Raw genomic sequence first — 48,548 nt, forward strand, 5'->3', positions numbered from 1 at the left:
GATCCGTGGGACGTCCGCGCCGACGTGGGGGAGGCACTGGCCGCGCTGGGCGTGCCGCCGGAGGCGACCAGTGTCACGGCTGACGCGCCGCGCCATTACCATCCTGGGCGGTCGGGCGTGGTTCGACAGGGCCCCAGGACGGTGCTCGCCACATTCGGCGAACTGCACCCGTCGGTTCAGCGTGCGCTGAAGTGCGAAGGCCCGGTGATGGCGTTCGAGTTGTTCCTCGACGCGATTCCCGATCCGAAGAAGCGTCGCCGGGCGGCGGTCGCGCTGTCGCCGTTCCAGCCGCTGACCCGTGACTTCGCGTTTGTCGTCGCGCGCGACGTGGACGCGGCGACGGTGCTTCGCGCGGCACGCGGCGCGGAGCGGACCCTGATCAGCGCAGTGCGGCTGTTCGACGTGTATGAAGGCGACAAGATCGAGGCGGGGCACAAGTCGCTGGGCGTGGAAGTCACGCTTCAGCCCACCGACAAGAGTCTGACGGACGCGGAGATCGAAGCGGTCTGCGCCCGGATACTGGCCGCCGTGACCAAGGCAACCGGCGCCACCCTACGCTGAGGATCAGTGTTTAGCCGCCCTGCGCGACCACGCGCAGGGCGGCCAGGAACCGTTGCGTCGGCGGGGTCAGCGTGGCGTGCTGGTCGGACGTCGGAACCAGCGCGCGCAGGGCGGCGTACTCGCGGTTGGCCCGCGCTTTCCAGCGCGCCTCGATCTCCGGGATCGGCAGCGCCGTGTGCAGCATGAACGCCAGGTCGACGATACGCGTCCCGGGATGTTCAACCCCCACCAGTGGACGTCCGACACGCACGGCGGTCGCGTCGAGGCCCAGTTCCTCGTCCGCTTCGGCCAGAAGCTGGGCATGCAGGTCGACGGTGTCGTCGCCGTCCCGCGACTCCACGCTGCCGGCGGGACAGGCCTGCCAGCGACCGGGCTGGTAGATGGCATCGGCTGCCCGCTGGCCCACCACGATGCCCTCGGGCGCCTGCAACACCCCCACGACGGCTAGCGGCCGCAGGTTAAGGGCGCCGACCAGTCCCGGATCACGCATCTGGGCGAACACGCGGCGGAACTCTGTCCAGTGGCCCGTGATCAGGTCCGGGGCGATGGCGTCCGCGCTGAAGACGCGCCCATTGAACAAAGTCGGGCGGGCGTCCCGGGCGGCGTCCCACAGCGCGTCGACGCGGGCTTCCACCTCCGGTGCCAGAGGGGGCGCGTCGCGGCGCCCGACCTCGACCCGCACGTCGTGCGCCAGGGAATAGACGGGCCAGTCCGCGTCGTCGGGCATGGGTGGAACTCCTTCGGGTCGATGCATCCCCGGGCCGGTTCGTGCGTTCGAAGCCGGACGCGTGATGCGGCATTCCCGTTGCGTGCGAGAGGATGGAAAAGGTCAGCATGAAACTGTTCTCCTGCGGACGATGCCAGCAGGTCGTCTTTTTTGACAATGAGCGCTGTGGCGTCTGCGACCTGCCCATAGGCTATCACCCGGCCGGGAACGTCTTCATCACGCTCGAGCGCGACGAACAGGGAGACGGAGCGGGCTGGCGCGATGCGTCCGGCCAGAGCGACGGCCTGTTCCGTCTCTGCGGCAACGCCCAGCATGGGGTGTGCAACTGGCTGTGCGACGACGGCACGGACGACACCTATTGCCGCGCGTGCCGCCACAACAAGATCATCCCCGACCTGACGATCGAGGGCAACGAAACGCGCTGGGAAAAGCTCGAACTTGCCAAGCATCGCATGTTCTATTCATTGGTGCGGCTCGGCCTTCCGGCGCCGACGCGTCTGGAAGACCCCGAAGGCGGCCTGGAATTCGATTTCAAGGGCCAGGAGCCTGACGGCACACCCGTCCTGACCGGGCATGCGGACGGCATCATCACGATCGCCCTGCGCGAGGCGGATGATATCGAGCGCGAGAAGATGCGCGTCAGCATGGGGGAATATTACCGCACGCTGCTTGGTCATTTCCGGCATGAGATCGGGCATTTCTACTGGAACGTACTGGTGCGCGACGCCGGGTGTCTCGATGCCTGCCGGGCCGTGTTCGGCGACGACCGGGCCGATTACAACGAGGCCCTGCAAACCCACTACGCCAACGGGCCGCGTCCCGGGTGGCAGAACGATTTCGTCAGTGCCTATGCCGCGTCGCATCCGTGGGAAGACTTCGCGGAGAGCTGGGCCCATTACCTGCACATCGTCGATGCGCTCGAGACGGCGTCGTCCTATGGGATGAGCCTGCGCGCCGACGTGCCCGACCCGGCGGCCTTGACCGTCGCGATCGATTTCGATCCCTACGCGCCGGGCGCGTTCGACCGCGTGCGCGATGCCTGGTTTCCGCTGGCATCGGTCGAGACGGCCCTGAACCGGTCCATGGGACTGGGAGAGTTCTACCCGTTCCTGTTGAACAACGCCGTTCTGGACAAGGTGGCGTTCATCCATCGCCTTGTGCACGGCGAGGTTCCGCGTGACGAGGTTCCGGCCTGACAGGGGGTTCGCACTGGGGCGGCATTCGCCCCGGCGCGTGGCGATATCAGCGGTTCGGCGGCGCCATGAATTCCGGCCCGACCGGGTCGGTGATGGTTTCTTTCAGGATCGCGTCGATCTCTGCCCGATCCTCGTCCGACAGGTGCCAGCCGAACACGTCGGACACCCCGTCGATCTGCGCGGGCTTGCGCGCACCCCACAGGGCGATCATCGGACCCTGATCGAGCACCCAGCGAATCGCCAGCACCATGACCGACGTGCCATGGCGTTCGGCCAGCGCGCGCAGCCTGTCGACGGCGGCCAGATACTGGGCAAAGCGCAGGGCCTGAAACTTGGGATCGGCGCTGCGCAGGTCGTCTTTCGGAAACGTGGTGTCCGCCGTCATCCGGCCAGCCAGCAGGCCACGGCACAGGGGACCATAACCCAGGCCGACGAGCTTTTGCCGGACCAGATACGGCAGGATATCGGCCTCGATCCCACGTTCGAACAGGTTGTAGGGCGGCTGTGCGGTCGCCAGTGGCGCGTGCGCGGCAAACGTCTCCATCTGCTCGACGGAATAGTTCGAAACGCCCAGAGCGCGGACCTTGCCCTCCCTCACCAGCGCGGCGAGGGTTTCGGCGGTCTCGGCGATGGGCGTTTTGTCGTCGGGCCAGTGAACCTGATAGAGGTCGATATAGTCCGTCTTCAGCCGACGCAGCGACTCCTCGATTTCCTGCCGGATACGGGCGGGTGTGCTGTCGCGGAACGGCTTTTCGTCCTTCCAGTTCAGCCCGACCTTGGTGGCGATCACGGCCTTGTCGCGCCGTCCCGCCAGCGCGCGGCCGATCACCTCTTCCGAATGGCCAAAACCGTAGACCGGGGCGGTGTCGAGCAGGTTGACGCCCTCGTCCAGGGCGCGGTGGATGGTGCGAATGGCGTTGTCGTCGTCGGGGCCGCCCCACATCCAGCCGCCGATCGCCCACGTGCCCAGGGCGACGCGCGAAACGGGGGTGGAAATGCCGGGAATGGACAGGGTGTCCTGCGCGATCATCGGGAGTCTCCTCGCATGATGGAACGACTGACCCCGCGCGGCCTGACCAGACCCTCTCCCTGGCCTGGGGATGCCGCGCGCGGTCGCGGACGGCATCACACGGCAATTGCCCTTTGCCGTAAATCCCCCCACAACACCAAGCATGAGCGTCACGCTGCCTTTTGATGAGATGGTCGACGGGATCGGCGGTGTGCGTCCGTACTGGCGGGCGCTGCTGGCGTCGATCAACGAGCTTGGAGCCGCTGAACTGTCCGAGCGGGCGGCGCGTCTGGCGTTGCCCGGCGGGGTGGCCTGCGACCCGGTCCCGCTGCTGCTCGACCGGGGGACGTTCGCCGACCTCGAACGCGGTCTGCTGGAGCGCGCCGACCTGCTCGACGCCTGCCTTGCCGATGTCTATGGCCAGCGCACGCTGTTGGCGGCAGGCATCATTGCGCCGTCGCTGCTGTTCGGCTCGTCCGGTTTCGTTCGGATGGGGCAGTTCGGGGATGAAGGCGGTCGGTTGCTGCGGGCCTTCGCGGTCGATCTCGTGCGTGGGCCAGAGGGCCAGTGGCGCGTCGTGGCCCAGAAGGCCGCGCGCCTGGACATGATCGGCACCATGGTCGACGCCCGTCGGCAGATGGAGCCGGCGGTTGGTGAGTTGTTCAGCAGCTATGACCTCGAACGTCCGGGGGCAGCGTTCGAAAACTGGGGCGACGACCTGCGCCGGGCGTGCGCGTCGTCCGGCCGGGCCCCGCGTCTGGCGGTCCTGTCGCGTCCACGCGGCTCCGGCTGGCGCGAGGACGACCTGACGCTGGCCCGCAGGCTGGACGCGCTTCTGGTCGAGACACGGGATCTGACGGTGCGCGACGCGACCCTGTGGCTCAAGACCGTGCGTGGCTTGCGTCCGGTCGACGGGTTGTTGTCGCAGGCCGACATCGCGTTGCTTGATCCGATGGAGTTCGCCGACGGGATCGGCGACGGAATCGCGGGCCTGATGGAGGCCGCGCGGGCGGGGACGGTGCATCTGCTCAACGATCCGCGCGCCGCGCTGATCGAGATGCCTTGGCTGGGTGCCTGCACCGACGGTATCGCGCGTCACGTCGGCATCGGGACACTGCGTCTGCCCGATATCGCCCAGCATCTGGTGATAGGGGATGAGGACTGTATAGCGCCCTGGGGCGCGTCACGCTGGTTCCGGGCTGCGCTGGACCGAAGGGCGGTCGCGGTGCGCGCGGAGGCGGAGCCTGCCGGACCGTGCGTAGCCTATCCTGCGCCCGTCTTCTCCACGGTGCCGTCCGTCGCGGCCGGTTCGCTGGAGCCCCGCCCGTTCGTCCTGCGGATGTTCGTCGTCCATGACGGCGGCGACTGGCGCGTGCTGCCGGGGGGTGTCGCCCGCACCCCGGATGCGGGTGGCTTTTACGACGCGCCCTGTCGGCTGCTGCGCGACGTCTGGGTGGAGGCCGAGGACGCGACCCGCATCATGGGACCGGCGGACCGTCAGGGTGTGACCCAACTGGCCATGCGCGGCGAGGGCGATCTGCCCAGCCGTGCCGCCGACGACCTGTTCTGGCTGGGTCGGTACGTCGAGCAGTTCGAGACCGGCATCCGGGTGGTCGCGATGATCGGTGCCCGGCTGGCCCGCGCCCGGCCATCCCCGCGCGAGCGCGCGGAGCTGGACGTGCTGTTCGCGGTGCTGGCGGCGTGGTACCCGCGCCTTGTCTGGCCCGGGGAGGGGGCGGGCATGGGGCTGCTGCGCAACGCGCTGGCGCCGCTGTTCGCCGATGACGAGCGTCCGGCCCAGCTTCTGGGGCGGCTGCGGTCTCTTGCCGATGATCTGCGCGACCGTCTGAGCGTCGAGTTGTTCGACACGATCGACGAGGAGACGCGCGCCCTTCGGATCGAGGCGGCCCGGCTGGGGCCCGACCTGCGTGAAGGGCGCGAGATGGCGCTGCTGGCCTTCTGCCGTCATGCGTTGCGCTTCTGCGCCATGTTCGCCGGTCTGACGTCCGAAAACATGGTGCGGCTCGGCGCGCGACAGTTCCTCGACCTTGGCAGGCGTATCGAGCGCGGGGCCGGGCTGTGCCTGTTGACCGGCGCGCTGGGCAATACGCTGGTCGGAGGGGGCGCCGCGCGCTGGCACGATGGCGCCCGGCTGGCCGTCGAACTGTTCGACAGTACCCTGACCTACCGGGCCCGCTATGGTGTCGAGATCGTGCCGGCGACCGCACTCGCGCTGTTGTTCGGTGACGAGGGCAATCCGCGCAGCCTCCTGTTTCAGGCGCGCGCGATAGAGGCCACGCTGTGGTCGCTGGAGGGGGACATGGATCCGGGCGCGTCCCTCGCGGCCGAAGGGCGTGTGCTTCTGGACCACGTCGCGGCGCTGGCCGACCCCGATGTCACACCGGTGTTGGCAGACCTTTCGCCGCGTCTCGAAGCGGTGCGGGGGGAATTGTTCGCGCTTTCTCGCAAGATCATGCGACGCTATTTCGTGGTTCTGGCGCCCCACAGCCTCGACTCGTTCGGCGACGGCGACACCAGCGAGAGTGAGGGCGGGGCATGATCTACCGGGTGCGCCACGTCACGCGCTACGCATACGAAACGCCGGTCGATCTGGCCACGCATCTGGTCCACCTGACGCCACGCGCGGCATCAGGACAGGAGGTCGTGCGCAGCACCCTGCTGGTCGACCCTCCCGCGTCGCGCCGGACGGACGGGACGGACTATTTCGGCAACCCGATCGCATGCCTTTTTCATGAGGAACCGCATACGTCATTCGTCTTGACCGCCGTCTCGGACGTGTCGGTCGCGCCGACTCGCAGCCTGACCCCGGGCCCCGCGTGGGAAAGTGTCGTCCGGGCCGTGCGCCATGACGCCTCGGCCTGGCAGGCCGCCGAGTTCACGCTGGCCAGTCCGGCTTGCCCGGTGTCCGCGCGCGCGGGAGAATGGGTTGCGACGTCGTTCACACCGGGTCGGCCCATCGGGGACGCGGTGATGCACCTGACACGCCGAATCTACACCGATTTCAGCTTTCGCGCGGGCGTGACCGGGCTTGCCACCACCATTGACGAGATTCTCGATGGACGGGCAGGCGTATGTCAGGATTTCACCAATCTGATGATCAGCGGTCTGCGGTGGTTGGGCGTGCCGGCACGTTATATCTCGGGTTACATCCGTACCTATCCGCGAGGCGATGCGGCCCAGTTGCTGGGCGCCGACCAGTCGCACGCCTGGGTCGGGGTGTGGCTTGGCCCAGAGATGGGATGGGTCGGGTTCGACCCGACGAACGGCATTCTAGGCGGGGGCGAGCACGTGATCACGGCCTATGGGCGCGATTATCGGGACATCAGCCCGGTGCGCGGCATGATACTGGGCGGCGGCCGTGGCTCGATGTCCGTCGAGGTCGATCTGCTGCCGTGCGATGAGGCACAGGCGCGCGGCGTGCTCTTTCCCGAAGAGAAACGACCGGCCCCGGGGTAGGGCCGGCCGTTGACGGTCAGAACAGTTCGATGTGGCTCTTGAAGCCCAGCATGGCCTGATTGCGCAGGCCGATCTGTGCGCCGGGGTTGAAATAGTACTGAAAGTCCGGTGCGAACGTGATGCCCCGGAAGACGTGGATCTGATACATCGCCTCAATGACCGCGCCGTAGGTCTGCGGCAGCAGCGACCCGTTGGGAATCGCCAGACCCTGCATGGCATACAGACGTTCGGTCTTCGTCAGTTTTCCCGATACCCGGACATAGGAAAAATTGATCCCGAACGCGTCCTGCGGCCGCGAACCCCAGAACCCGCGATCGAGCATGCCGAAGCTGTATTGCTGGCCACGGGTCTGGGTTTGCTCGTTATTGAAATAGGCCGTCCCGATCAGGGTGATGCCGGCTTCTGGCGCGCCGCCGGGATGGTGATAGACCATCTGGTCGGCCAGCGCCCACGCCGACCACGAACCATGCACCGTGCGGGCGGGTAGCCCGGTCAGCGCAAACGGGTTGCCGTTCCCGTCGTAGTAGGTGTCCTTGTGATCGGCCGTATCGCGCGCGTAGCCTAGCTTGTAGTGCCCGGGCAGTGTGCCGTGGGCGAACACCGGTTCCCAGCCGAGTTCGACCGGAATCGCCTCACCGTCGATATCCGCGCCATTGAACTTGAAGCCCGTGCGATATTGCTGGACGCCGTAGATGCTTTGCGACTGCGAGAAATAGACGCCGACCTGGAGGTAGGTGTGCGGGCTGGGACGACCCCGCAGACGCAGTGCCCAGTTCGCGTCCGGATAGGACGCATGCGTCGTGTTGTCCGACGATGCCTTGGGGTTACCGCAGAACGAGTTGTTCATGAAGTTGCAGTAGAGCGGATTGGACGAGAAATCGCTGAGGAACGACATGCGCCCGGCGGCGGCATCGAAACGCCCCTTGGCCATCGTTTCTTCGGCGTAGGCATAGACCAGATGGACGACGACATTGCCACCGCCGCCGTAGATTTCCTGGCTCGGGTTGAGATTGTCGCCGAACATCCGGCTCGCCGGAATGCCGTAGCGCCCGACGATCACGGCGTGGGTGGACAGACCTCGCACACCCGCCAGACGTTCCCAGTCAATGTCGTTCTCGATCGAGTATTGCCCGGCAGTGCTCGCCCCCTGACGCAGCCCGTAACCCTTGGTGGGCGCCGTGATCATGCCGGACATCTCGTTCGTGTTGTCCAGCAGCAGCGCCACGCCACGCTCGCGCAGCCACGAGTTCCAGCCGTACGGGTCCGGCAGAAGCGCTTCGGGGCGCGGCAAGGGCGGCACGGCCTCCTTCTCGAACTTGTCCGCGCCCAAGGGTGTGTTCACGCGCTCGGACGGATATTCGTTTGTCTGGTCCGGTGCGGCGTGATCCCAATTGTAGCGCGCGCGCGGCGTGGCCACGACGTGGGTGGTTTTTCCCCGCGTCGTGATTTTCTGGACGGCGGCGGGTTCTGCCCGGGCGGCGCCGGTATAGCCTGGCCATGAAGCGGAAAAAAGCGTGAGACAGGCAGGAAATGTGAATGCGACGGCGAGAGAAAGACGGGCCATCTAGCGGCTGGCCGGTCTATAGATGGAGTGGCCTGTCGTCATCGTCATGGCGATTACCTTTTTGTTCTTGTGCATGTGCGGAAATGACGCAACGAACCGGGTAAAGTTCGATACGACTCTCACTATTATAACGAAATCGGGCATCTCCGTGGCAAGCGGCCCGATCGGTGGCTGTGTCGCAGCTCTATTATCGCGGCGTCAGTGTCACCGATACCGGACAGTGATCGGAGAGGTGCGGCTTCTCTGTCGCCGGTTCTTGGTAGGTCAAGACGCGCAGACTTCCGGTGTCGAGCCACTGGCGGGCCTGATTCCCCAGAAGGATGTGATCGATGAAATACTCGCCGCCCCAGCAGGGGCTGGCAAGTCCGGCCGTCGTCAGGGTCAGCGCGCCGCCCTGCTGCGCGAGCGATTGATAGAACGGATCACCGGACGTCATGCGGCGGTTGAAGTCGCCGATGATGGCGAACGGCTCACCCTCGTCCTGCCGCTCCAGCACCCAGTTGTCGAGCACGGCAAGCTGCTGGCGCAGGATCGGACAGGAGTGGCCCCGTTCGCCGAGCGGATCGTCCCAGCACCCCGTCTTGAGGTGCACGACCAATACTCGCAGGGCGTGCGGGCCGTTATGCACAGTAACGTCCAGGCCGCTGCGCAGATGGTGGGCGGCCGCCTTGTCGGAGACGTCTAGCTCCCGAAGGGTGGGATTGCGTGTAACGGTCCAGGGCCGCTTTATGGCCAGACCGACCTTCTGCACCACGTCGTCATCGGTCAGCACGACCGAATAGAGCGGCGTCGGGAACAGCCGCTGTGCCGCCTTGACGTCGTCGACTTCCTCGATCCCCACAATGTCCGCATCGAGACGGCGCGCGTAGGCCTGCAGTCGGGACAGGTCGGCCTCGCTATGCCCGATGACGTCCGGCGGGAGGGCCGGATCCCCCGCCGCCCGGCTGGTCAGCCACGCCAGGTTCCACGTCGCCAGTTTAAGGGGGACTGCGTCGACATGGGCGGGAAAACATCCCAGTGCCACGCACACGAGGCCGCGACACAGGGATCGCGTCCCATACCTGCGCGCGTCCGTCACAAGGCCGCCGTCATGCCGCGGCGGACGTCTCCAGACGCGACAGTGCTTCGTCCACGCTGATGCTCTGCCGCGTCTGCTCGTCCAGAACGGTCACGGCACCGGTTTCGATGTCGTAGAACCAGCCCTGAAGAATGAGAGTGCCGCGAGCGAGAGCGGCGGCAACGGCCGGATGCGTGCGCAGGTGCGCGATCTGCAACAGGACGTTCTGCTCGGCCATGCTCTGCACCGACGCCGGACCGGCACTGGTGGCCTCCAGCTTTGTCGCGATCACCGCGCGTGCGGCTTCGGCATTGCGCAGCCACGACCGTACGGTCGGCATGCTGTCCAGCGCCGAGGGATCGGGATTCAGAAGCGCCTTCATGGCGCCACAGTCCGAATGGCCGCAGACGATGATGTGCGACACACCCAGCGCCATCACGGCATATTCGATCGCCGATGAAACGCCGCCCAGCATCTCGCCATAAGCGGGGACAATGTTGCCGATGTTGCGCAGGACGAACAGTTCGCCGGGTTTGGTCTGGGTGATCAGGCTCGGGTTCACGCGGCTGTCGGCGCACGCGATGAAGAGTGTGTCCGGCGACTGCCCGTCGGCGAGTTCCGCGAACAGTTCCTTCTCCTTCGGAAACACGTCCGTGTTGAAGGTCTTGACCCCGTGAAGCAGTTCGATCAGCGACGCGCGAGCGGATGTGTCGGCCATGGTAGTCCTCCTTGAGCAAGGGTGTCGGTTCCGCTCCGGCGTCGCCGGGAGGGCGACATGAAACGAAGCGAGACCTGTGGTCACCCCATGTGACGTTGTCCAACTTGCGACAAAAGCCCGAGATCATACCCTTTACGAAAAAACCGGCCCTGGCAACGATATGTCATCCATGACTCATCGTGAGATACGAACTATACACGAAAATCATGGAATTTCCGTAATATAGGCGACTTACTCACAGACTTGCCAACAGGCCTGTTCAGGCCCCGGCCGCCAGCAGAGTCCGGATCGCATCGAACGCGGCGTCGACCGCGGTGGCATCGGGACCACCGGCCTGGGCCATTTCCCGCCGTCCTCCACCGCCTTTCCCGCCGAGCGCCACGCTCGCCGCGCGCACCAGCGCCACCGCGTCCTGTGTCGGGACCAGGTCCGGCGTCACATGGACGACGACGCTGGCCTTGCCTTCCGCCGTCGACGCCAGCGCGATGACGCCCGAACCCAGCTGCTTGCCGATGGTTTCGGCCAGGGTCTTGAGTTCACGCGGCGGCACATCGCCGAGATTGCGCGCCGCGAACGACACGCCGCCAACCGTCTCGGCGGCCGGAGGGGCCCCCCCGGTCGTGGCGCCGCCCGTCACGAGTTTGCGCTGAAGCTCGGAAATCTGCCGCTCCATCGCGCGACGTTCGTCCAGAATGGCGGCCAGACGCTCGGGTGCATCGGCGGTGCCGACGCGCAACATCGACGCCATCTGGGACAGACGCTGTTCCGCCAGCAGTGCGGCTTTCTCCGCCGCCACTCCGGCGACAGCCTCGATCCGACGCACGCCTGCCGACACACCGCTTTCGGAGACGATGCGGAACAGGCCGATATCGCCCGTTCGGCCGACATGCGTGCCGCCGCACAGTTCGATCGAATATGCCTTGCGCCCGTCCTCGCCGTCGCCCATCGACACGACGCGGACCTCGTCGCCGTATTTTTCGCCGAACAAGGCCATCGCGCCGTCCTTGACCGCCTGCTCGGGCGTCATGGAGCGTGTGGATACGGCCGAATTTTCGCGAATGCGCGCGTTTACCGAGGCTTCGACCGCGGCGAGCTCATCAGCCGTCACGGGACGCGGCTGGCTGATGTCAAAGCGCAGCCGCTCCGGCGCATTCAGGCTGCCTTTTTGCGTCACATGCGTGCCCAGAGCGCGCCGGAGTGCCTCATGCAGCAGATGCGTTGCCGAATGGTGGGCCCGGATGGCCGAGCGGCGGTCATGGTCGACCGCCGCCGTCACCGCCAGACCGGGGCGTACCTCGCCCTCGATCACGGTGCCGTAATGGACCAGAAGGTCGCCGGCCTTCTTCTGGGTGTCGGTGATCGCGACGCGCACGCCCGGCGCCGACAGGATGCCGGTGTCGCCCACCTGACCACCGCTCTCGCCATAAAACGGCGTCTGGTTCAGCAGTACCGCGACCCCGGTGCCCGGGCCGGCGGATGTGACCTCGCGGTTTCCCTCGACCAGCATCGTGATCTCGGCGTCGGCCGTCTCGGTTTCGTAGCCCAGGAATTCGGTGGCACCGAAGCGGTCCCGCGCCTCGAACCAGATCGTCTCCGAGGCGGAGTCGCCCGACCCGACCCAGGCGGCCCGTGCGCGCGTGCGCTGTTCGGACATGGCGGTGTCGAAACCCGCCACATCGACGCTGCGCCCCTGTTCGCGCAGAGCGTCCTGCGTCAGATCGAGCGGGAAGCCGAACGTATCGTACAGCTTGAACGCGACGGGGCCCGGCAGAGCCTCGCCATTGCCCAGCCGGCCGGTTTCGTCGGCCAGAAGGGCAAGCCCGCGTTCGAGCATCGCCTTGAAACGCTCTTCTTCCCAACGCATCGTCTCGACGATCAGCGCCTCGGCCTGAACCAGCTCGGGGTATGCGGCCCCCATCTGCCGGATCAAGGCTGGGACCAGACGGAAGAACACCGGCTCTCGCGTGCCCATCATGTGCAGATGCCGCATGGCGCGGCGCATGATGCGGCGCAGGACATAGCCGCGCCCGTCCTTGGACGGCAGGACGCCGTCAGCGATCAGAAACGCGGTCGACCGCAGATGGTCGGCCACTACACGGTGACTGGCCTTGAACGCTCCGTCCGGGTCCTGTCCGGTGACGTCGGCCGACGCCAGGATCAGCGCACGCAGGGTGTCGGTATCGTAATTGTCGCGCTTGCCCTGGAGAATGGCGGCGAATCGTTCTAGCCCCAGGCCGGTGTCGATGGACGGGCGGGGCAGGGGCGTGCGCGTGCCCGGCGGATCCTCGAAGAACTGCATGAACACGAGGTTCCAGATCTCGACGAAGCGATCGCCGTCTTCATCCGGCGAGCCGGGTGGGCCGCCGAAGACGTCCGGGCCGTGGTCGTAGAAGATTTCCGAGCATGGGCCGCAGGGGCCGATGTCGCCCATGCGCCAGAAATTGTCGGACGTCGGGATGCGGATGATCCGGTCATCCGGAAGGCCGGCGATCTTGCGCCACAGGGCGGCGGCTTCCTCGTCCTCGGAATAGACCGTGGCCAGAAGCTTGTCCTTCGCAAGACCAAAGTCCCTTGTGATGAGCGTCCATGCCAGCTCGATCGCGCGCTCCTTGAAGTAGTCGCCGAACGAGAAATTTCCCATCATCTCGAAAAAAGTATGATGGCGTGCCGTGTACCCGACATTGTCCAGATCGTTATGTTTGCCGCCCGCGCGAACCACTTTTTGCGCGGTCGTCGCACGCTGATATGGGCGCGTCTCAAGGCCGGTGAAGACGTTCTTGAACTGCACCATTCCGGCGTTGGTGAACAGAAGCGTCGGGTCGTTACGCGGAACAAGCGGCGATGACGGGACGATCTGATGATCGTTCGATGCGAAATAATCGAGGAACGTCGCGCGGATATCGTTGGTGCTGGTCATGGTGCGAGGTGGCTGGTCCGGATAATGGGCGCGCGGCAGGCGCGTGTGGTCCTGACGTAGCGCAGCAACTTAGTCACGTCCATTGGCGGATGGGCGCTTTACCCGGAAGACCAGACGCCGCGACAGGCTGAAGTTGGCGAACATCCCGGTCAACGCGCCGACGGCCAGCGCCAGAGGAGGATACGCCACGCACAGCGGCACGGTCAGGAACAGCGTGTACACCGCACTGCGGTTGAGCAGAAAACCCACCGTGTTTGCGCCGAGAAAGTGCAGCCACTGGCGCAGAAGCCCGGCGTCGGAGGCAACATGCCGAAAGGTCCAGAGGCGATTGGCAAGCCAGTTCAGGCTGGCGGCAACGAAATAGGCGACGAACGTGGCCGTCATGAGACCGACCACCGGCCGCAGAAGATAGACGGTTCCCGCATCCCAGACGAAACCGAGCGCGCCGACACATCCGAACCGGAAAAACTGGGCAAGCGTCGCGCCCGCGGGGGCCAGTGCCTCGGCCGTTGGCGTAACGAGCGGGTCGACCGGAACCACATCGACAGCCGGGTCGGCGGGGGGCGAGAGCGGGGCCGGATCAGAAGCGATGTCCATCTGATCCTCATAAAAAAAAGGGGCGCCCAAGGGCACCCCTTTTTCCCGAAATCCGGGACGAGATCAGTGAAGAATGATCTCGACGCGACGGTTCTGCGGCTCGCGGGTGTTCGGACCCGTCGGCACCAGCGGGTGGGCCTCGCCGTAACCGTGGATGTCGATGGCGTTCGCCGGGACACCGTCACGAACCAGCTCAGCCTTCACGCTGTCAGCGCGACGGATGGACAGGCCCATGTTGTACTTCTCGCCACGCGCACCGGGGTGAGCAGCCGAGTTGTCGGTGTAGCCGTTGACTTCGATGCGGGTCGTCTGGACGTGCGTCGAAGCCTGAGCTGCCTGGGCCACGATCTCACGCGCACGCGAGGTCAGGACCGACTTGTCCCAGTCGAAGAACACCAGATAGGTGCGCGCGGGCGTCGGAGCCGGCGGAACGACGACCGGAGCCGGCGGCGGCGGCGGCGGAGCCGTATCGAAGGCGTAGCGGATGCCCACGTTGAACTGATGACGGAACGCGTGGTCGAAGTTCGCGTTGCCGGCGATCTTGCCCATCGGACCATAGCTGGTCGAACGGAACGAGCCGTCGGTGAACGTCGTGCCCATCATGCGGTAGTCCGCCGTGACGGCCAGACCCGGGACGCCCGGAATATCGTAGGCTGCGCCGACGATGCCCTGATAGGCGAAGCCGCCGTTCGTGCCGCCGATGCGGTTAACAACGCCGTTGGCGAAGTTCGTCTGCACCGGGTTGAAGTGCTGCCACAGGTAGCCGGCGCCAACGCCGACATACGGAGTAACAGGCACATTGATGCCGAACTGGGTCAGATCGATGTCGTACAGGACATTGATCAGGCCGCCGTATTCCTGCGTGCTGCCGCTGGTGCTGCCAGGAGCCGACGTGGCGCGCAGATGGTTGATCTGCGAGTAGTTGTAGACGCCTTCGACTTCAGCGCGCAGACCGTTGCCGAAGCCCCAGCCAACCGCGCCGCGGCCGGTGAAGCCGTCCTTGTGACGCAGACGAGCGCGCGACCCGGTCTGACCGCCCTCGAGCGTGCCATTGGAGAAGTGCCCGTGCTGGTCCTGCATCAGGTTATACCCGCCGCCGAGATCGACATACGGGCCCGTGATCGTGCTCGCCTGCGAGGCGGCGACCGGTGCTGCGGCGATCAGGGCCGTAGCGAGTAACGTCGAGCGTAGACGCATTTTTTCGTCCTCATTTATCATCATCAAGTTCGAGACGGCGCCACCAAGAAGGCATCGTCCCAGCGTGATGCAAAACCCCCTATAGAACCTAAGGTTCCGGCAGAGGAACCCGTCTGACACCCCGGAAAAACGATCTCCCGTGAACTGTGGTAATTTTAGCACAGTCCGGAGCGCGGGAGGATTTGGGTGCATACGGGCGCCACATGCCGCAAATCTCAGCATTGCGTCTGTACAGAACAAAATGCCCAGCTGATAGGAACTTAACGCATGGCAGGGTAACGCCGACGTGTGCTTCTGCCCTGATTGGGGCAATATCAGGGCACGCAGCCCTCATCGTCGAAGAGTGCCCGCACACTGTCGGCCGGTACGTCGCGGCACGTGAACGCGGCGCCGATTCCGCGTGCGAGAACAAAGGACAACTGTCCGTCACGCATCTTCTTGTCTCGCTTCATGTGATCCAGCAGCGCCTCCGTGCTCAGGCGCTGGTTCAGCCATGCAATCCGGTCCGGCATTCCGTTGCGTTCGAGATGGAGGCTTATACGTTTCAGGTCATCGGCCGGGCAGACACCCAGCCGTACCGACAGGTCGAACGCGAGGCGAAGCCCGATCGAAACGGCCTCGCCATGTAACAGGCGGCCGTCGAAACCCATCTCGGCTTCCAGCGCATGGGCGAACGTGTGCCCCAGATTGAGCAGGGCGCGGCCATTTTCACCCTTTTCCTCGCGTTCGTCATCGAGCACGACGCGAGTCTTGAAGGCGCAGGCGCGCTCGACCGCCTCCGACAGGACCTGCGGATCGCCCGTCAGCACGGCTGGCGCGTTCCGCTCGCACCATTCGAACAGCGCGGGGTCGGAGATCAGCCCTGCCTTGAGGATTTCGGCGTATCCGGCCCGGACTTCGCGGGGCGGGAGCGTCCGGAGGGCCGATATGTCGGCCAGCACCGCGATGGGCTGATGGAAGGCTCCGATCAGGTTCTTGCCATAGCGGCTGTTGATCCCCGTCTTGCCGCCGACCGAGGAATCGACCTGCGAGAGAAGCGTCGTGGGGATCTGCACAAAGGGCAGTCCGCGCAGTGTGCTTGCGGCCACGAAACCCGCGAGATCGCCGACCACGCCGCCACCGAGCGCCACGACGGTGGTGCGGCGCTCGACCCCCTGTTCCAGAAGGCCGTCGCTCAGTTGACCGAAAATTTCCAGACGCTTGGACGATTCTCCGGCCGGAACCGTCAGGGCGGTCGCGGCGATGGCGGTGCGTTCGAACGACGCCATGAGGGCGTCGAGATGCAGGGACGCCACCGTCTCGTCGGTGATCACGATGACGCGCTTTTGCGGCAGGACCGGGGCCAGCAGTGCGCCTGCGCGTGCGATCAAACCTTCGCCGATAGTCACATCATAGGCGTCATGCGGCAGCCCGACGTGGACCTGACGGGCCTGAGGGTGGTTGGCCAGCGCCTCGATCACGCGCGTTGCGGCGTTGTCCACGCTGTCGTCGGTGCTGTCCACGATGATGTCGGCCTCTGCATAGATGGGGTAGCGGACGGCGATCAGTTGCTCGAGCGCCACGATGGGGTCGCTTCCGTTCAGAAGCGGACGATGGGTTTTGCCCTGCACGCGACGATGGAGGGTCGAGAGGGGACAGCGCAGCCAGACCGACCGGGCACGGGCGCGGATCAGGGCGCGCGTGTCCGCGTCCATGAAGGCGCCCCCGCCCGTCGCGATCACGGCGGCGCGGCCTGCCAGCAGGCGACTGATGACGCGCTTTTCGCCCTTGCGGAATTCCGCCTCGCCGTGACGTTCGAACAGTTCGGCGATCGTGCAACCGGCGGCCCGTTCGATTTCCGCGTCGGCGTCGATGAAGGGCAGTTCCAGACGCTGCGCCAGACGACGCCCGACGGTCGTCTTTCCGGCACCCATAAGACCGACGAGGACGATGTTGCTGCGTCCGGCGGTCGCGGTGCGCTGCGCGGATTCCGCGTCGACGGCCAAAGCGTCGGGGGGGGACGCGAGAGTGGGCAGGATGGTGCGTGACATGATCGCCAACCTAACATAGAGCAGGAGGCGCAGCCATCCGCTGTGTCGGTCCCGCGCGACGACGACCGGCTGTTTCGTTCGCTTTTCGCCCTGATACTCGACAAGGATTTCCATGCGTCGCGTAGCTCTTGCCGCCGCCGTGCTCGTCGTGGTCGGCCTGTTCGCCGGCTTTCTCTCGCTCGGGTTTTCGGCCAAGCCGCCTCTGCCGCAGGACGTCCACAAGGATCTTCCGGCCAGCACCTTCGCCAGCGCGGCGGCTCCGGTGACGCCCCCGCCCGTTCCGGCTGCGACCCCCGCGCCTGCCCCGGAACCCACCACCCCGCCAACGGCCGCAGCGGCACATTGAGCGGTGTCTCGGCCAGCATAGACTCCTTCCTCGAAATGCTGGCCGCCGAACGTGGGGCGGCCCGCAACACGCTCGCCGCCTATCGGCGCGATCTGGACGACTGCACGGCGTTCGTGGTGCGGCATGGCGGTCACACGTTGCGCGATGCGACAGCTACCGATCTGCACGGCTATCTTGCCAGTCTGGGCCAGGCCGGTTTCGCCGCGCGCACAGTTGCCCGGCGACTGTCCTGTCTGAGGCAATATTTCCTGTTCCTGATGCGCGACGGCGTTCGTCGTGACGATCCCACGGCCGAGTGCGAGACGCCGCGTCGGTCCGTGACGCTGCCCCGCGTGCTGGGCGAGGGCGATATCGCCGCGTTGCTGGACGCGGCGACCGCGCCTCCCGATGCCTCGCCGCTGCGGCGGCGGCGTAGCGCCATCGCACAGGCCGCGATCGAGATGCTCTACGCCAGCGGCCTGCGCATCTCCGAACTACTGGCGCTACCGCGCGTGGTAGCGCAGGCGGGCGGTGGTGCCGGGATGATCGTGGTGCGGGGCAAGGGTGGTCGGGAACGGCTGGTGCCGCTGTCCGAGCGCGCGCGAGACGCCGCACGCGCGCTTCTGGCAATCGATGGCCGCGATGCCGACTCCGATCCGCGCGGTCCCCTGTTCGCCGGCCGCACGGCCGGGCGTCCCCTCACGCGGCAGGCCTTTGACCATATACTCGCGGAGGTCGCCCTGCGCGCGGGTCTGCCGACGGGCGCGGTCTCGCCGCATGTGCTGCGCCATTCCTTTGCCAGTCACCTCCTGGCCCATGGTGCGGACCTGCGGGCCCTTCAGACGTTGCTGGGCCATGCGGATATCAGCACCACCCAGATCTATACCCATGTGATGGACGAACATCTGCGTGATCTGGTGGAGCGCCACCATCCTCTCGGCGGCGGTGCGGAGCGGCCTTGAACGCATCTTTGTGGCAGCGAGGGCGACAAGATGCTTGGCAAGCGGCGCCACTGTGCTAATGGCCAACGCCATGCGTCAGTTTCTAGACTTCGAAAAATCCGTCGCCGAGCTTGAGACCAAGATCGACGAGTTGCGTCAGATGTCGGGCTCCGAAGGCGTCAATATCGCCGATGAGGTTGGCCGCCTGTCCGAGAAGGCTGAAAAGCAGCTTCGCGGGATCTACGGCAAGCTGACGCCGGCGCAGAAAGTTCAGGTCGCACGCCATGCGCAGCGTCCGCACGCGCAGGATTACATCCGCGCGCTGATCACCGAGTTCACCCCGCTTGCCGGCGACCGCCTGTCGGCCGAGGACAAGGCCGTCGTCGGCGGTGTCGGTCGCTTCGAGGGGCAGCCCGTCGTCGTGATCGGGACCGAGCGCGGCAGCGACCTGGAGACCCGGCTGGTGCATAATTTCGGCATGGCGCGTCCCGAGGGCTACCGCAAGGCGCAGCGGCTGGTCGAGCTTGCCGCCAGGTTCGGGCTTCCCATCCTGACCTTCGTCGATACCGCCGGGGCATGGCCGGGAATCGACGCCGAGCAGCGCGGTCAGGCGGAGGCCATAGCGCGTTCGATCGACGTGTTCCTGAACGCGCCGGTGCCGGTGATCGTCACCGTGATCGGCGAGGGCGGGTCCGGCGGCGCGGTCGCGTTGGGCGCAGGCGACCGGATCCTGATGCTGGAGCACGCGATCTACTCCGTGATTTCGCCCGAGGCATGTGCCTCGATCCTGTGGCGTGATCCCAAGCAGGCGCCGACCGCAGCCGAAGCCCTGCGCCTGACGGCTCAGGACCTGCTGGAGCTGGGGCTGATCGACCGCATCATCCCCGAGCCGCTTGGCGGTGCGCAGCGCGAGCCGGCGAAGGCGCTGGAGACGGTTCGAAAGGCCATCGCCGCGGAGTTGCCGGAGCTGCTCGGACTGGAACCCGCCCTGTTGCGCGCGCGGCGGCGGGAGAAATTTCTCGCCATGGGTCGTGAAGCGGTCACCTGACCGCCTCCCACTCCGTCAGGCAGGCGGCTCGCCTTCCTGCGGTGTGGCACCCAGCGCCACGATCAGTGCGCGAATCGCGTCTGATGCCCCGGCGAGAGCGCTGCGATCCAGACCCTTGGCGACAAGCGCCACGCCGTGACGTCCATCCGGGCGATGAAACGGGTATGAGCCAAGATCGAGGGCCGGGTAATCCCTGGCAATCGCCGCGAATCCGGCCGCCAGACCGCCCTCGAACAGGTCGAACGCATACCAGCTGCATGAGACGACCGGTCGGCCGCCCCTCAGCCCTGGCGCCAGTTCGTCGAACATCGCACGCATGATGGCTGGCACGCCCGCCATCACATGCACATTCCCGATAGAGTAGCCCGGTGCCAGAGAAACGGGATTGCGGATCGGCACCGCGCCGCGCGGCAGCATTGCCATGCGCTGCCGGGCGGCATTGAACCGTTCACGCGTGAAATAGGCCTCCAGCAGAGCGAAGGTCTCGGGATGGATCTCCCACGGAACACCCATGGCCTGTGCGACACATTCGGACGTGATGTCGTCGTGCGTCGGGCCGATGCCGCCCGTGGTGAACAGATGGTCATACCGGGCCCGCAGGTCGGTGATCGTCGCGACGATAAAATCGTGATCGTCGGGAATGACGCGTACCTCGCGCAGGGTGATCCCCAGCGCGCCCAACCGTTGTGCGAGAAAATTGATGTTCGCGTCCTGCGTCCTTCCGGACAGGATCTCGTTACCGATGACAAGCACGCTGGCCGTCGGATTCGCGTCAGTCGTCGAGGGTTGCGACATGGGGCCTCCTTGGCGGGTAGCGTGGCGGGGTTCATTATGGCCCTGCACGCGCCCGGTCGAACAGGCGCTTTTTAGCGCGGGCACCGCCGGTGGCGCCCTGCGGGACGGACGAGGTAAGGATCACGATCATGACAGCTTCAGCACTTTCCGGCGCGGTGTCCGGTCCCCTGGTCTGCGCGTGGGACCTGAAGGCGGAACTGGGCGAGGGACCGGTCTGGCACGAAGTCGAGCAGGCGCTGTTCTTCGTGGACATCAACGGCCGTGCCATCCACCGGCTGGATCCGGCAACCGGCGAGAAACGGTCGTGGACGGTGCCAGGTCGGCCCGGCTTCGTGGTGCCGACGCCGACGCGCCTGCTGTTGTGCGGGATGCAGGACGGTCTGCACTGGTTCGATCCGGCCACCGGCACCTGCGACCTCGATACGGTGGTGGAGCCTGAACGGCCGGGGAACCGGCTGAATGACGGCTGGGTCGATCCGACCGGGCGGCTCTGGTTCGGGACGATGCATGATGCGGAAAGCGAGCCGACCGGATCCCTGTACTCGGTCGCGCATGGAGCGGATGGCAAGCTGCATGTCGTCCGTCACGACGAAGGCTATGTGGTCACGAACGGCCCGACGGTGTCACCGGACGGGACGACGCTCTACCACAACGACTCGGCTAACCAACTTATCTACGCCTTCGATCTGCGTCCTGATGGGCAACTCGCCAACCGGCGCGTCTTTGCGCGTCTTGCCGACGGCCATCCCGATGGCGTCGTCGCCGACAGCGCCGGCGTTCTGTGGGTGGGGACGTGGCAGGGCGGGCGGGTCAGCCGGTTCGCGCCGGACGGGACCGAGCTTGAACCTCTGCCGATCCCGGCGCGCAATGTCACGAAGGTTGCCTTCGGGGGCGCCGATCACCGCACTCTGTTCATCACAACGGCACGCAAGGACACCGACGCGGCGACGTTGGCCGAGCTTCCGTTGACGGGTGGGCTGTTTTCGATTCGCGTCACGACGCCGGGTCAGGCGCAGGCGGCCTTCCGGCTGGATCGCTCGATCGTGCTGTAATGGCGGCGGCGGTCGCGACCTGCGTCAGAGCAGGTCGCGGAGCAGCGGGATAAAGGGCAGATCGGCGGCGGGCATCGGATAGTCGGCGAGTTCGGCGGCGTGGACCCAGCGCAGCGTCTGTCCTTCGCGCGCTGTGGGGGTGTGTTTCCACCGACGACACAAGAACAGCGGCATTAGCAGATGGAATGTGCCGTAATCGTGCGAGGCGAAGGTGAAGGGCGCGAGGCACGCCGGGGAGACCTCGATACCCAGTTCCTCGCGCAATTCCCGGATCAGCGCATCCTCCGGGGTCTCGTCCTGTTCGATCTTGCCGCCGGGAAACTCCCACAGTCCCGCCATCGGCTTGCCTTCGGGGCGGCGCGCCAGCAGCACGCGATTATCGCGGTCCAGCAGGGCGGCGGCGGCCACCAGGACCGAACGTCGCGCCGGGACTGCCGCGGCCGGGGAAGGGTCTGGCGCGGCGTCCTCGGACGGGTTCCGCGTCGCAAGGCCGGGCATGTCGGCGTGGGTCGCCTCGAACAATGTCACGGGGTGTTCGCCGCCACGGGCCAGGAACGGTTGCCGCCCGGCACCGACCTCGCGAAAGCCGATCTTGCGCAGTACGGCGATGGAGGCCGCGTTGTCCTGTGCGGCGCTGGCCGTGATCCGGGCGATGGGCAGGTTGGCCAGGGCCCAGCGCGTCACCCGTTCGGCGGCTGTCGACGCCGCACCGGTGCCCCAGTAGGGGCGCCCTATCCAATAGCCCAGCGTGGCGGTCTTTTGCGGTGCGTCGATGCGCAGGCCGATACACCCTAGTACCGTCTCGCCGTCGCCATCCTGCCGCGTGACCGCCAGATGCCAGGCATCGCCGCGATCATGTTCGGCGATGGTCGACGCGATCCAGTCGTCGGTCAGTGAACGTGGATAGGGAAAGGGTAGGCGACTGAGCATCCGCACGACGCTCCAGTCGTTGACCAGCCGGTGAATGACGGCAGCATCATCGGGGCGCAGAGGACGCAGACGAAACGGGCCGGCCTCGATCGCGCCGCGTGGAAGACGGCCGGCCGCAACGGATGACACCACGGGCGTGTCGCTCAGGCTGCAGTGGCCGGTGGTACGCCGCATTCGGCCAGCAGGGCACGCAGGGCGTTGATCACCGGAAACACTTCCTGATTGCGGTCGTGGCCGCATTCGTTCCACGCCGCCTGCTCAAGCTCGACGATGTCGCGGTCTTCGCGGAAAATGCGCTCGGTGAACGCGACGAGGAACGGCCACGCCGCGTCCAGCAGCCCCGGGATCTTGGGGCGCTTGATGGCCAGAAGGCCGAACACGCGGTTCGTCATCTGGTCCGCATCCTGCGGCGTGTAGGCGATCCACAGATCCATGACCGGATCCTCGTCGCCCGTCTGGATGCGCAGCGTCTGGTAGGGATATTCGGTGCGGATCGTCATCACGTCCCGATGGGCGTATTTCTCGCCTGTGCCGCGACGCTCGCCGAAGATCAGGGCTTCGCCCATGGGCTGCTTGCCGCTGGTACGCGCAAAGCTGTAGCGCGCCTCGACAAGGCCCGGGCCGCGTTCCTGACCGAGAAAGCGGGGCTTCATCTGTCCCATCTGCCGCATATGCATGAACTGATGGTTCATATCCATCAGGTTCTCATGCATGAAGCTGTAGTGGCAGCCGACCGGCCGGCCGAAACGGCGCACCTTGTAGCCCGGGTTGCCCACCTGCGACAGGCGCGGCAGCGGGACCGTGTCCGCGCGTTCCGGATCGCCGGGGAACACGAAGATCAGGCCGCCCTGTTCGCGGCACGGATAGGTCCGGACGCCGTTGGGCAGTTTACCCTTGCCGATATACGGCACGTCGATGCAACGGCCCGAACGGCCATAGGCCCAGCCATGATAGCAGCACTGGACCGCCTGGCCGGAGACCTTGCCGAGGCTCAGCGGCACTTGTCTGTGGGCACAGCGGTCTTCCAGCGCGAACACGCTGCCTTCGGTCGGGCGCACCAGAGCGATCGGTTCGCCCGCGTAGCGCGTCGCGATCGTCTTCCCGGGCTTGAGTTCGCGTGACCAGGCGACGGGATACCAGAAATTCGGGTCGCAATGGATGCGCCGCAGATCTCTCGTCGGGGTCTCCGCCGTCGCCAGATCGCAATGAGCCGTGTCCCGGTTTCCCTCGATGCCGCTGTTGCTGTCGTCCGGGGAAAGTATCTGGTCCATGGGCTCTCTGCTTGATGTGGCGGCGTGTATTTCCGCCGGCTCAGCGAACCGGCCGACCCCTTCCCCTGTAGGGGAGGGAGCCGATCGTGTCGAGGGCGAGGCCCGCTCAGTTCGCGGGGGGACGCACGGCGACGAGTTCGATCTCGACCAGCCAGCCCGGATTGGCCAGTGCCGCGACCTGGAACGCGGCGCGGCTTGGCAGGTTGGGCTGTGCCTTCGTTCCGAAGAACTCGGTATACGCCTTCATCATGCCCGGGAAGTCGATTTTGCCGAGCTTGGGGTCGGCGGCCATGAAGATGTGCATCTGCACGACGTCGCCGAAGCCGAGCTTCATTTTTGCCAGTTCGGCCTGAAGCTTGGTCAGGGCGCTGCGCGTCTGGGTTTCGGTGTTGCCATAGGCCTCGAGCGTCATCGGCTTGGCGGCCTTGTCGGCGACGTCGGCGCCAAGGCCGCTGAGGTAGATGGTGGCGTAGCCCGGCGGGACTTCGACCGCGCTGGCGATCGGGAACTTGCCCGCGGGAGTGCGCAGGACGGGGTCGGCGGCGTGCGCAGCACCGGCGAACCCGACCAGTGTCGCGGCAATCAGGGTGGCATTACGCAAAGGGAAACGGATCATGGGACGTGTCTCCTGGAGGTTCAGTCTTCACCGGTCGGCACGGGCGGCTTTTGCCCCGCCACGTCCGAGGCCTTGATCAGATCGGTGTAGTGGTTGCCGAAGCTGGTACGGATGTAGTTCACGACGTTGGCGATCTGTTCGTCCGTCAGGCGGCCGTTGAACCACGGCATGCCGCCGAAGCCGTTCAGGACGACATAGACGGGGTAGCCGCTGTCGGCGAGTTTCGGGTTGCCGGCGAACGCGGGAAACCGCGCGCCCGCTCCCTCGGCGCCCTTGCCGTCCGGCATGTGGCAGCCCTGGCAGACATGGCGATAGACGTCGGCACCTGTCGTCATGGGCGCCGACTTCGCATCCACGTTTGCCGCGGCGTCGGCACGCGCCAGACGCGGGCTTGCGGCAAGGCAGAGGGCGGCCGCGACGATCGGCAGCAGGCGGGACGTGCGGAAGAGGGGGGCGGGCATCAGGCAGCTCCGATCGCGCGCTTGTGGAGACGGGTGATCGCATCGAGCGAGGACAGGATCGCGCCTTCCTGCCAGCAGCCGATATAGGACGCGTGTTCACCGGCGAGGACCACGCGGTTATCGACCTCGCACAGGGTCTTGTAGTGCGTCTTGCGTGCCTGTTCGCTCCACATCGAACAGCAGCCGAGCGTCCAGGGCACGCGGCTCCAGGCCCACGACACGCCGTTGGAGAATTCCTTGCGGTACTGCGGATGGATCTTGGAGCCCTGTTCCAGAACCGCCTCGATCCGCTGCTCCGGCGTCATGCCGGCGAAGTCGTAGGCCGCGGAGCCGAACATGTAGGCACCGAGCAGGACCGCTTTGCCTTTCGAGAAGTAGCCGTGGCTCGGGTAGGAGATCTGGCTCATCTGCTGGTCGGTGAAGCTGATGCCGCCGTAGATCTGGTCGTCCTCTTCCCAGAAGCGGCGATTGAATTCCAGCCCGACCTTGACCGACGATGCATATGGCACGGCTGCGATCGCCGCTTTCATCGGTCCGCTGACTTGCACGTCGAGCTGCGACAGGATCGAAAGCGGGATCGTGCAGACGCAATAGTCGGCTTTCGCCTCGACCGTGCGGTTGCCGTGATTGACGTCGGTGTAGGTGACCGAGACGCCCTTGTCGTCCTGATGGATCGCGCTGACCTTGCAGCCGAACGTGATCAGGTCCTTGACCTGCTTGGCGAAGGCCTTGCCGATCTGGTCCATGCCGCCGACCGGCTGGAACATCGTCGTCTGCATCTCGAGACGCATGTTGAACGACAGCCAGTTCCACAGCCCCGACGCCATGATTTCATCGCGCGGCAGGAGGTCTGACGGGATGGGTGCCCCGTCGATACCGCCGCCCTGTGGTTTGGCAAAGCCCCGTCGCTGAGAGACGCGGTCGCTTTTGACATAGCGGTAAGAGGAGTCGAGTGTGCCCCAGCCTGCCATCGCCGCCAGAACGTGCTCGCGCTCGTCGGGGTGGAGAATGTCGTCCAGCTTGTGTTGGTTGACGGCCTTGGACAGCATCTCGGCAGTGTAGCCGTTGAAGTCGCTCATCACGTCGCGATAGCGCTGCGGCTTGCCGCCGAACGCATTGGTCGCGTGCAGATAGCTGTTGTGATTGACCTCGACGAACGGTTCGAGCGCGACGCCGAACTCGCGGCAGTAATGCAGCAGGCCCTGATGGTGATAGGGGATGCGCCACGGGCCGGGATTGATGTAGTTGCCCGGCGCGAACTTCACGGACTGCGAGGCGCCGCCGAGTTCGGTGAAGCTGTCGCCCGAATGCAGGGTAAAGTTACGGCCCCCCGCGCGGTTTTGGAATTCGAGAACCCGGACGTTGTAGCCCGCCTTGCGCATCTCGTAGGCGGCCAGCATCCCGGCCAGCCCTGATCCCAGGACCAGCACCGTGGTGCCCTTGCGCGCGCCGGTCAGGGTCGGCGGCGAGGTGAAATCGGTGCCCGCCGCGTGCCCCATCGCCGTCATGGCCTGATACATCGCGGCAGTACCGGCGGCGACCCCGATGCGGGTCAGCAACTGCCGTCGCGTCTGCGGTGTGAAGGGGTGTTGCTCTGGCATCCGGCTGGACCTCGTGGATGGAAGATGAACGCGACATGCGTCGCTCCTACCGCAGGAAGCAGTCCCGCGCGGGACGGTCAAGACAGGGCGTACCCGGAACGATGTATCGGAACGGAATGAGGGCGGTTCGATACGGGTGCCGACAGAACCCTGACCATGCGGTCAGTCGGGGCAAAGGTGCTGGCAGCAAAAGAGATTCCGAAGGCTCGTTGATATGACGGGAAAACTTTTATGTGATAAATATGTCATAGTCTTCACGGTAAAAAAAATCCGGCGCAAATTGCCATTGAAATGCGTCTGTTCGGCACGGCAATGATCCCCCGTTCCATCTCTTCGTCTCTCGGGGGTCGCCCACCTATCATGAGCCTCAATCGCCTTTTGCTTGCTGCTACGATCCTGTCCGTGCCCGCGTCGGCCGTGACCCTTAAGGCCCAGGCTGCCACCGTAACCTCCGCGACCAAGGCGACCACTCACGGCCGCACGCGTCACACCGCAACCCGTCCCGCGCCCTCGACCATGTCCGCCCCGGTGGCGGCGACGGCAGCGCCCGCTCCTGTCGTGGCGCCGATTGCGCGCCCGTCGCGCGCTCCGGCTGATTCCGGCGAGGCGGTGATCGTGACCGGTACCCACGCCTATAACCGCCACGCGCGCGATTCGACGGCGCCGGTCACGGTTCTGTCGGCCGCGACCCTGACGCGCACGGGTGCTGTCAATCTGGCGGATTCCATTGTGCGTATGGACCCGTCCATCACGACCCAGACACAGGGTTCGGACGTGGGCGCGCTGACGTCGTCGATCCGGATGCGCGGCCTGAACCCGAACGAGGTTCTGGTCCTGGTGGACGGCAAACGTCGGCATACGACGGCGAACATCATTGCCGATTCGGGTCCGCAGCAGGGCTCGACACCGGTCGACCTGAACATGATCCCGGCGTCGGCGATCGACCATATCGAGATCCTGCGCGATGGCGCGGCGGCGATGTATGGTTCGGACGCGATTGCGGGCGTCGTGAACATCATCCTGAAGAAGACGCCGCACGGGCTGAACATGGTCGCGCAGACCGGCGCCAACGCGTATAACGGCGACGGCTGGCAGTATCAGGTCGGCATCGACGGCGGCTTCGGCTTCGGCGACGACGGATACGTCCACATCTCCGGCCAGGTCACCCACACCGATCACATGGTGTCGCGCACGACCGATACGCGCTCAGCCGGAGGAACGCTGTTTCCGGCGGATTCGAACAAGATCGAAAGCACGCCGGAAGAGACGCGCGAAAATCTGGCGATCGAGTTCGGCAAGACCCTGTTCGAGGGCGTGCAGGGCTACGGCAACATCACCTACGCCCATCGTCATTCCGAGGCGTATGAGAACTTCCGCCCCAACGTGACATCGCCGGGCACGTTGCTCAAGGCCCTGTATCCGTGGGGTTTCTCGCCGCTTGAGACGCTTGAGGAGAACGACTTCGCCGCGACGCTGGGTCTCAAGGGCGATCATTTCCTCGGTTTCGACTGGGATCTGAGCACGACCTTCGGTCAGGACGGCGATTCCATCGGCAACAAGCACACGGCGAACTCGACGCTGTACACCCGGACTGGCTTCACGCCCACGACGGTGAACGCGGAATATTACAGCCTGTCGCAGTGGACGAACAACCTCGACCTGCGTCGGCGTTTCAACATCGCCCACACCGTGCCGATGACCCTGGCCTTCGGTGCCGAGCATCGGCTTGAGATGTACAAGATCGACCCGGGCGCACCCGCCTCCTACCTGTATGGCGGAACGGCCGGTTACGCGGGCCTGATGCCGCAGAACTCAGGTAACTGGAGCCGCGACGTGTGGGCCGGTTACGTCGATGGCGACTTCCACCCGTTGAAGCACTGGGATCTGGATTTCGCTGGTCGCTTCGAACACTATACCGATTTTGGCAACACCGAGAACGGCAAGGTCTCGACGCGTTACGACTTCACCAAGCGCATCGCCATCCGTGGCACGATCAGCAACGGCTTCCGTGCGCCCACCCTGCCAGAAGAGCATTTCAGTGCCCTGAACGTGTCGCCGACGGCGGCATCGGGCCTGTTGTCGACGACGTCGGCCGCCGGTCGGGCCGTCGGTGCGCAGAACCTGAAGCCCGAGCGGTCCACGAGCGCCGAAGGCGGCATTCTTGTCGAGCCGATCGACGGCTGGCACATCTCTGCCGACGTCTACCAGATCAATATCCGCGACCGGGTCGCCGGTTCGCTGAGCGTGAATGGTCCGACGGCGGTCAACGCGATCGAGGCGACGGGTGCGACGCTGCCCGTGGGAATCACCGACTTGACCAAGGTGACGGCGAACTACTTCGCCAATGTGGGTTCGACCCGCACACAGGGCATCGACATCATGTCGGACTACATGTTCCATCTGCATCAGTACGGCACGCTGGATTTGACGCTGGCGCTGAACCTGAACCGGACGCGTGTCTCCCACATCAACACGGACTCGAACGGCAACCCGTATCTGAACGCGCAGTCGGCGGCGTATCTGTCGTCCACATCGCCGCGCAGCAAGATCATCCTTCAGGCCTTCTACACGAATGGTCCGTGGGACGTGACCGTGCGCCAGACCCGTTACGGCGAGACCGTGTCGATGCTGACCTATCAGACCAACCCGCCTTGGGGTTCCGTCTGCGCCGCTGACGGCAAGGCTCTGAGCGGTTCCGTGAAATGCTTCCAGCAGTTCAAGAACACGCCGGCATGGCTGACGGATCTTGAAGTCGGATATCGTCTCGATCACCACTGGCACTTTGCCGTAGGCGCGAACAACATCTTCAATATCCGCCCGCGCCGCGTGCAGCTTTACAACAACTATCTGGGTGCGCGTCCGTTCGATTCCAACTCGTCGAGCATCCCTTTCACCGGTGGCTACTACTACGGCCGAATCAACGCTTCGTTCTAAACCGACGACGCACCAAGACGCCTTGAAAGCGCGGTCCTTACGGGCCGCGCTTTTTTGTTGTCCGGGCACGATGCCGATCCCTTGCCGATCGATCATTGATCTCGGTAGCGACATGATCGCCGCGATGAACTTTAAATGCCGTAACTGCAGTAATTGGGAAAAATTGACTGACGTACTTGCGTGTTGATGACTGTTGCAAATTCGCATCATTCCGGTGGTGACCGTCCGGTGCTCGACGTTTCTGTATTGCAACGTATGCGGTGGGTCTGTTCATCTTCTTGCCGAAACGGATCATCTGTCGGAAAAGAACACGCGCCCCATGACGTCCAAACGCATCCTCATTGCGGCTACCATGCTGACCGTGCTTCCCTCCGTTCATGAAGCGGTCGCGGCCACAACGTCCGCGACTGTTGCCAGGCAGCATACGAACAAAACCGGCAAAGCCGCCGCATCCGCCACGACCCGCCAACGCACGGCGGTGACACCGGCCGCCACGCCTGTTGCGGCACCTGTCGTGGCGCCGATTGCGCGCCCGTCGCGCGCTCCGGCTGATTCCGGCGAGGCGGTGATCGTGACCGGCACCCACGCCTATAACCGCCACGCGCGCGATTCGACGGCGCCGGTGACGGTTCTGTCGGCCGCGACCCTGACGCGCACGGGTGCTGTCAACCTTGCTGATGCGATCGTGCGCATGGACCCGTCGATCACGACACAGGGACAGGCGGCCGACGTGGGCGCGCTGACGTCGTCGATCCGGATGCGCGGCCTGAACCCGAACGAGGTTCTGGTCCTGGTGGACGGCAAGCGTCGGCATACGACGGCGAACATCATTGCCGATTCGGGTCCGCAGCAGGGCTCGACACCGGTCGACCTGAACATGATCCCGGCGTCGGCGATCGACCATATCGAGATCCTGCGCGATGGCGCGGCGGCGATGTATGGTTCGGACGCGATTGCGGGCGTCGTGAACATCATCCTGAAGAAGACGCCGCACGGGCTGAACATGGTCGCGCAGACCGGCGCCAATGCGTATAACGGCGACGGCTGGCAGTATCAGGTCGGCATCGACGGCGGCTTCGGCTTCGGCGACGACGGATACGTCCACATCTCCGGCCAGGTCACCCACAGCGATCACATGGTGCCCAGGACGTATGACACCCGGTCGCAGGGTGGCACCCTGTTCCCGTCCAACCAGAACATGGTGACGTCGACGCCAGAAGAGACGCGCGAGAATCTGGCGATCGAGTTCGGCAAGACGCTGTTCGAGGGCGTGCAGGGCTACGGCAACATCACCTATGCCCATCGTCATTCCGAGGCGTATGAGAACTTCCGCAATCCTCAGGGGGCCGCGGGAACGGCACTTCTAGCTCTGTACCCGTGGGGTTTCTCGCCTCTGGAGACGATCGAGGAAAACGACTACGCCGCGACCCTGGGTCTGAAAGGCGGCCATTTCCTCGGCTTTGACTGGGACCTCAGCACCACATGGGGCGAGGACATCGATTCGATCGGGAACAAGAATTCGGGTAATCCGAACCTGTACACCAGCACCGGCTTCACGCCCACGACAGTGAACGCGGAGTCCTACAGCCTGTCGCAGTGGACGAACAACCTCGACCTGCGTCGGCGTTTCAACATCGCCCACACCGTGCCGATGACACTCGCTTTCGGTGCGGAGCACAGGCTTGAGATCTATCAGATCAATCCGGGTGCCCCGGCGTCATACGAACAAGGTGGCATGCAGGGCTATGCGGGCCTGATGCCAGAGAACTCCGGTAAATGGAACCGCGATATCTGGGCGGGTTACGTCGATGCGGATTTCCACCCGTTGAAGCACTGGGATCTGGATTTCGCTGGTCGCTTCGAACACTATACCGATTTTGGCAACACCGAGAACGGCAAGGTCTCGACGCGTTACGACTTCACCAGGCGCATCGCCATCCGTGGCACGATCAGCAACGGCTTCCGTGCGCCCACCCTGCCGGAAGAGCACTTCAGCAGCCTCAACGTCTCGCCCACCGGCGCGACAGGCCTTTTGTCCACGACCTCGGCCGCCGGGCGCAGCATCGGCGCAAGTGCCCTGAAGCCCGAGCGTTCGACGAGTGTCGAAGGTGGTATTATCGTGGAGCCAGTCGATGGGTGGCACGCCTCCGTCGATGTCTATCAGATTGATATTCGCGACCGTATTTTCGGTGGTGGGACGGTCAGTGGCGACACGGCGATCTCGGCCATCGATCTGACAGGTGCGACGCTGCCGGCCGGTATTACGGGTGCAGACGTGGCGGCGAACTATTTTGCCAACGTGGGTTCGACGCGCACCCAGGGCATCGACATCATGTCGGATTACATGTTCCATCTGCACCAGTACGGCACGCTGGATTTGACGCTGGCGCTTAACATCAACCGCACGCGCATGCGCCACATCAACGACAACGCACAGGGTCAACCCGTCCTGAACGACCAGACGGTCAGCTACCTCACCTCGACATCTCCGCGCAGCAAGATCATTCTGCAGGGGTATTATACCAATGGTCCATGGGACGTGACGCTGCGTGAGACGCGTTATGGCGAGACGGTGTCCATGGTGCAGTATCAGGATGCCACTCCGTCCAACCTTATCTGCCCCAAGGACGGCGGCTCCCTTCAGTATTCGACCTCGTGCTATGCGCAGTTCCGGAACAACCCTGTGTGGCTGACGGATCTCGAAGTCGGTTACCGGGTCAATCATAACTGGCATTTCGCCATTGGCGCGAACAACATCTTCAATCAGCGACCGCGCAAACTGTCGTCCTGGTTCAACTATCTGGGCTCCAACCCTTACGACAACACAAATTCGGGTATCGGTATCACCGGCGGCTATTACTACGGCCGGATCAACGCGACCTTCTGATCGCGGACATAGCGCACACGCGGGAAGGGCGATCGCGTCGGGTGGTCGCCCTTTTTCTGTTCGGGCAGACGTCTGAACGACAAAGCCCTTCGGCCATTAAAACGCTTTCCATGTAGTCATTTCGAATCCATAATGCATTTGCGTGTGTGCATGGGGTCCGACGACGTCGGCGCCGAATCGGGAGAGGCAGTTCGGATGGCGGGATTGAGGAAAAGTCGGTGGGCCGCCATGGCGATCGCGGCCGCCGGGCTGTCGGGCGTGTCCGGGACACCGTCGGCGCGTGCCGCGCAACCCGTCCTGCAGGCCGAACAGAGCACGGTCGCGACACTGCCGACCATGTCGTCCCACTGGTTCCTGCCCGCTACCGGTTCGGAATCCTACACGCTGTATAATGGTGATACGGCGCAGATTCTCGGAACATTGCCGGGTGACCTGATTTCGAACGCCGCGTTCAGTCCCGACGGAAAGACTTTCTATGTCGCGGTGACGATGTGGGCGCGCGGCGATCACGGCCCGCGGGAAGATTTCCTGCGTGCATATGACGCGCACACGCTCGCCCTGGTCAAGGAAATCGAACTGCCGCCGCGCGCGCTGGCCGTCTACAAGATCCAGAATATGGATCTGAGCCAGGATGGACACTGGGCCTATATTTTCGACATGAGCCCGGCCACGGGTATCACGGTGATCGATCTCAAGGCCGGGAAGGTCGTTCGCACCGTCGATACGCCCGGGTGCGCGCTTGTGTTCCCGTGGAAAAGCGGCGGCCTGTCGTCGCTGTGTGGTGACGGTTCGCTGACCAACGTGGCCGTGGATGCCAGCGGGGCCGCGAAAGTGTCCCACGTCGCACCGTTTTTCGATGCCAACAATGATCCGGTGTTCGAGCAGAGCCCGATCGACCGGCACGCGGGGATCGCGTTTTTCATAACCTACACTGGTAAGGTGTTTGAAACGTCGCTAGGCGCTACGCCGACGATTGGCACGCCGTGGACGTTGTCGGCGGCCGCTGGCCAACCCGTTGCCACGACCGGCGTTCAGGACGTCGCGTGGCGTCCGGGTGGCAAGGAGCCTTTCGCCTATCAGCGTGCGACCCGCCAGCTGTACGCCCTGATGCACATGGGGACCTACTGGACCCACAAGCGCGAAGGCAACGAGATCTGGGTGTATGACACGACGGCCCATACGCTTTTGCGGCGCATCGCACTGCCTGCGGACTGCGTCGGGATTGCCGTATCGCAGGACCAGCATCCGTTGCTGTATGCCCTCACTGGCGAGGGCAAGGCGTTCGTGATGGATGCCGCCAGTGGCAAGGTGCTGCATACCATCGATGCGCGGATCGGTGGCATCGCCCTGACGCCGGATCTGTGAAACGCCAGCGCAGGACAGCGACGTCATGGAAAGCGTGATCACCGGGCAGGCCCTTGTCGCGGTCCTGATCGTGGCGCTGGCGCTGTGCGTCTGGCGGCTGCGACAGCGGATTGGTGACATGATGATGCAGGTTGCGCCGGCCGGTGCGCTGATGACCGCCGGCGGCATGGCGCCTGGCACGGCCGTCCCGGCACGCGCCCTGATGGCACTGGACGGCTCCTCCGTCACGGTGGGTGGTGTTACGCCGCGCCCGACGCTGCTGCTGTTCGTATCGGCATCATGCCCGATCAGTGCCAAGTTGATCTCCATCGCCCATGCGGTGGCGTTCGCTGAGCGGGTCGATCTGCTGTTTCTCGGCGATGACGCTGCTGCCGTGCAGCGCGACTTTGCCCATTTGCATCACATCGTGCCAGAACGCTTTGTCAACGATACGGAGATCGGGCGTGTCTTCGGGATCGACAAGTTGCCGTACGCCGCGCTGATGGAGACTGACGGCACGCTGATCGCTCGTGGTCTGGTCAACAGCCGCGAACATCTCGAAAGCCTGATGGTCGCTCGTGAGACGGGGTACACCACGGTTCAGTCCTACCTCGACGCCCGTTCTGCCCATTCCCGGACCTTGGCGGCCTGATACAGGGTCCGTCGCGCCACAAGAGGAGCGCCGCATGTCTTCGTTGTCGTTGTTTGATCGCCTGGGCGAAAAGCTGGTGCGCAATCTCGCGGAGTTCTCGTCGCGCCGCAGCGTGCTGGGCACCGTGGGAGCGGCCATGGCCGCGCCGGCGTTCCCGGTTCTGCCGGTCGCGCGCGCTGCGGAAGCCAATGCCGCGCCCGTGCCTTCGACGCAGACCCTGACCGATTTCGAGCGCAAGGCCCAGAGTACGGACCCGACGAAGTGCGACTACTGGCGGCATTGTGCCATTGACGGCCTGCTGTGCGGCTGCTGCGGCGGCGGCATCCATACGTGCCCGCCGGGCGCGGAGCCGTCCCCCGTGTCGTGGATCGGCACGTGCCGCAACCCCGATGACGGCCGGTCGTATGTGATCGCCTATCGCGATTGCTGCGGTCGCACGACCTGCCAGACGTCGGCCGATTGTCATTGCAACACGTCGGACCACGAGATGCCGATCTATCGCCCCCAGGCGAGTAACGACATCATCTGGTGCTTTGGAACGCAGACGGCGGTTTACCATTGCTCGACCGCCGCGATCATCGGGCAGGCGGGCTGACGTTCGTGCGTGCGCGGGGCGTTGTTCAGGGCGTGTGCGCGCTTGTCCTGCTCGCAGCTTCAGCTTTCCACGCGGCGCGGGCGGAGGCACCTCGCCCTACGCTGCCGGTGCTGACCCATGCCCCCGCGAATTATCTGCTGGGCTGCGGGGGATGCCATGGGATCGGGGGGATGTCGCGGCAGGGAACGGTGCCCGATCTGCGCGGGCAGGCCGGGTATTTCTTATGTACCGACAGCGGCCGCCGTTATGTCCTGCGTCTGCCTAACGTAGCGTTCGCCAATCTGACGACACCTCAACTGACCGAACTTATGAACTACGTGATGTTCACGCTGGGGGCGGGAAGCGCGCCCAAGGGTGCGCGACCGTTCACCGAGGCAGAGGTGGAGGCCGCCCGGCACGAGCCCTTTGGCGCGGTTAGTCTGCAGGCCTATCGTGCCGACGTGGTGCGCGATGTTACCACCGCGTGCCCCCAGGCCGCCGCCCTGACCGATTACGGGGCCGCCCTTGCCACGCGGGAGGTTCGCAACACGCCCTGATAGGAGCGTCCGAGCCGCGCAGAGCTTTGGCGCCGGATCAGGTCGTCAGCCCATGCCCATCGTCACGCGTTTCGCCAAAGAGCTCCACCGCGCCCAGACGTGCCGCGTGGGCGTCGACCAGGCCCACGCGTACCCCTGTGACGGTCTGAGGAACGTAGAACAGCTTGCGTACCGGGAAGGACGGCGTCGCGGCGCTGACTGTGATGGCATCGCGCATGACCTCGATCCAGCGATGGGCGTCGTAGCGCACCAGAACGCAGACATGCAGGGCTTCGTCGGTATCGCCCGGATTATCGATAAAAATCCGGGCTTCGTAGACGACGGTCTCCGTGTCGAACAGGGTGCGTATGGTCTTGCACGCCTGATCTTCGGCCGCATGGTCGGCCGCAATGTCCAGACGCGTGCCCCAGCAATCCTGAAAGGGCTGTCCGCCGAACAGTGTCTGCGCAAGTGGATAAGGGCGTGCCGGGCGGGGGGACGACCGCACGGTCCGCACGGCATCGAACACCCCTTCGGCGATTGCCTGCTGCGGGGCGCCCGTGTCGCGGATCGCGCGCTCGACGTTCAGATAGAGCGAAGTATGTCCGTTAAGCTGGTCGATCATCACCTGTGAGCCGGAGACGTTGCTGGATGCGTGCACCAGAACCAGCATCCGGTTGCGCACAAGTGCCGTAATTACCGCCGCATCCCCGGCGAATGTCACGATCGTCGGGTGACGCCGCCACAGACGGATGCGTTCGGCCAGCGTGCCGACAGTGCGGGTGTCAACGGTGAGAAACCCCTGCTGGTGGAACCCGGCACTGATCTGGGCATTCGCCCCGAGACCATCGGCCTCTGACGGGCCGTCGCCCGGTGCGATGTACAGGGGCCGTCCGTCCGGAGACTCGTCCGAGGGTGCGGCCAGACGATCGGCCAGGTGCATCATGCTGTCATGCCAGACGGACCAGGCGTGACCGTTTTCGATAAAGGCTGGTCCCGGCACCTCGAGGCTCGGGAAGCGATCGAAGACGGTCGGGGTCAGGAAATCGTCGGGGGTGAATCCCAGTGCGCGCCACACCTCCGCGCAGTGCGGCACATCGAACAGTGCATCGGCTGAGATGCCGCTGATCACCAGAACCGGGCGCGGGGCGTCGGGATACGGGCGCAACAGGGCCCAGAGCCGTGTCAGACCGGTCAGGAGGAAACGGGCACGGTCCGTGGGCATGGTGCCCAGCCACAGATATCGCCTTTCGGGCAGCCGATCGGCCTGATCCGGTTGCGACAGCGTGCTTTGTGGGGCGTCGGAGACGATGGCGGCGAGGCCACCCTCGGATGCGCCCTGCCAGTGTGCACTGCCGCTGACCAGCAGCCGGTCCTGACCATAGACGGCATCGCAGTCCACAAGTGCGTTTCGTACGACGACCAGCCCGGGATCACCGTCCAGAAGGCTGCGCCCGCCACCGATATTGGCGCATCTGTCGACGATCTGTGTGCTCACGAGCTTCTTCCTGAAAAAACGGCGTTGCTATCACAGCAGAAAAACCGGGCGGCCAAAACCCTGCAACCCGCGCGGCGTCAGGACGCGGTGCGTGCGGAGAGCGCGTTGCGGCCGACGATCACGATCAGAAGCGATGCGAAGGACACCAGACCACCCGCGGGCGTAATGGCGGCATAACCGGCGCCCGCGCTGAGAACGCCGCCCCCGACCACGGCCCCCAGAGCGTTGCCGAAGTTGAAGGCCCCGATGTTCACCGACGAGGCCAGCGTGGGAGCGCCGGCCGCCGCGGTCATCACGCGCGTCTGCAGAGACGGGACGATACCGAAGGCGGCCACGCCCCACAGGAAGGTGACGACACCCGTCGCGACGGGCGAGCCCATGACAAGGGGGTAGAGCCACATGAGGGCTGACAGAAGTGCGAGGAAGCCGACCAGCGTCCCGGTGAGGGAGCGGTCCGCCATCTTGCCGCCGACGTAGTTTCCAGCCGTGAAGCCCAGGCCCACGAGAGCAAGCATAAGGGTCACGAACCCGGGCGACGCATGCGCGAGGGTTTGCAGGATCGGCGCGATGTAGGTCATGAGCGTGAACATCGCACCCGCGCCGAGCGACGTGGTCAGCAGGGCCATCTGCACCGGAAAACCGAGTAGGACCCGCACTTCTTGGGTGACTTCCGCGCTCGATTCCGCCGCGAGTTTCGGCAGGGCGGTCCAGACGGCCAGCATCGCCACGGCGCCGATGACCGCGATGCAGGCGAAGGCGGTGCGCCAGCCGATCGCGTCGCCCAGCCATGTCGCCAGTGGAACACCGCCGATGGTAGCGATCGTCAGGCCCATGAACATGGTCGAGACCGCGCTGCTCCGCTTTGAAGGGGGCACGAGGCTGGAGGCGACGAGTGCTCCGACGCCGAAAAATGTCCCGTGCGCAAGCGATGTCAGGACTCGGGCTGCCATCAGCATCACGTAGTTCGAGGACGCTGCGGCCGCGAGATTGCCGAGGGTGAAGAGGGCCATCATGCTGATCAGCAGCACGTGTCTGGGTACGCGCCGCGCGCCGATCGTGACCAGTGGCGCGCCCACCATGACGCCCACGGCGTACGCGGTGATCAGCATGCCTGCGGTCGGGATCGGCACATGAAGGTCGCGGGCGATGTCGGGCAGCAGCCCCATCGGCGCGAACTCCGTAGTGCCGATGCCGAAGGCACCGACGGCGAGGGCGAACAGGGGGAAGCGAGCGCTCATGCGGGTCCTTCGCAACACATGTGGAGCGGCACTTTAGATCGATCCTGCCGCCGCGCGAAGACGTGGCGCCGGGACGCGCTGACGCCTACAGATCGAACTGGTCGCGCAGGCGGCCTTCGGCGATCTTGGCCGCGACGGCGAGTTTCCATGCGGCGTGGCCGCGAATGGGTTTCAGCGGTGTGGGGGGCAGCAGTAGATCGCGTTCGGCGGTTCCCCCAACGCGTCGCGCCAGCTCCCGGCCAAGCAGTGTCGCCATCGCAACGCCACGCCCGTTGTAGCCGACGGCTGCGAAGATGCCGGGCATCGGCTCGTGCCAATGGGGGTAATGGTCGCTCGTGGCGGCAATCTGCCCGTTCCAGCCATGCGTGAAATCGTCCGGTGACAGCATGGGCCACAGTTCGCAGGCGCGTCGCACCAGAGTGGGGAAGGCGGCGACGCCGTTGGCTGGCGACATGCCCGATCGGCCACCGAACACGAGGCGCCCTTGCGCGTCCACGCGGTAATAGGTCGTGATGTGGCCGACCTCATACAGAACCTGGCCGTCGGCCATCACGGCGCGCCGCACCGCATCGGGCAGGGGGCGTGTGGCGACGATCGCGCTGAACACGGGCACCACGGAGCGGCGGAGCCTGTCCCACAGGCGATCGGTATAGCCGTTGGTGGCAAAGACCACGTGTTCGGCCGCCAGCGTTCCGGCGGCCGTACCGATTAACCACCGTCCCGCCTCGCGCCGCAGGGACGAAGCACGGGCGTGCGTGTGGATGACGGCGCCTTTCCCCGTCGCAACGCGTGCCAGTTCGCGGCTGTAGGCGAGGGGGTTGAGCTGACCGCCGCTGCGATCGATCATGCCACCCGCGTAGTGCGCTCCCGTGGAGGCGTGCATCGCGGCCGTGTCCAGCCATGCGACATCGCGGCCTAGCGTCAGGCACTCCGCCATGAGCGCCTGCATCGGCATCAACTGGCTGGTCCCCGTGGCGGCCCGGATCGTGCCCCCCTGTCTTGCCTCACACGACAGGCCATGGCGACCGACCAGATCGAAGACCAGGTCCGGCGCCGCCCACGCCGCCTTGACCAGCCGCGCACCCGCTTCTGGCCCGAACCGCCGTTCGACGTCGCTGGGCGGCAGTTTCAGGCCCGGGTTGACGTGACCGCCGTTACGCCCCGACGCGCCCCATCCTATCGAGCCCGCGTCCAGCACGCACACGTCGTGGCCGCTCTCGGCAAGATGCAGTGCGGCCGACAGGCCGGTGATCCCTGCCCCGATGATCGCCGTGCGGGTGCGGGCCGCGCCATGAAGCGGACGGGTCGCGATCGGTGCGGGAGCGGTGAGGTCGTAGACGCCTGAGGGAAAAGGGCCGCCCAGCGGTTCGGTCATGGTAAATCTGCCGTTCTGCGAGGTAACACCGTTCAGGACGGGTCGTACCCGAGGATCGCCTTGACTTCGAGGAAGTCGATCAGGCCCCATTTGCCGCCTTCGCGTCCGTTGCCGGACTGCTTGTAGCCGCCGAACGGCACACGGGCGCTCCAGCCCGTTTCGTTGATCTTGACGTTTCCGGCACGCAGTTTGCGTGCCAGCGCACGGGCGTGGTTGATGTCACCGGACTGGATATAGGCGGCCAGCCCGTAGGGCGTGTCGTTCGCCGCCGCAATGGCCTCCTCCTCCGTATCATACGGCAGGATCGCGAGGACGGGGCCGAAGATCTCCTCGCGGGCGATCGTCATGGTGTTGGTCACGTTCCCGAAGATCGTCGGCTTTACGTAATAGCCGCGCGTCAGTCCTTCCGGACGTCCGGTGCCGCCGCAGACCAGTGTGGCGCCTTCGTCGATGCCCGCCTGGATCAGGCCCTGGATCTTGTCGAACTGAACCTCGCTGACCACCGGGCCCAGCGTGCTGCCCGGTTGGCGGGGATCGCCGACGACCACGCTCGCGGCGACCTCGCCCGCGATGGCCATCGCGTCTTGCAGGGATTCGCGCGGCACGAACATGCGCGTCGGCGCATTGCAGGACTGGCCACTGTTGCCGAGGCAGCTTTTCACACCCCGGCTGACCGCGTCACGCAGGTCGGCATCGCGCAGAACGATGTTGGGCGACTTGCCGCCCAGCTCCTGCAACACGCGCTTGACGGACGCCGCCGAAGCCCGGGCGACTGCGGTGCCCGCGCGGGTTGAGCCGGTAAAGGAGACCACGGCGACATCGGGATGGGCCGACAGGGCCTCGCCCACACCGGGACCGTCGCCATTGACGAGATTGAAAACACCCGGCGGCGTGCCGGCTTCGTGCATGATTTCTGCGAATAAAAGCCCGCTGAGCGGCGCGATCTCGCTTGGCTTGAGAACCATCGTGCAGCCTGCGGCGATTGCCGGGCCGACCTTGCTGGCGATCTGGTTCATCGGCCAGTTCCATGGCGTGATCAGGGCGGCGACACCCACGGGTTCATGCGTGATCAGCGCGGTTCCGACATGTTCTTCGAGGGGAAACTCGCGCAGGGCCTCGATAATGGCTTCCAGATGGGCGGTGCCGGTATAGGCCTGGGATTCGAGCGCGAAATCGAGCGGTGCGCCCATTTCGTCCGATATGGCCTGGGCCATCTCCGGCGCGCGGCGCTTGTAGATCGCAGCGATCCGTTCCAGCAGCGTCAGCCGTTCCTCGCGCGTCGAGGCGCTCCAACTGTCGAACGCCGACTTGGCGGCGGCAACGGCACGGTCCACGTCGGCCGCCGTTCCCATCGCGATTGTCGCACATGTCTCTTCCGTCGCCGGATTAATGACGTCGAGTGTGCGATCGCCAACCGGGTCGACCCATGTCCCGTCGATGTAGAACTGCCGTGAGTGCGACATGGAGACCTCCAGAGCTAAACAGACAGGATACGTCATACACAGGAATATGACGGATAGAAACCATCCGTCACCAAGGCAGTATGCGTCGCGCCTGCATGACTGGCCCGAGACGCGCCATGCAAGGGTGGCCCTTTGGGTGTGCGGCAAGCGGTTGACCATTCAGTCGAGGAAGCGGCTATACATAATATATCGGAATCGTATCAAAACGTGTTTGCAGTGATCGAACCGTGGTCCTATAGGGATGGTATCGCAGGATTTTTTCTGATTTCTCGCGGCAGAGGTGTGCTGCTGAGGCTATGCGAATGCTGTGTTTGCTAGGCGGTGGAAGGGGTCAGTTTATGTCTATAATTACGATATCAAAATTAATAAATCGATTCTTCCCGACCGATCAGTCATCCACGAAAAAGAGAGTGTCTCGGCTTGCCTTGTTGTCGATGTCGGCCGTTTTTGTGTCTTTGACGCCGGTGAAACAGAGTTTCGGAAGCTCCGTTCCCCTCGTGGTAGGAAAAAATTCCAAACAAAAACAGAGCATTCCATTCTCTTCCAGAAAAACCCGAAAATCCTATGCTCAAAACACGTCGTCAGGTCCTTCGGAACCTGACGAAGCCATCGCTGTAATGGGGCAAAGGCAGGCATTCCTTCATGCCAAAGAACAGTCTGTTCCGGACGCCGCAACGCACATTACTGCTGCTGAATTGATCTCTCGAGGTATTGTTAGTAACGTTGGTCTTCAGTCTCTTGCTTCAAATGTTACGACTCAGAGTATGCTTGGAACCGCAACGGTAAATTACTATATTCGTGGTGTTGGACTTCAGGATTACACACAGAACAATACATCGCCTGTCATGATGTACATGGATGATGTCGCGTTTCCTCTGTCCACGATGACGTCGGGGATGCTCTTCGATACGGCTAGCGTGGACATTGTGCCCGGACCGGTTGGAACCGCGCATGGTCTTGCGGACACTGGTGGCGAGATTCATATCCATACAGCCGATCCGACAAAGGTGTGGCACTATGGAGCGCGTCAAGATATCGCAAGCTATGCACGCAGTATTACCGATGTCTATGTGTCTGGTCCGCTGGCGAGGAATGTACAGTTCCGACTGGCTGGACAAACCATGCATGGTGGCGGCTGGCAGTATGATCCGCAGAACCATACGCATCTGGGCGACGCCAATGAAGGGGCGTTACGTGGCAAGCTGGCCTGGCAGCCGGACAACAGGACGGACATTATGCTGACAGGCCACTGGATGAGGGACCTGTCGCAGGTTGTGGTGGGACAGCCCGTCCTGAATCTGGATCCCTCGCTTCCAACCCCGGTGCTTGGAAGCCGTCAGGCTAACTGGGATCTGTCGCCGCAGTTCGCACATCTTGTGGGGCGCAGTGCCACTATGAAGCCCAGCGAGAACAATATGCTCTGGGGCGTCGATATTAAGGCGAGTCGAGATCTTGGTTTTGCGACCCTCAAAAGCATCAGCGCTTATGAAGCGGAGCGTGAATCTGAATACACGGATCAGGATGGAACTGTATATCGCGGTGGCGATATGTATCGAAATATACAGGCAAACGTATTTTCGCAAGAATTGAGGATGGAGTCAGAAAAGCAGTCACCTATTGAGTGGGTTGTCGGTTTATATTATAATCGTGTTCGTATGAAGCAATCATTTTATTATGATTTTACGGACTATAGACGATTCATGGTTAATACGCACTATGGACAAAACCAACAGGCTTTCTCACAATTTGCCGACCTGACTTATAAACTGCCGCATGGTGTTCGTCTGCTTGGTGGGATTAATCACGAATCTGATGACCGGCAACTGCTCAATCTCGAAACTGTCCATATCAATAGTGAAAGGCTGTCGTTCTATAACGAAGGTGGCAATTACAATCAGTTCTCGGGGCATCTTGGTGTGCAGTGGCAACCGATCCAGCAGTTCCAGGTTTATTTCAAAGTAAGCAAAGGTTATAAGCCCGGATCCTTTACGGCGAATGACACGGCGGTGCAGGCTCAGCTTCGGCCGACAAAACCGGAGAGTGTTCTGGCATTTGAAGTCGGGGAAAAAGCTGATGTCGTGCCAAACAAGATTCGCCTGAATGCGGCAGCCTTCTATTATAGCTATCATAATCAGCAAATTTTAAGCGACTACCTGGTGCCCAACTATGGACCCGAAGGTATGTTCGTGAATATACCGCACTCCGAAATATGGGGGGTCGAATTCAGCGCTGAGATTCACCCTCTTCCCCATGTGTATGTGCACGAAAACCTCGGCTATCAGCGTATGAAATTCACGCAATTTCAGGCGCTCGATCTTTCCGCGACGAATGCGCTGTATAAGCAGAGTGGGGCATGGTCGGCGGTGTTCAGCAGTTATAATGGTGTCGACGGCGGGATGCCGAAACTGACGCTGAATGGTGACGCGGAATATCGCCAGCCTGTCCTTTCCCAGAAGTATCAGATCTCTCCCGGCATCGACTGGATGTATAGAGATTCGCAGGCTCTTCAGCCGGGTGGCCTGGGGCCTTATCGTCTTCCCCCTTATTTCCTGCTCGGGGCGCACCTTACGCTCAAGCCTATGCATGGCCCTTGGTATATATCCGTGTATGCCTCGAACCTTGTTAATCGCCGCTATTATGTAACCGGTCAGGAAACGACGACGACGTTCTTTTGGGTGCAGGGGCCGCCGCGTTTTGTGGGGGGCAGGTTGGGCATCAATTTCTGATCGCCCCTCGGCAGGTATACACAACGGGGCTTAAAATGAGCCCTTTCCTGACACCGTCTCATCAGGCAAGAGTTATTTTTTATCATATCGTGATAGTAACGGTAGGCGTGACGGAACGGGGTCAGGTGAAGGACGATACACAATCAGGTCGCGGTCGTTCGATCGCACGTCGGGACTTTGTTAACGGCGTTCTGGTCGCTTCCACAATGGGTGTGGCGCCTCTCACGAGTTCGCGCGCTGCCACCTCTGGTGGCCCTTATGTCCCCGCCCTTACCGGCATGCGCGGAAGCGCGCCGGGTCTGTTCGAGGCCGGGCATGCGTTGCGAGACCATGCGCTGGGGTCGCACCACACGCAGGACGTGGACGAACTTTATGATCTCGTGATCGTGGGTGCCGGGATAAGCGGACTCTCGGCGGCGCATTTTTATCGGAAATATGCTGGCTCGAACAAGAAAATCCTGATTCTCGATAACCATGACGATTTCGGCGGACATGCGCGACGCAATGAATTCGATGTGGACGGCACCCGACTGGTTCTCAACGGTGGCACGCTCGAGATCGAATCGCCGGGCCGGTACAACCGGTGGGCCCGGACACTGCTGGACGATCTCGGGATTGATCTGGCGCGGTATCGTCGGGACTGCGCGCCGGTCGAACGGGTCTATGAAGCACATGGCCTGACCCATGGTGTCTTTTTCGATAGCGCCACATGGGGGCGGGACGAGATGGTGTCCGCGTCGCTGCGCCGGGGGGGCGTGCACTGGTCATTTATCGACGCGGACATGGTGGCGCGCATGCCGCTCTCGCCACGCGCGAAGGCAGATCTGCTGCGCCTGATCGACCCTGCGCAGCCGGACTATCTTGGCGCTCTGGACGTTGCGGCGAAAAAGACGCTGCTCGCGACGATGTCGTACAAGGACTACCTGCTGACGGTCGCGCGCGTTGATCCCGGTGTGTATTGGCTGTTTCAAAAGGCATTGAGCGGTGTCTTCTGTGTCGGAGCCGACGCGCTGCCGGCGTTGTTCGCGTGGATGTACGGCTATCCCGGTTTCTCCGGCCTCGGGCTTGGCGAGGCGCCGGAGGGGCTTTTGTCCGACCTGCCGGGCGGGCAGCATGGACGCCAGCGCGAAAGCGGCGAGGACGTGCACTTCCCCGACGGAAACGCGACGATCGCGCGCCTGCTGATCGCCTCGCTCGTGCCCGGCGTGACCAAGGCAAACACTCAGGAGGCGATGGCCGGCGCTCATCTCGACTATACAGCGCTGGATCGGCCGGGTGCGGCGGTGCGCGTCCGGCTGAAGTCGATGGTCGTGCATGTCGCCCACGATGGCGATCCGGCGAAAGGCGGGACCGTTGCCCTGACCTATTCGCCCTCGGGCGAGGCGCACCCGGCGCAGATGACACGCGTGCGCGGGCGGCAGGTCATTCTTGCCTGCTGGAACATGGTCATTCCCTACATGATGCCCGAACTGCCGGAGGCGCAGAAAAAGGCGCTGTCGGACGCGGTCAAGGGGCCGCTTGTCTATGTCAATGTGGCACTTCGCAACTGGCACGCGTTCGAGCGTCTGCGCGTGTCGGAGATTTTATGCCCGGGCAGTTTCTTCGACGAAGTGGCGTTAATGGAGCCCGCGCAGATTGGCGCGGTTCAGGCTCCGCACGATCCGGCACGTCCGATCGTGGTCCGCATGATCAAGACGATGGGGCAGCCCGGCCTGCCCAAGCGCGAGCAATATCGCGCCGCCCGGTCCCTTCTGCTCTCGCTCGATTTCGCGACGTTCGAGCGAGAGGTGAGGGGGCAGCTGCAGCGCATGCTCGGCCCGGGCGGCTTCGACGCGGCCCGCGACATCGCCGCCATTACGGTCAACCGCTGGCCGCACGGTTACGCCTACACCTACAATTCTCTGGATGATCCGCTGGACTGGGTTTTTACCGAGACTGATGATAGGCCCTGTGTGCGGGCGCGGCAGCCGTTCGGGTGCGTCTCGATCGCCAATTCGGACGCGGCGGCCAGTCCCCATACCGACGCCGCAATACTGGAGGCGCATCGCGCCGTGGAGGAAGTGCTGGAACGTTCGACTTTTCCGTTTGTGGTGCATCGTTGAACGATGACGTAGGCCCGGTCGTGCCGCATGACCGCGCGCCGGAAGGCGGTTCCCTGTCCCACGCGCTGCGCGGCCGCCATGTGGCGATGATCGCGATCGGCGGCACGATTGGCTCCGGATTGTTCGTCGGGGCTTCGAGTGCGCTGGCGCTGGCTGGTCCGGGCGCCCTGATCGACTATGCCGTGGGCGGCCTGATCGTGCTGTTCATCTGCCGGATGCTGGCGGAGATGGCGATGGCCTCGCCCGGTACCGGGTCGTTTGTGGCGCATATCCGGCGTGGTCTGGGAGACGGGGCCGGGTTCGTGGCGGGGTGGCTGTACTGGATCATGTGGGTCTGCGTCGTGTCGGTCGAAGCGCTGGCGTGTGCCAATTTGATCGGGCCCTCTCTGCCAATCCCGTATCTGGCGCTGGAAATTCTGGTGATGGGTTTCGTCACCGGCATCAATCTGTTTTCCGTGCGCGGATATGGCGAATTCGAATACTGGCTGTCATTGCTGAAGGTCGGGACCATCGTCGCGTTCATCGGCGCCTGCATCGCCGGGCTTCTGGGATTGACCCCTTATGGGGTCGCCGTGTCCCATGTGATGGACGTCAACCTGCATCCGGTTCCGCGCGGCGCGATGGCGATCGTTGCTGCCGTGCCGCTGGTGCTGTTCGCCATCGGTGGAACCGAGGCCTCCACCATTGCGGCCGTGGAATCCGACGATCCGGCAGGTAATGTTCTACGTGCGACTCGATCGGTGGCACTGCGTATAGCCGCCTTTTACGTCATCTCCGTCGGCCTGATCCTGGCGATCGTCCCGTGGACCGACGTGCACCCCGGCGTCTCCCCTTTCCTGACCGCGTTGAACAGGCTGGGTATCCCGGGGGCTGAAGTGCTGATGGGCGGCGTGATCCTGATCGGCTGCTTCTCGGCGCTGAATTCAGGTTTGTATATTACCTCGCGCATGATGTTCGAACTGGCGGAGATGCGTGGCGCGCCACGTTTCTTCGTCCGTCTGAGCGCCAACGGCACGCCACGCCACGCCATCGTGACGGCGACGGCGCTGGCCTTTGTCGTGGCACTGGGCGGCATTCTGTCGCCAGCGGCAGCGTTCAATTTTCTGCTGGGCAGCACGGGCACCTTCGTCCTGTTCGATTATGTGTTGATCGTGCTGGCCCATATGCGGCTGCGCTTTCAGGCCCAGCGGAGGGGCGAGCGTCTGGCGGCGCCGATGTGGTGCTTTCCGCTGCTCTCGGTCGTGACGCTGTTCTTCCTTGGCCTCGTGTTCGTGGTCATGCTCGGCGATCCCGAAACGCGCACGCAGATGATCGCCGGTACCGTGACGATGCTGATGGTCGTGCTGGTCGAGCGCCTGACCCGGCGGCGGCGGGCTCTGGCGACCTGATGGGGTCGGTCCCCCACGGGGGCGGGGTGACCCTTTGGGCTCAACCGCGTCGCAGGTCGAGGGTCAGTGGCTGCTCGAGCGCGCGTTCGGCCGCAGGTGGCGTCATAGGACCGGGCGTGTGGCCGAACGGCAGGAAACGGATACGCCGACGGGCCTCGGCTTCGTTTGCGTTGACCGGTCGTGTCTCGTAATTGCGGCCGCCCGGGTGCGCGACGTGGTAAGTCGCGCCCCCGATACTGCGGCCGGTCCAGCCATCGACGATGTCGAACACCAGCGGCGTGTGCGCGCCGATCGTCGGATGCAGCGCGCTGGGCGGGTTCCATGCCTTGAAGCGCACGCCGGCGACGTAGTCCCCTTGACGATCCGTGGCCGTCAGCGGAACCGTCCGGCCATTGCAGGTCAGGACGTAGCGTTCATCAACCCACCCCTCCACGTATACCTGCACCCGTTCGACGGAACTGTCGACATAGCGCACGGTGCCACCGATGCCGGGTTCCTCGGCCAGCGTGTGCCACGGCTCCAGCGCGTTGTGCAGCGCGAGGCTGATGCCCGAGGTGCTGACCGTGCCGATTTCGGGAAAGCGAAAGGCGAGGTGTGGCGCGAACCACTCGGCCTGCAGCGGGGCGCCAAGGGCCTGTAGCTCCGCGATCGCGTCGCGGAAATCCTGCTCGACGACGTGCGGCAGCATGAAACCGTCATGCAGACGCGTTCCCCAACGCACAAGCCGTCGGCGATAGGGGTTTTTCCAGAACGCTGACAGGGCTGCGCGCATCAGCAGGGTCTGCGCGGCCGCCATCCGGTGGTGCGGCGGCATTTCGAAGGCGCGGTACTCCACCAGACCCAGACGCCCGGACGCACTCTCCGGCGCATAGAGCTTGTCGATGCAGAATTCGGTGCGGTGGGTGTTGCCGGTCATGTCGGCCAGCAGATTGCGGAACAGGCGATCGGTCAGCCAGGGTGGCGTGGTGCCTTCGCGGTCGAGTTGCGCGAAGGCGATCTCCAGTTCGGCCAGGGCATCCTGCCGTGCCTCGTCGACGCGCGGGTGCTGCGACGACGGCCCGATGAACAGGCCGCTGAACAGGAACGAAAGCGACGGATGATTATGCCAGAAACTGACGAAGGAGCGCAGCAGATCGGGGCGGCGCAGGAAGGGACTGTCCTCCGCCCGGGTGGCGCCCATGACGATGTGATTGCCTCCGCCCGTGCCGACGTGACGGCCGTCCAGCATGAATTTCTCGGCAATCAGGCCGACAGAGCGCGCTTCGTCATAAAGCTCGCGTGAGCGACGTTCGAGGTCGTCCCAACTGCTGGCCGGGTGGATGTTCACCTCGATGACACCCGGATCGGGCGTGATCGAAAACGACAGCAGACGCGGATCGCGCGGGGGCGGATACCCTTCCAGCACCACCTTTCGGCCCAGGGCATCGGCCGTGGCCTCGACGCAGGCGCACAGATCAAGCCAGTCTTCCACGGCATAGAGCGGCGGCAGGAACACGTGAAGCACCCCGCCCCGTGCCTCGACGGTCAGGGCGGTGCGAACCACATCGGGCTCCTCGCGGTCGAGACGGAGGAGGTTGTCCTGAAACGCCGAGTCAGTGGAAAGGCGCCAGGGCTTGCTGACCGGATAGGGCGGCAGCGCCGGCAGGTCCGACAGCATGGGCATCGGGCGCGGGTCGGCGGCCGGTGCGACCGGTGCCACGCTGTCTGGCCGTGCCGCGCCATACGGCGTCGCGGAGCGTCG

The 48,548-nt window shown here is 64.4% G+C and carries 37 protein-coding genes; 17 read left to right on the forward strand and 20 right to left on the reverse strand.

Going from position 1 to position 48,548, the window contains the following annotated elements; all coding sequences use genetic code 11:
• The coding region (locus HUK82_RS02285) for a phenylalanine--tRNA ligase subunit beta-related protein (RefSeq protein WP_456304192.1) at positions 1-561 on the forward strand (561 nt) is incomplete at its 5' end.
• A 10-nt stretch (positions 562-571) separates the two neighbouring features.
• Here HUK82_RS02285 and HUK82_RS02290 read toward each other — a convergent pair.
• Positions 572-1,288, reverse strand: a complete 717-nt coding sequence (locus HUK82_RS02290) for a hypothetical protein (protein ID WP_176612414.1) — start codon at positions 1,286-1,288, stop codon at positions 572-574.
• Positions 1,289-1,395: 107 nt separating this feature from the next.
• Here HUK82_RS02290 and HUK82_RS02295 point away from each other — a divergent pair, with 107 nt between their 5' ends.
• A complete protein-coding gene (locus tag HUK82_RS02295) occupies positions 1,396-2,484 on the forward strand; it encodes a zinc-binding metallopeptidase family protein (RefSeq protein ID WP_176612415.1) in 1,089 nt (362 codons plus the stop codon).
• 46 nt (positions 2,485-2,530) lie between these two features.
• Here HUK82_RS02295 and HUK82_RS02300 read toward each other — a convergent pair whose 3' ends face one another.
• Positions 2,531-3,514 (reverse strand): aldo/keto reductase, encoded by a 984-nt coding sequence (locus tag HUK82_RS02300; RefSeq protein ID WP_212647810.1) that lies wholly within the window; start codon positions 3,512-3,514, stop codon positions 2,531-2,533.
• 142 nt (positions 3,515-3,656) lie between these two features.
• Between HUK82_RS02300 and HUK82_RS02305 the strand changes: the two genes are divergently transcribed.
• Both HUK82_RS02305 and HUK82_RS02310 read left to right on the forward strand, forming a co-directional pair.
• Positions 3,657-6,053 carry a circularly permuted type 2 ATP-grasp protein gene (locus HUK82_RS02305; protein WP_176612416.1) on the forward strand — a complete coding sequence of 799 codons (2,397 nt, stop codon included), beginning with the start codon at positions 3,657-3,659 and terminating at the stop codon, positions 6,051-6,053.
• Entirely contained in the window at positions 6,050-6,970 is a 921-nt protein-coding gene (locus HUK82_RS02310) for a transglutaminase family protein (protein ID WP_176612417.1), read from the forward strand. Before HUK82_RS02305 ends, HUK82_RS02310 begins: the two co-directional genes overlap by 4 nt.
• 16 nt (positions 6,971-6,986) lie before the next feature.
• Here HUK82_RS02310 and HUK82_RS02315 read toward each other — a convergent pair whose 3' ends face one another.
• From HUK82_RS02315 to aroB, 7 genes are all read right to left on the reverse strand, one after another.
• Positions 6,987-8,534, reverse strand: coding sequence for a carbohydrate porin (locus tag HUK82_RS02315; protein WP_176612418.1), 1,548 nt, complete (start codon positions 8,532-8,534; stop codon positions 6,987-6,989).
• Between the two features lie 187 nt (positions 8,535-8,721).
• Positions 8,722-9,564: an endonuclease/exonuclease/phosphatase family protein gene (locus HUK82_RS02320; RefSeq protein WP_373318256.1), complete on the reverse strand. Its 843-nt coding sequence runs from the start codon at positions 9,562-9,564 to the stop codon at positions 8,722-8,724.
• 58 nt (positions 9,565-9,622) lie between these two features.
• The gene (locus tag HUK82_RS02325) at positions 9,623-10,309 is read right to left on the reverse strand and encodes a carbonic anhydrase (protein ID WP_176612420.1); all 687 of its coding nucleotides are present in this window, start codon (positions 10,307-10,309) and stop codon (positions 9,623-9,625) included.
• A gap of 259 nt (positions 10,310-10,568) precedes the next feature.
• Entirely contained in the window at positions 10,569-13,226 is a 2,658-nt protein-coding gene (gene alaS, locus HUK82_RS02330; protein ID WP_176612421.1) for an alanine--tRNA ligase, read from the reverse strand.
• Between the two features lie 69 nt (positions 13,227-13,295).
• On the reverse strand, positions 13,296-13,823 hold the full coding sequence (locus HUK82_RS02335; protein WP_176612422.1) for a GtrA family protein: 528 nt from the start codon (positions 13,821-13,823) through the stop codon (positions 13,296-13,298).
• A 63-nt stretch (positions 13,824-13,886) separates the two neighbouring features.
• On the reverse strand, positions 13,887-15,020 hold the full coding sequence (locus HUK82_RS02340) for an OmpA family protein (protein ID WP_176612423.1): 1,134 nt from the start codon (positions 15,018-15,020) through the stop codon (positions 13,887-13,889).
• 314 nt (positions 15,021-15,334) lie between these two features.
• Complete coding sequence (gene aroB / locus HUK82_RS02345; protein WP_176612448.1) at positions 15,335-17,050, reverse strand: 3-dehydroquinate synthase; 1,716 nt, start codon at positions 17,048-17,050, stop codon at positions 15,335-15,337.
• Between the two features lie 112 nt (positions 17,051-17,162).
• Here aroB and HUK82_RS02350 point away from each other — a divergent pair, with 112 nt between their 5' ends.
• From HUK82_RS02350 to HUK82_RS02360, 3 genes are all read left to right on the forward strand, one after another.
• Positions 17,163-17,396, forward strand: a complete 234-nt coding sequence (locus HUK82_RS02350) for a hypothetical protein (protein WP_176612424.1) — start codon at positions 17,163-17,165, stop codon at positions 17,394-17,396.
• Positions 17,393-18,337, forward strand: coding sequence for a tyrosine recombinase (locus HUK82_RS02355; protein ID WP_176612425.1), 945 nt, complete (start codon positions 17,393-17,395; stop codon positions 18,335-18,337). Before HUK82_RS02350 ends, HUK82_RS02355 begins: the two co-directional genes overlap by 4 nt.
• Before the next feature lie 70 nt (positions 18,338-18,407).
• Positions 18,408-19,364 carry an acetyl-CoA carboxylase carboxyltransferase subunit alpha gene (locus tag HUK82_RS02360; protein WP_176612426.1) on the forward strand — a complete coding sequence of 319 codons (957 nt, stop codon included), beginning with the start codon at positions 18,408-18,410 and terminating at the stop codon, positions 19,362-19,364.
• A 15-nt stretch (positions 19,365-19,379) separates the two neighbouring features.
• Here HUK82_RS02360 and HUK82_RS02365 read toward each other — a convergent pair whose 3' ends face one another.
• Complete coding sequence (locus HUK82_RS02365) at positions 19,380-20,159, reverse strand: competence/damage-inducible protein A (protein WP_176612427.1); 780 nt, start codon at positions 20,157-20,159, stop codon at positions 19,380-19,382.
• A 128-nt stretch (positions 20,160-20,287) separates the two neighbouring features.
• Between HUK82_RS02365 and HUK82_RS02370 the strand changes: the two genes are divergently transcribed.
• A complete protein-coding gene (locus HUK82_RS02370; protein WP_176612428.1) occupies positions 20,288-21,211 on the forward strand; it encodes an SMP-30/gluconolactonase/LRE family protein in 924 nt (307 codons plus the stop codon).
• A 24-nt stretch (positions 21,212-21,235) separates the two neighbouring features.
• Here the strand turns inward: HUK82_RS02370 and HUK82_RS02375 are convergent, their stop codons facing one another.
• The 5 genes from HUK82_RS02375 to HUK82_RS02395 all read right to left on the reverse strand — a co-directional run bounded on the left by HUK82_RS02375 (position 21,236) and on the right by HUK82_RS02395 (position 26,090).
• Positions 21,236-22,315, reverse strand: coding sequence for a bifunctional GNAT family N-acetyltransferase/(deoxy)nucleoside triphosphate pyrophosphohydrolase (locus tag HUK82_RS02375; protein WP_176612429.1), 1,080 nt, complete (start codon positions 22,313-22,315; stop codon positions 21,236-21,238).
• On the reverse strand, positions 22,285-23,412 hold the full coding sequence (locus HUK82_RS02380) for an aromatic ring-hydroxylating oxygenase subunit alpha (protein ID WP_176612430.1): 1,128 nt from the start codon (positions 23,410-23,412) through the stop codon (positions 22,285-22,287). Before HUK82_RS02380 ends, HUK82_RS02375 begins: the two co-directional genes overlap by 31 nt.
• Positions 23,413-23,518: 106 nt before the next feature.
• A complete protein-coding gene (locus HUK82_RS02385; RefSeq protein WP_176612431.1) occupies positions 23,519-24,028 on the reverse strand; it encodes a RidA family protein in 510 nt (169 codons plus the stop codon).
• 20 nt (positions 24,029-24,048) lie between these two features.
• Positions 24,049-24,489 (reverse strand): c-type cytochrome, encoded by a 441-nt coding sequence (locus HUK82_RS02390; RefSeq protein ID WP_176612432.1) that lies wholly within the window; start codon positions 24,487-24,489, stop codon positions 24,049-24,051.
• A complete protein-coding gene (locus HUK82_RS02395; protein ID WP_176612433.1) occupies positions 24,489-26,090 on the reverse strand; it encodes a flavin monoamine oxidase family protein in 1,602 nt (533 codons plus the stop codon). Before HUK82_RS02395 ends, HUK82_RS02390 begins: the two co-directional genes overlap by 1 nt.
• Positions 26,091-26,450: 360 nt before the next feature.
• Here HUK82_RS02395 and HUK82_RS02400 point away from each other — a divergent pair, with 360 nt between their 5' ends.
• The 6 genes from HUK82_RS02400 (at position 26,451) to HUK82_RS02425 (ending at position 35,038) form a co-directional block, all read left to right on the forward strand.
• Positions 26,451-29,024: a TonB-dependent receptor plug domain-containing protein gene (locus HUK82_RS02400; protein ID WP_176612434.1), complete on the forward strand. Its 2,574-nt coding sequence runs from the start codon at positions 26,451-26,453 to the stop codon at positions 29,022-29,024.
• Positions 29,025-29,343: 319 nt separating this feature from the next.
• Positions 29,344-31,911 carry a TonB-dependent receptor plug domain-containing protein gene (locus HUK82_RS02405; protein WP_176612435.1) on the forward strand — a complete coding sequence of 856 codons (2,568 nt, stop codon included), beginning with the start codon at positions 29,344-29,346 and terminating at the stop codon, positions 31,909-31,911.
• 228 nt (positions 31,912-32,139) lie between these two features.
• A complete protein-coding gene (locus tag HUK82_RS02410) occupies positions 32,140-33,276 on the forward strand; it encodes an amine dehydrogenase large subunit (RefSeq protein ID WP_246495036.1) in 1,137 nt (378 codons plus the stop codon).
• Between the two features lie 25 nt (positions 33,277-33,301).
• The gene (locus HUK82_RS02415; RefSeq protein ID WP_176612437.1) at positions 33,302-33,907 is read left to right on the forward strand and encodes a thioredoxin domain-containing protein; all 606 of its coding nucleotides are present in this window, start codon (positions 33,302-33,304) and stop codon (positions 33,905-33,907) included.
• Positions 33,908-33,941: 34 nt separating this feature from the next.
• Complete coding sequence (locus tag HUK82_RS02420; protein WP_176612438.1) at positions 33,942-34,502, forward strand: methylamine dehydrogenase light chain; 561 nt, start codon at positions 33,942-33,944, stop codon at positions 34,500-34,502.
• On the forward strand, positions 34,436-35,038 hold the full coding sequence (locus tag HUK82_RS02425; RefSeq protein ID WP_176612439.1) for a hypothetical protein: 603 nt from the start codon (positions 34,436-34,438) through the stop codon (positions 35,036-35,038). The genes HUK82_RS02420 and HUK82_RS02425 overlap by 67 nt, the downstream gene beginning before the upstream one ends.
• A 37-nt stretch (positions 35,039-35,075) precedes the next feature.
• On the opposite strand, the gene HUK82_RS02430 is transcribed toward HUK82_RS02425, so the two are convergent.
• The 4 genes from HUK82_RS02430 to HUK82_RS02445 all read right to left on the reverse strand — a co-directional run bounded on the left by HUK82_RS02430 (position 35,076) and on the right by HUK82_RS02445 (position 40,591).
• The gene (locus HUK82_RS02430; protein WP_176612440.1) at positions 35,076-36,515 is read right to left on the reverse strand and encodes a hypothetical protein; all 1,440 of its coding nucleotides are present in this window, start codon (positions 36,513-36,515) and stop codon (positions 35,076-35,078) included.
• Positions 36,516-36,592: 77 nt separating this feature from the next.
• Entirely contained in the window at positions 36,593-37,753 is a 1,161-nt protein-coding gene (locus HUK82_RS02435) for an MFS transporter (protein ID WP_176612441.1), read from the reverse strand.
• Positions 37,754-37,838: 85 nt separating this feature from the next.
• A complete protein-coding gene (locus HUK82_RS02440) occupies positions 37,839-39,128 on the reverse strand; it encodes an NAD(P)/FAD-dependent oxidoreductase (protein ID WP_176612442.1) in 1,290 nt (429 codons plus the stop codon).
• Between the two features lie 32 nt (positions 39,129-39,160).
• Complete coding sequence (locus HUK82_RS02445) at positions 39,161-40,591, reverse strand: aldehyde dehydrogenase family protein (protein ID WP_176612443.1); 1,431 nt, start codon at positions 40,589-40,591, stop codon at positions 39,161-39,163.
• Between the two features lie 410 nt (positions 40,592-41,001).
• Here HUK82_RS02445 and HUK82_RS02450 point away from each other — a divergent pair, with 410 nt between their 5' ends.
• The 3 genes from HUK82_RS02450 to HUK82_RS02460 all read left to right on the forward strand — a co-directional run bounded on the left by HUK82_RS02450 (position 41,002) and on the right by HUK82_RS02460 (position 46,807).
• Positions 41,002-43,317 (forward strand): TonB-dependent receptor, encoded by a 2,316-nt coding sequence (locus HUK82_RS02450; protein ID WP_264802205.1) that lies wholly within the window; start codon positions 41,002-41,004, stop codon positions 43,315-43,317.
• A gap of 125 nt (positions 43,318-43,442) precedes the next feature.
• A complete protein-coding gene (locus HUK82_RS02455; RefSeq protein WP_264802206.1) occupies positions 43,443-45,419 on the forward strand; it encodes an NAD(P)/FAD-dependent oxidoreductase in 1,977 nt (658 codons plus the stop codon).
• The gene (locus HUK82_RS02460) at positions 45,416-46,807 is read left to right on the forward strand and encodes an amino acid permease (protein WP_176612445.1); all 1,392 of its coding nucleotides are present in this window, start codon (positions 45,416-45,418) and stop codon (positions 46,805-46,807) included. The genes HUK82_RS02455 and HUK82_RS02460 overlap by 4 nt, the downstream gene beginning before the upstream one ends.
• A gap of 40 nt (positions 46,808-46,847) precedes the next feature.
• Here HUK82_RS02460 and HUK82_RS02465 read toward each other — a convergent pair.
• A partial coding sequence (locus HUK82_RS02465; protein WP_176612446.1) for a transglutaminase family protein occupies positions 46,848-48,548 on the reverse strand: 1,701 nt, incomplete at its 5' end.

The sequence above is a fragment of the Ameyamaea chiangmaiensis genome (assembly GCF_013376175.1).
GTDB classification, from domain to species: Bacteria; Pseudomonadota; Alphaproteobacteria; order Acetobacterales; family Acetobacteraceae; genus Ameyamaea; species Ameyamaea chiangmaiensis.

Excerpts from the sequence above, each read along its gene's own strand:
- HUK82_RS02290 (WP_176612414.1), bottom strand. The coding sequence starts at position 1,288 with ATGCCCGACGACGCGGACTGGCCCGTCTATTCCCTGGCGCACGACGTG.
- HUK82_RS02295 (WP_176612415.1), top strand. The coding sequence starts at position 1,396 with ATGAAACTGTTCTCCTGCGGACGATGCCAGCAGGTCGTCTTTTTTGAC.
- HUK82_RS02300 (WP_212647810.1), bottom strand. The coding sequence starts at position 3,514 with ATGATCGCGCAGGACACCCTGTCCATTCCCGGCATTTCCACCCCCGTT.
- HUK82_RS02305 (WP_176612416.1), top strand. The coding sequence starts at position 3,657 with ATGAGCGTCACGCTGCCTTTTGATGAGATGGTCGACGGGATCGGCGGT.
- HUK82_RS02310 (WP_176612417.1), top strand. The coding sequence starts at position 6,050 with ATGATCTACCGGGTGCGCCACGTCACGCGCTACGCATACGAAACGCCG.
- HUK82_RS02315 (WP_176612418.1), bottom strand. The coding sequence starts at position 8,534 with ATGGCCCGTCTTTCTCTCGCCGTCGCATTCACATTTCCTGCCTGTCTC.
- HUK82_RS02325 (WP_176612420.1), bottom strand. The coding sequence starts at position 10,309 with ATGGCCGACACATCCGCTCGCGCGTCGCTGATCGAACTGCTTCACGGG.
- alaS (WP_176612421.1), bottom strand. The coding sequence starts at position 13,226 with ATGACCAGCACCAACGATATCCGCGCGACGTTCCTCGATTATTTCGCA.
- HUK82_RS02335 (WP_176612422.1), bottom strand. The coding sequence starts at position 13,823 with ATGGACATCGCTTCTGATCCGGCCCCGCTCTCGCCCCCCGCCGACCCG.
- HUK82_RS02340 (WP_176612423.1), bottom strand. The coding sequence starts at position 15,020 with ATGCGTCTACGCTCGACGTTACTCGCTACGGCCCTGATCGCCGCAGCA.
- aroB (WP_176612448.1), bottom strand. The coding sequence starts at position 17,050 with ATGTCACGCACCATCCTGCCCACTCTCGCGTCCCCCCCCGACGCTTTG.
- HUK82_RS02350 (WP_176612424.1), top strand. The coding sequence starts at position 17,163 with ATGCGTCGCGTAGCTCTTGCCGCCGCCGTGCTCGTCGTGGTCGGCCTG.
- HUK82_RS02360 (WP_176612426.1), top strand. The coding sequence starts at position 18,408 with ATGCGTCAGTTTCTAGACTTCGAAAAATCCGTCGCCGAGCTTGAGACC.
- HUK82_RS02365 (WP_176612427.1), bottom strand. The coding sequence starts at position 20,159 with ATGTCGCAACCCTCGACGACTGACGCGAATCCGACGGCCAGCGTGCTT.
- HUK82_RS02370 (WP_176612428.1), top strand. The coding sequence starts at position 20,288 with ATGACAGCTTCAGCACTTTCCGGCGCGGTGTCCGGTCCCCTGGTCTGC.
- HUK82_RS02375 (WP_176612429.1), bottom strand. The coding sequence starts at position 22,315 with ATGCGGCGTACCACCGGCCACTGCAGCCTGAGCGACACGCCCGTGGTG.
- HUK82_RS02380 (WP_176612430.1), bottom strand. The coding sequence starts at position 23,412 with ATGGACCAGATACTTTCCCCGGACGACAGCAACAGCGGCATCGAGGGA.
- HUK82_RS02385 (WP_176612431.1), bottom strand. The coding sequence starts at position 24,028 with ATGATCCGTTTCCCTTTGCGTAATGCCACCCTGATTGCCGCGACACTG.
- HUK82_RS02390 (WP_176612432.1), bottom strand. The coding sequence starts at position 24,489 with ATGCCCGCCCCCCTCTTCCGCACGTCCCGCCTGCTGCCGATCGTCGCG.
- HUK82_RS02395 (WP_176612433.1), bottom strand. The coding sequence starts at position 26,090 with ATGCCAGAGCAACACCCCTTCACACCGCAGACGCGACGGCAGTTGCTG.
- HUK82_RS02400 (WP_176612434.1), top strand. The coding sequence starts at position 26,451 with ATGAGCCTCAATCGCCTTTTGCTTGCTGCTACGATCCTGTCCGTGCCC.
- HUK82_RS02405 (WP_176612435.1), top strand. The coding sequence starts at position 29,344 with ATGACGTCCAAACGCATCCTCATTGCGGCTACCATGCTGACCGTGCTT.
- HUK82_RS02410 (WP_246495036.1), top strand. The coding sequence starts at position 32,140 with ATGGCGATCGCGGCCGCCGGGCTGTCGGGCGTGTCCGGGACACCGTCG.
- HUK82_RS02415 (WP_176612437.1), top strand. The coding sequence starts at position 33,302 with ATGGAAAGCGTGATCACCGGGCAGGCCCTTGTCGCGGTCCTGATCGTG.
- HUK82_RS02420 (WP_176612438.1), top strand. The coding sequence starts at position 33,942 with ATGTCTTCGTTGTCGTTGTTTGATCGCCTGGGCGAAAAGCTGGTGCGC.
- HUK82_RS02435 (WP_176612441.1), bottom strand. The coding sequence starts at position 37,753 with ATGAGCGCTCGCTTCCCCCTGTTCGCCCTCGCCGTCGGTGCCTTCGGC.
- HUK82_RS02440 (WP_176612442.1), bottom strand. The coding sequence starts at position 39,128 with ATGACCGAACCGCTGGGCGGCCCTTTTCCCTCAGGCGTCTACGACCTC.
- HUK82_RS02445 (WP_176612443.1), bottom strand. The coding sequence starts at position 40,591 with ATGTCGCACTCACGGCAGTTCTACATCGACGGGACATGGGTCGACCCG.